Genomic DNA, 55,366 nt, shown 5'->3' on the forward strand with positions numbered 1-55,366 from the left:
AAACGCCCGGTTACATTCCGAACCCGGAAGCTAAGCCTCACAGCGCCGATGGTACTGCAGGGGGGACCCTGTGGGAGAGTAGGACGCCGCCGAACTCCTTTTACAGCTCCGGCTCTTGGGCACTGCCCAGGGGCCGGAGCTTTTTTGCGTTGGGGTAGGGTCGGGGAGCATCGTTTCGCTCCTTACAGCACAGGAGGCCCCCGGGTGGAGGTCCAGGAGACCCGTGTCCAGACGGACCGGGTGCTCACCATCCCCAACATCCTCAGCATGGCTCGGCTCGCCGGCGTCCCGCTCTTCCTGTGGCTCATCCTCAGGCCGGAGTTCGGCGGTCCCAAGAGCGACGGCTGGGCCCTTCTTGTGCTTGCACTGAGCGGGATCAGCGACTACCTGGACGGAAAGCTCGCCAGGCGCTGGAACCAGATCAGCAGCCTCGGCCGGCTGCTCGACCCCGCGGCCGACCGGCTGTACGTTCTCACGACGCTGCTGGGCCTCACCTGGCGCGAGATCCTGCCGCTCTGGCTGACCGGCCTTCTGCTCGCACGAGAGCTCGTTCTGCTGGTGATGGTCGGCATCCTGCGGCGCCACGGCTATCCGCCGCCCCAGGTGAACTTCCTGGGCAAGGCCGCCACCTTCAACCTGATGTACGCCTTCCCGCTCCTGCTGCTCAGCGACGGAAACGGATGGATCGCGTCACTGGCCGCTGTTTTCGGATGGGCGTTCGCAGGTTGGGGTACAACCCTCTATTGGTGGGCAGGAGTGCTCTACGTGGTACAAGTCCGCCGTCTCGTTCGCGCGGACGCCACGGCCGATTGAGCCCACTGATTGTCCGGACATAGTGGTCCGATGGCCCGCCGCGCCGAAGTGCGGGACAATCTGGACGGGTGAAGTCGGCTAGACCGTCGTCTCTTTAGGAGGACGCTTCCGACATGAAGGCCGTCGTGATGGCCGGTGGCGAAGGCACTCGCCTTCGCCCTATGACCTCCAGCATGCCCAAGCCGCTCCTGCCCGTGGTGAACCGCCCGATCATGGAGCATGTGCTGAGGCTGCTCAAAAGGCATGGGCTCAACGAGACCGTTGTCACCGTGCAGTTCCTGGCATCGCTCGTCAAGAACTACTTCGGCGACGGCGAAGAGCTCGGAATGGAGCTCACATATGCCAACGAGGAGAAGCCGCTCGGTACCGCGGGAAGCGTCAAGAACGCCGAAGAGGCGTTGAAGGACGACGCCTTCCTCGTCATCTCCGGTGACGCCCTGACGGACTTCGACCTCACCGACCTGATCGCTTTCCACAAGGAGAAGGGCGCACTGGTCACCGTTTGTCTGACCCGGGTGCCCAATCCGCTGGAGTTCGGCATCACCATCGTCGACGAGGAAGGCAAGGTCGAGCGTTTCCTCGAGAAGCCGACCTGGGGGCAGGTCTTCTCCGACACGGTGAACACCGGCATCTACGTCATGGAGCCCGAGGTCTTCGACTACGTCGAGGCCGATGTCTCCGTCGACTGGTCCGGCGATGTCTTCCCGCAGCTCATGAAGGAGGGCAAGCCGATCTACGGCTATGTCGCCGAGGGCTACTGGGAGGACGTCGGCACCCACGAAAGCTACGTCAAGGCGCAGGCCGACGTCCTCGAGGGCAAGGTCAACGTCGACATCGACGGGTTCGAGATCTCGCCGGGCGTCTGGGTGGCCGAGGGAGCCGAGGTGCATCCCGACGCGGTGCTCCGCGGGCCGCTCTACATCGGCGACTACGCCAAGGTGGAGGCCGGCGCGGAAATCCGCGAGCACACCGTCGTCGGCTCCAACGTCGTCGTCAAGAGCGGTGCGTTCCTGCACCGGGCCGTCGTGCACGACAACGTGTACGTCGGTCAGCACAGCAATCTGCGCGGCTGTGTCGTCGGCAAGAACACCGACATCATGCGGGCCGCCCGGATCGAGGACGGCGCGGTCATCGGCGACGAGTGCCTGATCGGTGAAGAATCGATCGTCCAGGGCAATGTGCGGGTCTACCCGTTCAAGACCATCGAAGCCGGTGCCTTCGTCAACACCTCGGTGATCTGGGAGTCCAGAGGACAGGCCAACCTGTTCGGCGCCCGTGGTGTCTCGGGCATCCTCAACGTGGAGATCACGCCCGAGCTGGCCGTGCGGCTCGCCGGTGCCTATGCGACCACGCTGAAGAAGGGCTCCACGGTCACCACGGCCCGTGACCACTCCCGGGGCGCCCGCGCACTCAAGCGAGCGGTGATCTCCGCGCTGCAGGCCAGCGCCATCGACGTGAGGGACCTGGAGAACGTCCCGCTGCCCGTGGCCCGGCAGCAGACCGCGCGCGGCAGCGCAGGCGGCATCATGATCCGGACCTCGCCGGGTGTGCCGGACTCCGTCGACATCATGTTCTTCGACGGGCAGGGCGCGGACCTGTCGCAGGGCGGCCAGCGCAAGCTGGACCGCGTGTTCGCCCGGCAGGAGTACCGCCGGGCATTCCCCGGTGAGATCGGCGACCTGTACTTCCCGGCGAGCGTCTTCGACTCGTACACCGGGTCGCTGCTGCGGAACGTCGACATCACCGGCATAGCGGAATCGGGCCTCAAGGTCGTCGTGGACGCGTCCAACGGCAGCGCCGGTCTCGTGCTGCCCAGCCTCCTCGGCAAGCTCGGCGTGGACTCGCTGACGATCAACCCCGGTCTCGACGAGTCCCGGCCCACGGAGACCGAGGAGATTCGGCGCAAGGGTCTGGTGCGCCTCGGTGAGATCGTGGCGTCCTCCAGGGCCGCGTTCGGTGTGCGGTTCGACCCCGTCGGCGAGCGGCTGTCGCTCGTGGACGAGAAGGGCCGGATCATCGAGGACGACCGGGCGCTGCTCGTCATGCTGGACCTGGTGGCCGCGGAGCGGCGCAGCGGCCGGGTGGCGCTGCCGGTGACCACGACCAGGATCGCCGAGCAGGTGGCCGCGTACCACGGCACGCAGGTCGAGTGGACCACCACCTCTCCCGACGACCTCACGCGCGTGGGGCGCGAGGAGGGCACCATCTTCGGTGGTGACGGCAGGGGCGGGTTCATCGTCCCCGAGTTCAGCAGCGTCTACGACGGCACGGCCGCCTTCGTACGGCTGATCGGTCTGGTGGCCCGTACGCAGCTCACGCTGAGCCAGATCGACGCGCGGATTCCGCGGGCCCACGTCCTCAAGCGGGACCTGGCGACCCCGTGGGCCGTCAAGGGTCTCGTCATGCGCCGGGTCGTCGAGGCGGCCGGGGACCGGTCCGTCGACACGACCGACGGTGTGCGGGTCGTGGAGACCGACGGGCGCTGGGTGATGGTGCTGCCCGACCCGGCCGAGGCCGTCACCCATCTGTGGGCCGAGGGGCCGGACGACGCCTCCGCGCAGGCCCTGCTGGACGAGTGGGCGGCCGTGGTGGACAGCGCCGGGCGGTAGGACCGGCCGCTCCGGACGGCGGGACGGCGAAAGCCGCTGCACGCGCGCGTGCCGGACAAGTGCCCCCAAGGGGGCCTGTCCGGCACGCCGGTGGGGCCATTCGGAGGTACTGCTCGCGACATGCGACGATGTGCGGCATGCCGCAGCAATCCCCCGTTCGGAGCAGCCCCCCGCGGTCGTCGCGCCCGGACGCGTCAATGTCGTTGATCACAAACGTCATGGACCACAGCCTCGACGACGGCTACGCGGAGGCCGCCGCCCGGCGGGAGGCGCAGGGCGAGGCCGGCGGACTGCCGAAGACGCTCCGGGCGAAGCTGGGCCTGGCCGGGGGTCTGGTCCTCGCGGCGCTGGTGGTCACCGTGGGAGCGGCACAGGCGAGGATCGCGGCCCCCGTGGTGGCCAAGGAACGCCAGGAGCTGATCGACCGCATCGACCGGGAGACCGCGGACGCGGACCGGCTCGAGAGCGATGTCGACGAACTGCGCGACGATGTCGACACGCGCCGGCGGGCGGCACTGCGCCGCAGCGGCGGCGGCTCAGAGGCCGATCTGGTGGGCGTGCTGTCGGGCGCGACCGCGGTGCACGGCCCCGGCGTCAAACTCGTGGTGAACGACGCCAAGGAGGCCAGCGCCGGCGGCGACGGCTCCAATCCGCGCGAGACCTCGGGCTTCTCCGACACCGGACGGGTGCGGGACCGGGACATGCAGCGGGTGGTGAACGGGTTGTGGGCCTCCGGGGCCGAGGCCGTCTCCATCAACGGGCAGCGGCTGACGGCCCTGTCCGCGATCCGGGCCGCGGGTGACGCGATACTGGTCGACAACAGGCCGCTGGTGCCGCCGTACACGGTGCTGGCGGTGGGGGACGGGCAGAGGCTGAGCACCAGGTTCCAGGACAGCGCCGACGGGCTGTATCTGCATGCCCTGGAGGAGAACTTCGGCATCCGGGCCACCATCTCCACCGAGGGGGACGTCCGCCTGCCCTCCGCCCCGAGTGTGATCGTACGCACAGCACAGCCGAACGCAGAGAAGACTGAGAAGGGCACATCGTGATCGCCGTACTGGGCCTCATCGTGGGAGTCGTGGCCGGCCTGTTGGTCCGGCCGGAGGTTCCGGCGGTCGTCGAGCCTTATCTGCCGATCGCCGTCGTGGCCGCGCTGGACGCGGTGTTCGGCGGCCTGCGGGCCATGCTCGACGGCATCTTCGACGACAAGGTCTTCGTGGTGTCGTTCCTGTCCAACGTGGTCGTGGCCGCGCTGATCGTCTTCCTGGGCGACAAGTTGGGCGTGGGGGCGCAGTTGTCCACCGGTGTCGTGGTCGTCCTCGGTATCCGAATCTTCTCCAACGCCGCGGCGATCCGGCGACACGTCTTCCGGGCTTGAGAGCGATGAGCAACCAGGACGAGCGGCCGGAGAACAGGCTGCGCAAGGAACTGCCCGAAGAGGTCCCGGCCCCGGCCCCGGCCGCCGAGCCGGAGCGGACCCCCGCCGGTCCGGAGCGGACGCCCGAGGAGCCGCGGCGGACTCCCGCCGAGGGAGCCGAAGGAGCCGAGGGCGCCGAGCCCCCGCTCACCGGCCGGCAGCGGCTGATCAAGGGCGTGTGGCCGCCGCGCGTCACCCGGGCCCAACTCATCGTCGCGGTCCTGCTGTTCGGCCTCGGCTTCGGGCTGGCGGTGCAGGTGGCGTCGAACAGCGACAGCGACAGCGCGCTGCGCGGGGCACGTCAGGAAGATCTCGTTCGCATCCTCGATGAACTGGACGACCGTACTCAGCGTCTTGAGGACGAGAAGCAGGGACTCGACAAACAGCGCCAGGAGCTGCAGAGCAGCTCCGACCAGGCCGCTGAGGCGCGCAGGCAGACGGCCGAGAAGGAGAGGCAACTCGGCATTCTGGCGGGCACCGTGGCGGCGGAGGGTCCCGGCATCACCATGACCATCGAGGACACGAAGGGGACGGTCAAGGCGGACATGCTGCTCGACGCGATCCAGGAGCTGCGCGCGGCCGGCGCGGAGGCGATCCAGGTCAACGGCGTACGCGTGGTCGCGAGCACCTACTTCACCGACTCCGGCAAGAGCGTGAGTGTCGACGGGAACAAGATCAACGCACCGTATCGTTTCAAGGTCATCGGCAAGTCGCAGGATCTCGAACCGGCTCTGAACATTCCCGGAGGCGTGGTGCAGACTCTGGAGAAGGAGCAGGCCACGGTGACCGTCGAGCGGTCGGGCAAGATCGTCGTGGATGCCTTGCGACAGGTGAAGCAGCCTGACTACGCTCGGTCGTCCTCCCAGTGAACCGGCGGTGCATGGGGGGCGTCCGGCAGGGGCATGAGGTTGCGGGGGGTCGGCGCACCGAAGAAGTGGCGCGTGGTGGAAACTGTCTGGTGGATACGGACGTTGTGAGGATGTCCGGGTCGACCGGTGTAGGCAATCAGGGTTCGTCCTGCCCCACGGGCGGGTCTGTTTCGGTCAAGGGGAATCGCCCGTGAAGTTGTTTGCGAAGTTGTTCGGCAAGAGCGCGCGAGAGGACAGCGACAACGCGACCGCTCGTCATCGCGCACAGCCTGACGCAGAGGGCCGGCGCCCGCTGTTCCGTGACCAGGTCGCTGGTCCGGGCGGTGACATTTCCGGAGGCCAGGGCGCGGCGTCTGTTGACCCTGCCCAGTCCGGCGGCATAGGTTTCGGGCAACCGTCAACCTCAAGTGCGGGTGGAGGGTTTGCCTCCGACCCCTATGCGTCCAACGCCCCCGCGGGGCAACCGCGGCAGGAGGATCCTTCCATGTCCGTCCTGATTTGTACGAGGTGCGGTAACCGCAACGCGGAGAGCGCCCGCTTCTGCTCCAACTGCGGTGCGCCGCTGCGGTCCGGTGTGGCGCCGGAGCGTGCCTCGGAGACCACGTCCACGATCTCCATCTCCGGCATCGAGGCCTACGACGCCGAGGTGACCGGGCAGACGCAGGTGCCGATGCTCTCGCCCGAGGCGCAGGCCGCGGTCGACGCGCTGCCGCTGGGGTCGGCGCTGCTGGTGGTGCGCCGGGGCCCGAACTCGGGCAGCCGCTTCCTGCTGGACAGCGACCTGACCACGGCCGGCCGGCACCCGCAGAGCGACATCTTCCTGGACGACGTCACGGTCTCCCGCCGGCACGTGGAGTTCCGGCGCTCCCCGGACGGCTCGTTCACGGTGGCCGACGTGGGCAGTCTGAACGGCACGTACGTCAACCGCGAGCGGATCGACCAGGTGCCTCTGTCGAACGGTGACGAGGTGCAGATCGGCAAGTACCGGCTGGTCTTCTACGCGAGCCGGCAGGGCATCTGACCCCCCTGGACTCCGTCCGGGGGGAACCCCAGGGAAGGTCCATGCTGCACACACCGAGCGGCGGTGCCCGAAGCGGTACCGCCGCCGCGGGCGGACTGATGAGCATCGGCACGGTGCTGAACGCGCTGCGTGACGAGTTCCCCGAAGTGACCATCTCCAAGATCCGCTTCCTGGAGTCCGAGGGGCTCATCGAGCCGCAGCGGACTCCGTCGGGCTACCGCAAGTTCGGCCCCGGGGACGTCGACCGCCTCGCGCACGTCCTGAGGATGCAGCGGGACCACTACCTGCCGCTCAAGGTGATCCGCGAGCACCTGGACGCCATGGAGCGCGGTGAGGCCGTGCAGTTGCCCTTGGTGGGGCGCCAGCGCACCGGGGACGAGCCGCCGGAGCCGCCCGAGCGGCCCACGGTGGCCCGGATCGGGCGGGCCGAGCTGCTGGCGGCGGCGGACATCGGCGCGGACGAACTCGCGGAATGGCAGTCGTACGGGCTCATCGCTCCACTGGAGGACGGTGTGTACGACGCGGCGGCCGTCACCGTGGCCTCGCTCATCGCCGAGCTGGGCCGGTTCGGGATCGAGCCGCGCCATCTGCGCGTGATGAAGGCCGCCGCCGATCGGGAGGCGGGCCTGGTGGACCAGGTCGTGGCCCCCCTGAAGCGCCACCGCAACCCGCAGACCAGGGCCCACGCCGAGGCCCGGGCCAAGGAGCTGGCGGCGCTCACGACACGGCTGCACGCGGCACTGGTGCAGACCGCTCTGGGCGTACGCCTGCCCTGAACGGCGGGGTGTCCCGGGCGGCCGGATCGGGCACCTGTTCCCGGCCCGACTACCCAAAGGTCCCGAGCACGGCCTAGGGTTGCTGTGTGAACGAGCTCGATGTCGTAGGTGTCCGGGTCGAAATGCCCTCCAACCAACCGATCGTGCTCCTGCGCGAAGTGGGGGGCGACCGCTACCTCCCCATCTGGATCGGGCCGGGGGAGGCGACGGCCATCGCCTTCGCCCAGCAGGGCATGGCCCCCGCGCGACCGCTGACCCACGACCTGTTCAAGGACGTGCTGGAGGCCGTCGGCCAGGAGCTGACCGAAGTGCGCATCACGGATCTACGTGAGGGCGTCTTCTACGCGGAGCTGGTCTTCGCCAGTGGGGTCGAGGTGAGCGCGCGTCCCTCCGACGCCATAGCGCTGGCCCTGCGTACCGGGACGCCGATCTACGGCAGTGACACGGTGCTGGACGACGCCGGCATCGCGATCCCGGACGAGCAGGAGGACGAGGTGGAGAAGTTCCGCGAGTTCCTCGACCAGATCTCGCCGGAGGACTTCGGCACCAGCAGCCAGTGAGGTATGGCGCCCCGACGGCCCGGGGGCGGTGACCTGCGGGCCCGTTGCCGTGTGGCGTGGCAATTGCCTCCGGCCATCCAGAGCGTCATGCGGTCTTCCGCGAGAGCATTCGGCTAGCCTTTCCCCGCGGTGGGGCACGAGAAACCACTCTTAGGGTGATTATCACCCGGCGTGGCGAGTGTGGCGATCGTTGACGCACCCCTGGTGACTGCCTACCGTCGAGAAGGCAGTTCAAGGACGGAGGTCGGCGTGAGAACGAGCGGCGACGGTACGGCTGGGGGTGCCCCCGGACGCGGTTTCGGGGAGAGCGGTCCGTGCCCTCCCCCGAGTTCCCAGCCACGTTCCAGCGGGCAGTACGCATATCCCGGCGGCGCGGTCGACCACGCCCCACAGCGGCCGACGGCGGTGCCGAACGGCGGAGGGGTGGCGTCCATGGCGTCCGAGGAGATCGGCTACCGGGGTCCCACGGCCTGCGCGGCCGCCGGCATCACCTACCGGCAACTGGACTACTGGGCCCGTACGGGACTGGTCGAGCCGAGTGTGCGGCCCGCCCACGGATCGGGCACCCAGCGCCTCTACAGCTTCCGGGACGTGGTCGTCCTCAAGATCGTCAAGCGGTTCCTGGACACCGGGGTCTCGCTGCAGAACATCCGCACGGCCGTGCAGCACCTCCGGGAACGCGGTTTCCGGGACCTGGAGCGCATGACCCTCATGAGCGACGGTGCCACGGTGTACGAGTGCACCTCGCCGGACGAGGTGCACGCCCTGCTCCAGGGCGGCCAGGGCGTCTTCGGGATCGCCGTCGGCGTGGTCTGGCGGGATGTGGAGAGCGCGCTCTCCCAACTGCACGGCGAGCGTGTCGACACGGGGGAGACCCTGGTCGGGCACAACCCGGCGGACGAACTGGCGCGGCGGCGCAACCGGGCCGTCTGAGGACGTCCCACCGAGCCCCACCGCACCCCACGGGCCGTGCGCCCGCGTTGTCAGTGGTGTGGTGCAGCATCGGAGGTGTGAGAAACGCGCCCACGATCCTGCATCTCGACATGGATGCCTTCTACGCCTCGGTGGAGCAGGCATCCAAGCCGAGCCTGCGGGGCAAGGCCGTGATCGTGGGCGGACTCGGACCGCGGGGTGTGGTGGCCACCGCGTCGTACGAGGCGCGGGTGTTCGGGGTGCACTCGGCGATGCCGATGGCCCAGGCGCGCCGGCTGGCGCCGAACGCCGCGTACCTGGTGCCCCGCTTCAGTCTCTACCGGTCCGTGAGCGAGCAGGTGATGGCGCTGCTGCGGGAGCTGTCGCCGCTGGTGGAGCCGCTGAGCCTGGACGAGGCGTTCGTCGACCTCGAGGCCCGGCAGGCGGCCTGGGACGCGGACTCCGCGCGCCGGGTGGCAACGAAGCTGCGCACCGACATACGGGCGGTCACCGGGCTCACGGGGTCGGTGGGACTCGCCGCCTCCAAGATGCTCGCGAAGATCGCCTCGGAGGAGGCCAAACCCGACGGACTGGTCCTCGTCGAACCCGGCACCGAGCGGGCGCTGCTCGGGCCGATGCCGGTGCGGACCCTGCCCGGGGTGGGGCCGGCGACCGGGGACCATCTGCGGCGGGCCGGGATCACCACGGTCGAGGAGCTGGCCGAGGCGGGCGAGGACGAGCTCGTACGGCTGCTCGGCAAGGCGCACGGGCACGCGCTGTACGCGATGGCGCTGGCCCGCGACGACCGGCCCGTGGTCGCCGAGCGGGAGGCCAAGTCGGTGTCGGTCGAGGACACCTACGACGTGGACATCCACGACCGGCTGCGGGTCGGTCTCGAGGTGCGGCGGCTCGCCGACCGGTGCGTGGGCCGGCTGCGCGGGGCCGGGCTGTCGGGGCGGACGATCGTACTGAAGGTCCGCCGGTACGACTTCTCGACACTGACCCGGTCCGAGACGCTCAGAGGGCCCACGGACGACCCCTCGGTGATCCGGGAGGCGGCCGAGCGGCTGCTGGACTCCGTGGACACCACGGGCGGGGTGCGGCTGCTCGGTGTGGGCGTCACCGGGCTCGCCGACTACACCCAGGAGGACCTGTTCGCCCAGGCGGCGCAGCCCTCGCCGGCGGCACAGGCGCCGGAGGAGGCCGTGGCCGAGACCGTGCCGGAGCGGCCGGAGCCCGTCGAGCGGCGGTGGCGTGCCGGGCAGGACGTGCGGCACTCCGAGCTGGGCCACGGCTGGGTGCAGGGCAGTGGTCTGGGCCGGGTGACCGTGCGCTTCGAGACGCCTCAGTCGGAGCCGGGGCGGGTGCGGACGTTCGGCGTCGAGGATCCCGCGCTGGTGCCGGCGGATCCGCTCCCGCTGGTGCTGGGCACGGATCCGCAGCCACGGATGTCGGACGCGGATCCGCCGCCGCGCCTGTCGGGTGCTCTCGACGCCGATCTGTAGGGCGGCTGCGGCCCGTGAGGTGCGGGCTCCGCCGTGGTCACCGGCGTGGCCCCCCGCCCCCGGTGGGGCCGCCGGCGGCGTGGGCTCAGGGTTCCTCGGTGCCCGCCAGCTTGCCGAAGTCGTGGTCCGCGAGCGGGGAGGGCGCCGCCACGTCCAGGCCGTAGTGGTGGTAGAGCTGGAGTTCCTGTTCGGGGGAGAGGTGGCGGCCCACGCCGAAGTCGGGTGCGTCCTTGATGAGCGCACGGTCGAAGGGAACCCGCAGGGCGCCCTCGACGATCTCGCTGGGTTCCAGGGGGACGAAGGCGTCCCGGGAGAACAGACCGGTGCGTATGGCCGCCCACTCCGGTACGCCGGTGGCGTCGTCGAGGTACACCTCGTCGATGGTGCCGATCTTGGTGCCGGTGCGGTCGAACGCCTTGCGGCCGATCAGGTTGCGCGGATCGATGTCGGTCTGCACGGTCCCTCTCCCTCCACTTGGTCGCAACTCATCCGTAAGCACTACGAAAGAGCACAATCAGGGAGGCGGCCACTCGAAGGCCCGGGCGTTGACCTCGCTGGTACGCTGACAGCGGCTGCTGACCCCGTGCGGGAGAGTCCTCCGATCACCTCGGAGGCGCCGAAGGAGCAAATCCTCCCCGGAATCTCTCAGGCTCACGTACCGCACGGACGAGGTCACTCTGGAAAGCAGGGCGGATGTCGACGGCGTCCGCCCTCACCGACGGTGAAAGCCGGCGCCCCCGGGCCGCCGGTGAAGCTCTCAGGTCGAGATGACAGAGGGGGAGGCCGTCGGGGTATCCGTACCGGGGTGCCCCTCGAAGGTCGCGTCAGACCAGGAGGCCTCCGCAATGACCGCCCATCGCACCCCGCTCTCCGAGCTCGAAGCGGGCATCCCCTTCGAACAGCGCCACATCGGGCCCGACCACGAGGCGCGGGCCAAGATGCTCGCGCACGTCGGCTACGGCTCGCTCGACGAGCTGACCGCCGCCGCCGTCCCGGATGTGATCAAGAACGCCGACGCCCTGGACCTGCCGGGCGCCCGCACCGAGGCCGAGGTGCTCGCCGAGCTGCGTTCGCTCGCCGACCGCAACCAGGTCCTCGGCTCCATGATCGGCCTCGGCTACTACGGCACCTTCACCCCGCCGGTCGTCCTGCGCAACGTCATGGAGAACCCGGCCTGGTACACGGCCTACACGCCGTACCAGCCGGAGATCTCCCAGGGCCGGCTCGAGGCCCTGCTGAACTTCCAGACGATGGTCGCCGAGCTCACCGGGCTGCCGACGTCCGGCGCCTCCCTGCTCGACGAGGGCACGGCCGCCGCCGAGGCCATGGCGCTGTCCCGGCGCATGGGCCGGAACAAGAAGGGCCTGTTCCTGATCGACGCGGACGCCCTGCCGCAGACCGTCGCCGTCATCGAGACGCGAGCCGAGCCGACCGGCGTCGAGGTCGTCGTCGCAGACCTCTCCGAGGGCATCCCGGCGGAGATCGCCGAGCGCGAGATCAACGGCGTGCTGGTCCAGTACCCGGGCGCCTCCGGTGCCGTCCGCGACATCAAGCCGCTCATCGACCAGGCGCACGAGCTGGGCGCCCTCGTCACCGTCGCGGCCGACCTGCTCGCGCTCACCCTGCTGACCTCGCCGGGCGAGCTGGGCGCGGACATCGCCGTCGGCACCACCCAGCGCTTCGGCGTGCCGATGGGCTTCGGCGGGCCGCACGCGGGCTACATGGCGGTGCACGAGAAGTTCGCGCGCAGCCTGCCCGGCCGTCTCGTCGGCGTGTCCGTCGACGCCGACGGGCACAAGGCCTACCGCCTGGCGCTGCAGACCCGCGAGCAGCACATCCGCCGCGAGAAGGCCACCAGCAACATCTGCACCGCCCAGGTGCTGCTCGCCGTGATGGCCGGCATGTACGCCGTCTACCACGGCCCCGAGGGACTGCGGACCATCGCCCGCCGCACCCACCGCTACGCCACGATCCTCGCCGAGGGCCTGAAGGCGGGCGGCGTCGAGATCGTGCACGGTGCCTACTTCGACACCCTCACCGCGCGCGTGCCCGGCAGGGCCGCCGAGGTCACGGCCGCCGCCCGGGCGGGCGGCGTCAACCTGCGTCTCGTCGACGCCGACCTGGTCTCCCTGGCCTGCGACGAGACCACCAACCGGGCTCAGCTGGAGACCGTCTTCGCCGCCTTCGGCGTCGACGGCGACATCGAGGCGCTGGACGCGGCGGCCGGCGAGGCCCTCCCCGAGGCCCTGCTGCGCACCGACGACTACCTCACCCACCCGGTCTTCCACGAGCACCGCTCCGAGACCGCGATGCTGCGCTACCTGCGCCGGCTCGCCGACCGCGACTACGCGCTCGACCGCGGCATGATCCCGCTGGGCTCCTGCACCATGAAGCTCAACGCGACCACCGAGATGGAGCCGGTCACCTGGCCCGAGTTCGGCCAGGTGCACCCCTTCGCGCCCGCCGAGCAGGCCGAGGGCTACCTCACGCTCATCCACGAGCTGGAGGACCGTCTCGCCGAGGTCACCGGGTACGACAAGGTCTCGCTGCAGCCGAACGCCGGTTCGCAGGGCGAGCTGGCCGGTCTGCTGGCCGTACGCGGCTACCACCGCGCCAACGGTGACGAGCAGCGCACCGTCTGCCTCATCCCCTCCTCCGCGCACGGCACCAACGCGGCCAGCGCCGTGATGGCCGGCATGAAGGTCGTCGTCGTCAAGACCGCCGAGGACGGTGAGATCGACGTCGCCGACCTGCGGGCGAAGATCGAGCAGCACCGCGACGAGCTGGCCGTGCTGATGATCACCTACCCTTCGACGCACGGTGTGTTCGAGGAGCACGTCGCCGACATCTGCGCCCAGGTGCACGACGCCGGCGGCCAGGTGTACGTCGACGGTGCCAACCTCAACGCCCTGGTCGGCCTCGCCAAGCCGGGCCACTTCGGCGGCGACGTCTCGCACCTGAACCTGCACAAGACCTTCTGCATCCCGCACGGCGGCGGCGGTCCCGGCGTCGGCCCGGTGGCCGTCCGCTCGCACCTGGCGCCGTACCTGCCGAACCACCCGCTGCAGCCGGCGGCCGGCCCGGAGACCGGCGTGGGCCCGATCTCCGCCGCTCCGTGGGGCAGCGCGGGCATCCTGCCGATCTCGTGGGCGTACGTCCGCCTGATGGGCGGCGAGGGGCTCAAGCGCGCCACCCAGGTCGCCGTGCTCTCCGCCAACTACGTCGCCAAGCGCCTCGAGCCGCACTACCCGGTGCTCTACAACGGCCCCGGCGGCCTGGTGGCGCACGAGTGCATCATCGACCTGCGCCCGCTGACCAAGGCGACCGGCGTGAGCGTGGACGACGTCGCCAAGCGGCTCATCGACTACGGCTTCCACGCCCCGACCATGTCCTTCCCGGTGGCCGGCACGCTGATGATCGAGCCGACCGAGTCCGAGGACCTGGCGGAGCTGGACCGGTTCTGCGACGCGATGATCGCCATCCGCGCGGAGATCGAGAAGGTCGGCTCCGGAGTGTGGCCCGCGGAGGACAACCCGCTGCGCAACGCGCCGCACACCGCGCGAGCGCTCGGCGCGGACTGGGACCACGCCTACAGCCGTGAGGAGGCCGTCTTCCCGGGCGGTGTCGCGGTCGCGGACAAGTACTGGCCGCCGGTGCGCCGTATCGACCAGGCCTTCGGCGACCGCAACCTGGTGTGCTCCTGCCCGCCGCTGGACGCCTACGAGGACTGAGCGAGCCGTACTCGTGAGCCCCGCCCGTGGACCGGGCGGGGCTCACGCGTTCGCGCGCCGCTCAGGCCGTGGCCAGCGACACCTCGGTCGCCTTGATCAGGGCGACCACGTCGGAGCCCACGAAGAGGCCGAGGTCCTCGGCCGCGTCCCTGGTGATCGCGGCGGTCAGCTCGCCGCCGGCCACGGCGATCTTCACGGAGGCCATGACCTCGCCCCTGGTGAGACGGGTGATCGCGCCGGGAAGCTGGTTGCGGATCGACAGGCCCTCGATCCTGCCGGTCGAGAGGGAGACCTCGGTCGACTTCACCAGGGCGCGAACGGCGGTGCCGGGGGCGAGACCGAGTTGCCCGGCCGCCTCCAGGGTGATGGCGGCCGTCAGGTCCTGGCCGCCGTCCAGCCGCACCTTGACGATCGCCATGACCTCGCCCGGTCGGACCTCGGTCACGTTGCCGGGGAGCTGGTTGCGGATGCTCAGTGTCATGAGCACCCACCGTAGAGCTCCCGCCGGGTCAGGCCGGGTATGCGTGGGTCTGCGTCGCCTTCACTGTCGCCCAGACCGACGCACCCGGATGCAGGTCCAGCTCGGCGGCGGCCACCGTGGTGAGGTCGGCGGCGAGGGGGAGTTCACCGGTGAGGTCGGCGCGGATCTGGTCGCCGTGGGTCTCCAGCCCCGCGACCTCGCAAGCCCACAGGTTGCGGGCGCTGGCGCCGGTGGGCCGGTCCCGGAAGAGGGTGACGGCGGCCGGGGGGAAGGCCACGAAGACGGGACCGGACAGGTCCTCCGTGGTCGTCACCGAAGGGCCCGCGTCCAGCCGTACGGTGTGCCCCGCCGCCTGTCCGCGGTAGAGGTTGAGGCCGACGAGCCGGGCGATGTAGTCGGTGCGCGGCCGGCGGGCGATCTCCGCGGGAGTGCCCTGCTGCACGACGTGGCCGTGTTCGACGACCACCAGCCGGTCCGCTAGCACCATGGCGTCCAGCGGATCGTGCGTGACCAGCACGGCGACGGCCTCGAACTCGGCGAGGTGGCGGCGGAGCTGGGCGCGGACCTCCAGCCGGGTGCGGGCGTCCAGTGCGGCGAGCGGTTCGTCCAGGAGCAGCAGCCGGGGCCGGGTGGCCAGGGCGCGGGCGAGCGCGACGCGCTGGGCCTGGCCGCCGGACAGACGCCGGGGCTTGGCTCCGGCGTGCCCGGCGAGGCCCATGCGGTCCAGCCAGGCGGCCGCCTGCGCGCGCGCCTCGGCCTTGCCCGCGCCGTGACAGCGCGGCCCGAACGCCACGTTGTCCAGGGCGGACAGGTGCGGGAAGAGCAGATAGTCCTGGAAGACGACACCGACCGGGCGGGACTCGGGCGGGGTGCGCTCCAGCGAGGTGCCGTCGAGTCGCAGGTGGCCGCCGGTGAGCGGGAGCAACCCGGCGAGGGCACGCAGGGCGGTGGTCTTGCCGGCGCCGTTCGGGCCCAGCAGCGCGATGACGTCGCCGGGGGCCGCGGCCAGCGCCACGTCGAGCCGGAAGTCCCCGCGGTCCACCACGAGCCGGGCGTCGAGCCCCGGCTCACCGACGGTTCTCGGGCCGTTTTCGACGGGGGCACCGGTCCCGGTCATGGGGGCCGGGTCCGACGCCGGCACCCGCGAGGGGCCGGCTTCCGTGCTCACCTCGCCCTCCATGCCCGCCTCGGCTCCCTTCCTCACCTGGTCCTCCATCCCCATCGTGTCCTCATGCCCCCGCCATCCACCGGTCCCGCAGTCCCGCCAGCACCGCGATCGACACGGCCAGCAGGACCAGGCTCAGGGCGATGGCCGCCTCCGGGTCGCTCTGCAGGGCGAGGTAGACGGCCAGCGGCATGGTCTGGGTACGGCCGGGGAAGTTGCCCGCGAAGGTGATCGTCGCGCCGAACTCGCCGAGCGCGCGGGCCCACGCCAGGACCGCGCCCGCGGCGACACCGGGGGCGATCAGCGGCAGGGTGACCCGGCGGAACGCGGTGAACCGCGAGGCGCCGAGCGTGGTCGCCGCCTCCTCGTACCGCGGGTCGGCGGCGCGCAGGGTGCCCTCGACGCTGATGACCAGGAACGGCATCGCGACGAAGGCCTCCGCGATCACCACCCCTGCGGTGGTGAAGGGCAGGGTGATCCCGAACCACGCGTCCAGCCACTTGCCGACCACCCCGTTGCGGCCGAGGGCGAGCAGCAGGGCCACGCCGCCCACCACCGGGGGCAGCACCAGCGGCAGGGTGACCAGTGCCCGCACGAGACGGCGGCCGGGAAAGTCGGTGCGCGCCAGCAGCCAGGCCAGCGGCACGCCCAGCACCAGACTGACCCCGGTCGCCGCCGTGGCGGTGACGAGGGACAACTGGAGGGCCTGCCACACCTCGGCGCTGGTCAGCTGATCGGGCAGGCTGCCCCAGGGTGCGCGGACGAGCAGTGCGAGCAGGGGCAGGAGCAGGAACGCCAGGGCCACGACACCGGGCACCAGCAAGGGCAGCGGCACCCCGCGCGCCCGTCGGCGCCGCGGCCCGCCCGTGCGGGGGCCGGCCGCGGTGCCGGGCCTGCCGAGCGAGGTCACGGCTCGAGGAATCCGGCCCCGCCCAGGACCCGCCGGCCCTCGGCGGACCGCACCAGCGCGATGAACGCCTTGGCCGCCGGGGCGTGGCCCGCGTTCTTCAGCAGCGCGATCGGATAGTCGTTGACGGCCTTGGCCGACTCGGGGAACTCCACGCCCTCCACCTTGTCACCCGCCGCCTTCACATCGGTCTTGTAGACCACGGCGGCGTCGGCCTCCTTCAGCTCCACCTTGGTCAGGGCGCTCTTGACGTCCTGCTCGTAGGAGACCGGGGTCAGCTTGAGCTTGCCGGCGTCGAGGGCCTTCTGGGCGGCGGCGCCGCACGGCACCGTCCTGTCGCACAGCACGACCTTGAGGCCGGGCTTGGTGAGGTCCTTGAGGGAGGACACCTTGCCGGGGTTGCCGGGCAGCGTGGCGATCTCGAGCTGGTTGCGGACGAAGGTCGCGGGGGTGCCCACCGCTTCCTTCTTGTCCGTCACGATCGCCATGGTCTTGGGGCTGGCGGCGGCGAACACATCGGCCGGGGCACCGCTGGTGATGCTCGCGGCGAGCGTGTCGCTGCCGCCGAAGTTGAAGCTGACCCTGGTGCCGGGATGCTGCTTCTCGAACTCCTTGCCGAGGGTCGTGAAGCTCTCCTTCAGGGAGGCCGCGGCGAACACGGTGACCGAGCCGGACAGCTTCGGGGACGCGGAGCGCGAGGTGTCCGAAGCACCGGCGGTTGAGTCGTCGGAGGAGGAGCAGGCGCTGAGCGATATCAGGGCAGCGGCTCCCGCACCCGCCAGCTGCAGCATCCGCCGGGTCCGGCCCACGGAACGGGTCATCACGGATGTACTCCTCGAGTTCTTGAACGAGCTGTCGCGCCCTGCCACGGCCGCGTACCGGCCGTGCGCAGATGATACTGCCGCATCTGCCAGGTGCAGGTCTGCTGTCTCTTCGCATGAGCAAGACTGATTCGCCGACGGGTTGGCATGTGCGTTTGTACGGGGGTGCCGGCTGGGTACGGTCATCCGGGAGGTGGTCGCAGGTGACGCTCGCGGAACTCGCCCTGACCGGCGATCTGTTGCGCCCCGCCAGGCTTACCGTGCCGGATCTGCTGGGCCGGCCGCAGCACCGGGCGGCGGTCAGCTTCGAGTGCGCCACCAGCGGCGTGCGGCGCCACCGGTTCAGCGGCCCGCGTCTCTACGACGTCCTGGCCGACGCGGGCCCCTCGTTCGACCCGGCCCGGCGCAAGGGCCGGCTGCGCTTCCTGATCGCCGTCACCGGGAAGGACGGCCACCACGCCGTTCTGTCCTGAGCCGAGGTCGACCCCGACTTCGCCGGTGCAGCCGTGCTGCTCGCCGTCACGGTCGACGGCACGCCGCTGGACGCGGCCGGCCCCCAGCTGGTGCTGCCGCAGGACCGCTGCGGGGCCCGGCACGTCAGCGGCATCACGGCGATCCGGGTCGACGGGGGCTACGGCTTCGGCATGCCGAGGCCGGCCCCGGCCGATCGCGCGCACGCCGGGTGAACGTCAGGGGCCGTTACGCTCGCGGTCTGAGCCGGTCAGACCCGGTCGATGTGCACATTGGTGGACTTCACGCGCGCGGTGGCCTCCACGCCGACCTCCAGGCCCAGATCCTCCACGGCCTCGCGGGTCAGCAGTGACACCAGCCGGTGCGGGCCCGCCTGGATCTCCACCTGGGCGGCGACGTCGCCGAGCTTGATGGCGGTGACGATGCCGGGGAAGGCGTTGCGGACGGAGGTGTAGGGCGCGTCTTCCTCGCCGCCGCCCGTTCCGGCCAGTTCGACCGAGAACGCCGCCAGGTCCTTGCCGTCGATGAGCCGTCGCCCGGCCTCGTCGCGATGGGTCGCCACCCGGCCCGCGTCCGCCCAGCGACGGGCGGTGTCCGGGCTCACGCCGAGCAGCCGCGCGGCCTGGCCGATGGTGTAGGACTGCATGCCGGTCACGATAGGGCCATCAGCCGGGAACCATGGACACGGGGTTGGCCGTTGGGTATAACGCGATATAGCTTCAGTGTGACGGTGGCCCTGGAAGGGGCGTCTGAATCGGGGGTGAAGGGTATGGCGGCCGAACTGGTGCGCACGGACATGCCGTCCGGGCTGCGGGCCTCGCACGCGGACCGGGACCGCGTGGTGGACGTGCTGACCGCTGCCGCGGGGGACGGCAGGCTCACTCCCGAGGAGCACGAGGAGCGGGTGGCGGCCGCGCTGTCCGCGCGCACCCTAGGCGACCTGGAGGTGCTGACGGCCGACCTGCCGCGGGAGGCCGGGACGGCGCCGGTGAAGGACGTCGTCCGGATCGAGCAGCAGTACGCCTCCGTCACGCGCGCGGAGGAGTGGTCCGTGCCGCGCCGGATGGAGATCCTTTCGGCGTGGGGCAACGTGACGCTCGACTTCACCCGGGCGAGGATCACCCATGACACCCTCCGCATCGACCTGGACCTGTGCGGCGGCACGCTGCGGCTGATCACCCGGCCCGGCGTGGTCGTCGACAGCGACTCCCTGGTGATCGGCTGCGGCAGGACCAAGGTGCGCCCGGCCGGGGACACCGGGACGCCTGTGCTGCTGCGGGTGGAGATACACGGGCGGCTGAGCATGGGCTCGCTGGAGGCGCGCCCCCGGCGCCGGCTGTTCGGCGTCAGGCCGGCGACGGCCTGACGCCAGGGCCTGCCTGCCGGGCGGGCCCTGGCGGTGCGAGTCCCTCAGCCCGTGTGCACGCGCGGGCGGCGGGTGCGGTCCGGCTCCGCCTCGCGCAGAACCTCACGGGTCACAGGGGCGACCTCGCCCTGTCCGAAGAGGAAGAACCGCAGGAAGTTGGCGAACGGGTTGCCTTCGGTCCACTCGAAGTAGATGTGCGGGGTGCAGCCGGTCACGTCGCGTATGTGCAGCAGGAGCGCGGCGAGGGCGTTGGGGATGGAGGAGGACTCCACGGTCAGTACGCGGTAGCGGTTGTGCAGGACCTCGCCGCGCACCGTCAGCCCCGCCTCGAACTCGGAGGGGTCGGTGACGGTCACCTCGACGAAGACGAAGTCCTCCTGCTCCGGCATGTCGTTGTCGGCCCGGATCTGCTCGACCTTGTCGCGGTACTCGGCCTTGTCCCGCCCGTCGGGCTGGTTCGCGATGAACCGCATCTTGCGGCTGGCCATGTCCCTGACGAAGCGCTCCGCCATCGGGTCCATGGCCACGCTGGTCACGCGCAGTTCGAAGGCGCGGGCCAGCCGGGACAGGAAGGAGACGAGGATGATGCCGGCGATGAAGCAGGCGCCGATCTTCACGCCGTCCGGGCGTTCGATGACGTTCACGACGGTCGTGTAGAGGAACACCACCGAGATGACCGCGAAGGCGATGCTCCAGCGGTGCTGCCCGGCCCTGCGCGCGGCGATGGTCACCGCGATCGCCGCGGAGCTGATCAGCACCAGCACGCCGGTGGCGTAGGCGCCGCCCTGCTTGTCCACGTTGGCGTCGAAGATCCAGGTGACCAGGAAGGCGACCAGGGTGAAGACGATGACCATCGGGCGCACCGCCCGGGCCCAGTGCGGGGCCATGCCGTACCGGGGCAGATAGCGCGGCATCAGGTTCAACAGTCCGGCCATCGCGGACGCGCCCGCGAACCAAAGGATCGCGATCGTCGAGATGTCGTAGACCGTGCCGAAGGCTCCGCCCAGGTACTCGTGCGCCAGGTAGGCGAGGGCGCGGCCGTTGGCCTGCCCGCCGGGCTTGAACTCGTTCTCCGGGATCAGCAGCGTGGTGATGAAACTGGTGGCGATCAGGAAGCAGCTCATGATCAGGGCCGCGGTCGTCAGCAGCTTCTTGGTGTCCCGGATCCGGCCGGCCGGCCGTTCCTCGGTGTCGCCCTCCTCGCCCTGGACGTGCGGCATGACGGCCACGCCGGTCTCGAAGCCGGACAGGCCGAGCGCGAGCTTGGGGAAGACGATCAGGGCGACGCCGATCATCACGAACACGTTGCCGTGCTCCGCGGTCAGGGCACTGCTCCAGTCGGCCACCACGTGATCGGCGGTGAGGACGTGCCAGAGGCCGTCGACCACGACGACCAGGTTGAGCGCGAGGTAGATGCCGACCAGGGCGACGGCGACGCCGATGGCCTCGAGGAAGCCCTTGAGGAAGACCGCGCCGAGCAGGGCGACCAGGAACAGCGTGATCAGCATCTGGTGGCCCTGGAGCGCGCTGTTCAGGTGCGGGTTCTCGACCAGGTGCGTGGAGGCGTCGGCGGCCGACAGGGTGATGGTGATCAGGAAGTCGGTGGCCGCGAAGCCCAGCAGGGTCAGTACGAACAGCTTGCCCTTCCAGAACGACAGCAACCGTTCCAGCATGGCGATGGAACCCTCGCCGCGCGGGCTCTCCTCGGCCACCCGGCGATAGACCGGAAGGGCACCGGCCAGGGTCACGATCACCAGGACGATCGTCGCGATCGGTGACAGCAGGCCGGCCGCGAGGGCGGCGATACCCGGCTGGTAGCCGAGGGTGGAGAAGTAGTCGACACCCGTCAGGCACATCACCCGCCACCAGCGCTGACCCCGGTGCGGAGCCTCCGGCACGGCGTGGGGCCCGGTATGGCCGCCGTGCTTGCCCATGTCGGACAGCCCCTCCAGCATCCAGGCGCGCAGGCGACTGGGAGGGGGGTGCTCGGTCGTGGCCATCGGCGTGCTCCAGGTGTGCGGCTCAGTGGTTTCCGGCCATCACGCGGACGGCGGCACCAGCGTAAGCAGAGAGTGACGTCGTGGCCCCGGCATCGAGGGCCGGGGGGCGTCAATCTTGCGTTAAGACTGGCCCGGCGGCAGGGGGCGAAGCGTCGGGATGCCGAGGCCAAGGCCGATGGAGGGGCATGGGCGGTAGGGGGAGGAGCGGCCGCGGACCACAGGGCGGCGGGCACCGAGCGTCATCTCGTACGCCCCTCCATGCTGCTCCCGCGCAACGGGATCCGCAGCCGCAGTGCGGGGTGACCCTGCCTCACAGGTCCCTGGTGTCCATGCGCCGGTGCCACGCGTTGCGCCGGTGGACGGCCACCAGGTCCGACGCGAGCGGCGACGGTGGTACCGCCAGCACCGGGCAGCAGGCGTGGGTGAGGCAGTGCCGGCAGACGCGGCCCGAGAAGGCCCGCTGCAGGCCCCGCCGGCCGGCGCCCACGACCAGCAGGTCGCTCTCGCGGTCGGCGGTCGCCACCAGCGCCCTGCCCGGGGTGCCGCGCACGATGACCGCGCGCATCGGCACCCCCGGCCCCTCCTCGCCGAAGATCTCGCCGAGCACCGAGGCCAGTCGCTGCTTGGCCAGCCGCTGCCACTCCTCGACGAGCAGGGCGGCGGCGGGGGACCGGCGCGCGGTGGCGTCGCCCCCGGGCGGTTCCCAGGCGAGCACCGGCCATAGTTCGGCTCCCAGCCTCCGGGCCAGCGCGGTCGCGCGGCGCAGGGCCGTGACGCTGCCCAGGGAGCCGCTCACGCCGACCACCACACGGGCCGCCGCCGAGGTGTCGTAACCGGACATGACTCCACCGTTCCTCACGGATCGCCGCGGGTTCCGGCTCCCCGGCCGGGTCCGCGTGCAGGGCCTCCCTTCCATCCCACTCCCGAGCGGACGACGAGACCAGCCGTACGGACCCTCCGGTCAGCACGCCTCAGTAAAATTCGCCGCCAGGTTCGAAACTTTCGGCGGCGAACATCCCGTGACCCTGTGAGGCGCGCATGCGGACGTACGGCAACCCGGTCATCCCCGGCTTCCACCCGGACCCGAGCGTCTGCCGGGCGGGTGACGACTTCTACCTGGTGTGCTCCAGCTTCGAGTACTTCCCCGGGATACCGCTGTTCCACAGCCGGGACCTGGTGCACTGGCGTCAGATCGGCAACGTCCTCGACCGCCCGGGGCAGTTGGCGCTGCCCGACGACGTGCCCGCCTCCGGTGGCGTCTACGCGCCGACCATCCGGCACCACGACGGGCTCTTCCACGTCATCACGACAGCCGTCGGCGCCGGAGGCACCTTCCTCGTCACCGCCGAGCGCCCGGAGGGGCCGTGGTCGGACCCGGTGTGGATCGACCTGCCCGGCATCGACCCCGACCTGGTCTGGGACGAGGACGGCGGCTGCTGGTGCGCCATGGCCGGTGTGACGGTCGCGCGCATCGACCCCCGCACCGGCGAAGTGCTCGAGGGGCCGCTGCCGATGTGGTCCGGCACCGGTCTCAGGGACCCCGAGGCGCCGCACCTGTACCGGGTGGGCGACTGGTGGTACCTGCTGATCGCCGAGGGCGGCACCGCGCTCGGCCACGGCGTCTCGGCCGCCCGTGCCCGCTCGCCGCGCGGCCCCTGGGAACCGGCGCCCGGCAACCCGCTGCTGTCCCATCGCGGCACCGGGCTGCCGGTCCAGTGCACCGGCCACGGCGATCTGGTCCGGGCGGCCGACGGCAGCTGGTGGATGGTGCTGCTGGGCACGCGGCCGCGTGGCTCCTTCCCGGAGTTCCACGTACTCGGCCGTGAGACCTTCCTGGTGCCCGTGGCGTGGGTGGACGGCTGGCCCCGGCTCGGACCGGTGCGGGAGCGGCACCCGGCGCCGGCCGCCTGGGCGCCCGTCCAACAGCCCCCGGCGCCGGACGACTTCACGGGCACGGAGTTGGCGCCGCACTGGATCTCGCCGCGCCGCCGGCCGGACGGCTGCTGGTCGCTGACCGAGCGGCCCGGCTGGCTGACGCTCGCGGCCCCCACGGCCGCCGGCGACAGCACCGGCCTGCCCGGGCGCACCTTCGTCGGCCGCCGTCAGCAGCACCACGACTGCCGGGCCGCGGTCCTGCTGGACGCCGGGCCGTCGGCGCGGGCAGGGCTGTCCGTCCGGCTGGACGACGCCCATCACTACGACCTGGAGCTGGCCGGGGGAGTGGCGTCCGTGATCGCGCGGATCGGCCCGGTGCGGCAGCGCGTCGCCGGGCATCCGGTGCCGGCGGGCCCGGTCACCCTGGCCGTCGACATCCGGGCGACCCGGAACGGGCGGCCCCTGAGCGGTCCCGACACCATCGCCTTCTCCGTCGAAACTTCCGAAGGGCTCGTCCGGCCGGCCGAACTCGACGGCCGCTATCTGTCCACCGAAGTGGCCGGCGGGTTCACCGGTCGTGTCCTCGGCATGTACGTCACCGAGGGGCGGGCGGCCTTCGACTGGTTCTCCTACGAGCCCGTCAGCTAGTGCGCAACACCTTGACGCTCTTCACGTGCCTTTCTAGAGTCGCGGTTCGGAACGTTCGGGAATCTGACCGAATGTTTCGGTCCACCGAGGTGTGTCGCACGTAGTCAGCGCCTGCGGTGGCCCTGCTTTTTCGCGTTTGGAACCTCTCCGAAGCACTTCCGAAAGTTTCGAAGGAGCGCATGATGGGCGACCCTGCACTGTCCCGCCGCGGCTTCCTGGCGGCCTCCGTCGCCGCCGGCCTCGGGGCGACCGCACTCAGCGGCTGCGGCGGCGACTCGGACGGAGGGTCGTCCTCGGGGACGACCACGATCGAGTGGTGGAACATCTCGACCACCGAGCCGACCAAGACCGTCTGGGCCGGCCTCGCCAAGAAGTTCGAGGCCCAGAACCCCAAGGTCAAGGTGAAGATCGTCCAGCTCGAGAACGACGCCTACAAGTCGAAGATGACCGCGCTGATCGCCTCCGGGAAGCTGCCGGACATCTTCCACACCTGGGGCGGCGGTGTGCTCAAGCAGCAGGTCGAAGCCGGTCTGGTCGAGGACCTCACCGACAGCACCGGGGCCTGGGCCGAGGGACTGCTGCCGGTGGCCAAGCAGCCGTACCTGCTGGACGACAAGGTCTACGGCATCCCGTTCGACATCGGCATGATCGGGTTCTGGTACAACAAGGCGCTCTTCAGGAAGGCCGGGATCACCACGCCCCCCAGCACCTGGAGCGGCTTCCTCGACACCGTGCGGAAGCTGAAGTCCGCAGGCGTCACCCCGATCGCCCTCGCGGGCAAGGAGAAGTGGCCCGGGATGTACTACTGGGCGTACCTGTCGATGCGGACCGCCGGTGCCGGGGCACTGCAGAAGGCCGGCGACGGCAAGGACTTCACCGGCGCCGAATTCGTCGAAGCGGGGCGGCACCTGAAGGAGCTGGTGGCTCTCCAGCCGTTCCAGAAGGGCTTCCTCGGAGCCGCCTACTCCACACCCACCGGTCAGGCGGCCACCGTCGGCAACGGCAAGGCCGCGATGGAGCTCATGGGGCAGTGGGCCCCGGTCGTGGAGGCCGACGCGGGCAAGGGACTCGGCGCGGACCTCGGATTCTTCCCGTTCCCCGAGGTCGAGGGCGGCAAGGGCAAGATCACCGAGGTGTTCGGCGGAGGCGGTGGGCACGCGCTGCGCAAGGGCGCCCCGCAGGCCGCCGTGGACTTCCTGAAGTTCTTCGCGAGCGAGACCACCGACCGCGAACTGGTCAAGAAGACCGGGGTGCTGCCGGTCGTCCCGGCCGCCGAGAGTGTGCTCACCGACGCCAACCTCAAGGCCGTACAGGCCCAGTTGAAGTCCGCCACCGGCTTCCAGCTCTACCTCGACCAGGCCTACGCGCCCGCCGTCGGGCAGGAGGTCAACGACAGCGTGGCCGCACTCGTCGCCGGGTCCAAGTCGCCCGAGCAGGTCGCCCAGTCCATCACCAAGACGGCCAAGGAAGAGCAGTAGCCGCCGATGACCTCCACCTACCTCCCCGACCGGCGGAGCGGCCCGGCCGTCGACCGTCCGCCCCCGGCCGCGAGCGCGGTCCGCGGGCGGGCACGGCGGCGCGCGCTGCACTGGCTCACCGCGGTCGGCTTCCAGTTGCCCGCACTGGTGCTGTTCATCGGTCTGGTGCTGCTGCCGATGCTGTTCGCGCTGTACGCCGCGTTCTTCCGCTGGGGCGGCTTCGGCATGCCCACCGACTACACGGGCGTGGACAACTTCAGCCGCCTCTTCCAGGACCCGGTGTTCCTGGGCGACCTGTGGCGCTGCCTGGTCCTGGTCGTGCTCTCGCTCGCCCTGCAACTGCCGTTCGCCCTCGCCATGGCGGTGCTGCTCAACCAGCGGCTGCGCGGCCGGGCGGTGTACCGGATGCTGTTCTTCGCGCCGTACGTCCTGTCGGAGGCCATCACCGGCGTGCTGTTCAGCATGATCTTCGCCCCCGACGACGGGCTCGCCGACCGCGTCCTCGGCGCCATCGGCCTGAACGGCCTGGGCGGTGAGTGGTTCGCCGATCCCTCCTACGTCATGGCCGCGCTCTTCCTCGTCATGACCTGGAAGTACTTCGGCTTCCACATGATGCTGTACCTGGCCGGACTCCAGTCGGTCCCGGCCGAGTTGAACGAGGCGGCGCTGATCGACGGCGCCGGACCCTGGCAGCGCTTCCGCAATGTCACCCTGCCGCTGCTCGCACCCACCCTGCGCATCAGCGTCTTCCTGTCCGTCATCGGGTCGATCCAGCTGTTCGACCTGGTGTGGGTCGTCACCCAGGGCGGCCCCGACCACCACTCCGAGACGATGGCCGTGACCATGTTCCAGTACGGCTTCAAGCGCTACCAGGTCGGCTACGCCAGCGCGATCAGCGTGGTCATGTTCGGCATCTGCCTCGTCTTCGCCCTGGCCTACCAGCGGTTCGTGCTCCGCCGCGACCTCCAGGGCGCCACCACGACGATGAGGGGAGCCGGCACATGAGACGCCGGACCGTGACCACGCTTCCGCTGCACGTGATCCTCCTCGTGGTCGGCGCGGGGATGGTCGTACCCCTGCTGTACGCGATCCTCTCGGGCTTCAAGTCCACCGACGAGCTGTCCCGCAACCCGTTCGGGCTGCCCGACCGGTGGCTGACCGGCAACTACACGGGCATCCTGCGCTCCGGCGACTTCTGGCGGCTCCTGGGCAACAGCACGCTGATCGCCGTGGCGACGGCCGTGCTGGTGGTGGCGGTGTCCGCGCTCGCGGCCTTCTCCTTCGCCCGGTTCGCCTTCCGGGGGCGGGAGGCGCTCTTCACCTTGTTCACGATGGGGCTGATGTTCCCCTTCGCGGTCGCCGCCCTGCCGCTGTTCCTGCTGCTGCGCTCCCTCGACCTCCTGGACAACCCGCTGGGCGTGATCCTCCCGCAGGCCGCCTTCGGACTGCCGATGACGATCATCATCCTGCGCGGCTTCTTCCGGCAGATACCCGGCGAGCTGGAGGAGGCGGCCACGCTGGACGGCTGCAGCGCCTTCGGGTTCTTCTGGCGGGTGCTGCTGCCCATGGCCCGGCCCGCGCTCGGCACCGTCTCGGTCCTCGCGGTGGTCACGAGCTGGAACAACTTCCTCCTGCCGCTGCTGGTGTTCACCGACAGCACCTGGTGGACGCTCCCCGTCGGCGTCCAGCAGTTCCAGGGTCAGTACTCGGCGGAGTACGCCCGTGTCTTCGCGTACCTCGTGCTCGCCATGGTCCCCGCCCTCGCCTTCTACTCGGTCGCCGAACGCCAGCTCGTCGGCGGTCTGACCGCGGGCGCCACCAAGGGCTGAGCCGTACCCCTTCCACAGACAGGAGTCGCACCATGCCCAAGACGCGCCTCGGACTCGCCGGCGCCCTCGCGGCCGCACTGGTGGCCGCCGGCCTCGCCGTCGGACCCGCCGCCCAGGCCCACGAGCGGCAGCCCACCCTCGCCGGGCTCGCGGAGCGGCATGGCCGCTACTTCGGCAGTGCCACCGACAACCCCGAACTCACCGACAGCGCCTACACGAAGATCCTCGGCAGCGAGTTCGACATGATCACCCCGGGCAACGGGATGAAATGGTACGCCACGGAGCCGGAGCAGGGCGTCTTCGACTGGACCGACGGCGACCGGATCGTGGATCTGGCGCGCCGGCACCACCAGCGGGTCCGCGCCCACACCCTCGTCTGGCACAGCCAGCTCCCCGACTGGCTGACCTCGAAGGCATGGACGGCCGGCGAGCTGCGCGCCGTGCTGAAGAAGCACATCATCACCGAGGTGCGGCACTACCGCGGCCAGGTCTACTCCTGGGACGTCGTCAACGAGGCGTTCAACGAGGACGGCAGCTACCGCGAGACCATCTGGTACAAGACCCTCGGCCCCGGTTACATCGCCGACGCGCTGCGCTGGGCCCACCAGGCCGACCCGCACGCCAGGCTCTACCTCAACGACTACAACATCGAGGCCGTCGGCCCGAAGAGCGACGCCTACCTCCGGCTGGCCGAGGAACTGAAGGCGCGGGGCGTCCCGCTCGACGGCATCGGACTGCAGGCCCACCTGGCCCTGCAGTACGGCTATCCCGCCACCCTGGAGGACAACCTCCGCCGCTTCTCGCGCCTCGGCCTCGACACCGCCCTCACCGAGGTCGACGTACGCATGCAACTGCCCGCGACCGAGGGGACACTGGCCGAACAGGCCACCTGGTACCGGGACCTGACCGAGGCCTGCCTGGCCGTCCGCCGCTGCGTGGGGGTGACGATCTGGGACTACACCGACAAGTACTCCTGGATCCCGGCCTTCTTCCCCGGTGAGGGCGCGGCCCTGCCCTGGGACGAGCGGCTGGAACCCAAGCCCGCCTACACCTCGCTGCTGGAAGCGCTGCGGCAGCGGGCGGTCACCTGACGTAGCCGGCCCCGGACACGGGTCGGGGCCGGTGCGCACCGTGTGTGTGCGGCCGGCCCCTCGGGTCGCCGGGCGGTGCGGCGGAACCGCCCGGAGCGCTCGCCTAGGCGGCGGTCATCACCTGGTCCGCACCGAGCGGGCGGTGCGGGGCGATGACGCGGCCGTCGGGCAGAAGCTCACCGGTGTCCTCGAAGAGCAGGACGCCGTTGCACAGCAGACTCCACCCCTGTTCCGGGTGGTGCGCCACGAGGCGGGCGGATTCCCGGTCGGCGGACTCGGCTTGCGGACACGGTGGCTGGTGCTGGCACATGGATGGGATCTCTCGCTCTGTCGTGGTCATGTCCGTCCCCCGTGATGAATAAGTCGGTCGGAACCCAGTGTTGCCCTCTGGGCGTCGATCCGCAGGGATTTCGCAGCAGCGCTTCTCACAGGTTCATGACGCGTCACCCGTGCGGACGGTTCATTCCAACTGCACTGTCACTTCGGGTGGTTCTGGGGGGCCGGATAGGGCTAGTCCGGGCGGCGGAGATCCTTTTCCCGGCTCGTAGGAGCGGTTAATTGCTCGTACGAGCGAGCGGTTGCCGGAAAAACAGTCGTACCCCGCTTCCCTTCCGGGGAACGGGGTACGCGCGTCGTTCAGGCAGGGATGGAACCGAGCAGCGGTACGGGAGTCGCCCGATGGGTCAGCACCGGAAGCAACTCGGCGACGCGGTGCGGCCGGTGGGCCGAGATGCCGGGCGGCGCCGGGGCCAGGGGGACGAGCAGGTCGGTGGCGGCCGGATGCCCCCCGGAGGCGTCGGCGGTGACGTCGCCGTGCAGCCACAGGGTGAGCATGTACAGGCCGGGCACGGAGAGCAGGCGCGGCTGGTACGGCTGTGTCAGGCCCTCGGCCTGCTGCAGGGCGCGCTCGGTGGAGGCGACCCAGGGGCCCTCGAAGAAGTGCGAGAAGGCCCAGCCGTCCGGGGTCAGCATGGTGTCGGCGGCGGCCACCGCGCGATCGCCGCAGCGGATCACGAAGCGCCAGCCGGCCAGCCTCGTCGCGGACAGACCCTGGGCGGTGATCCGGTCCAACACGTGCACCGGAAGCGGGAGTTCGGGCGTCGTGGGTCCCTGTGCGGCGCGCAGGGAGGGAGTTCGGGCCTCGCGGACCGCGGTGGGGGAACCGAGGGCGGTGAGGACGGAACGCAGTGCGGGCGCGGGTGCGGCGGGCGCGTGCAGGGGCATGGTGGGTCGCCTCTCGTTCGACAGGCGCGACGGCGCGAGGAGGGTGGGGCGGACGGCGCTGTCAGCTCACGGGTGGCCTGAGAGGTGGGGCCCGGTTCGATGAACGAGGGTGCGGCTGTGGCCTGCCGCTGAATCGACGGCAGGAACACGACAGAAACCGGGACCGCGGGCACCAACCTCAGGCCTTGTTCGCGAAGTTTATACGACGCGTGTTCAGACGATGTTTCGTCTACCGCATTCAGACCGTCCCGGCAAGGCGTCATTCAGCCGCTGATTCGCACGCATACATCCCGCTTTCCGTGCCGGGAGGGACCCGCTGACCTCGCAATACGCCGACACCGCGGTCGGCCGATTGTCGTCGGCGTTTTTCACGAGGCGATCGGGGCACACGAACGTGCACGATGCGGCATGCCTCGTGAATGTGCCGCCGGGAACATTCCGACAGAGTAGCGGGCACCGGGCTCACGCGGGACGTTATCGATCGCTTCCGCTGGGCATCATCCAGACCCGGGACCCCGGCGGCCGGTCTGCGGCCCGCCCATCCGAGGAGGGAAACCCAGATGGGGGAGAAGGTCGTGGCAGGGCAGTTCGACCTGTCCGATCGCCAGCGCTACCGCGAAAAGCTTCAGAAGTGCCTGACGGGACTGGAGCGGCTGCTGGACGAGAAGCGGTTCGACCGCGCGAAGAACCTCATGGGCGTCGAGATCGAATTGAATCTCGCCGGCCGCGACGGTATGCCGAAAATGTTGAACGGGCAGGTACTGGAGCGCATCGCGAGCCGCGATTTCCAAACGGAACTCGCGATGTTCAACCTCGAGGTGAACATCGCCCCGCACCGGCTGGGTGGCCGGGTATTCGACCGGCTCGCCGAGGAACTGCGCACCTCACTGGCGTACGCCGACCGAAAGGCCGGCGAGGTGGACGCCGGCATCGTGATGATCGGCATTCTTCCCACGCTCGACCGCGACGACCTCGTCTCCTCCAACCTTTCCGAGGTGGACCGCTACACCCTGCTCAACGACCAGATCGTGGCGGCGCGCGGCGAGGACTTCCAGCTCGACATCGACGGTGTGGAGCACCTGCACTGCAGCTCGAAGTCGATCGCCCCCGAGGCCGCCTGCACCTCCGTGCAGCTGCACCTCCAGGTCACCCCGGCCCGCTTCGCCGATGTGTGGAACGCCGCGCAGGTGGCGTCCGCGGCGCAGATCGCCGTCGGCGCCAACTCGCCGTTCCTGTTCGGGCGCGAGCTGTGGCGCGAGTCCAGGCCGCCGCTGTTCCTGCAGGCCACGGACACCCGACCGCCGGAACTCCAGGCGCAGGGCGTACGGCCGCGCACCTGGTTCGGCGAACGGTGGATCTCCTCCGCCCACGACCTGTTCGAGGAGAACCTGCGCTACTTCCCGGCGCTGCTGCCGATCTGCGACGACGAGGACCCGCTGGAGGTGCTGGACGCCGGGGGCATACCGAAGCTCGCCGAACTCGTGCTGCACAACGGCACGGTGTACCGCTGGAACCGGCCCGTCTACGACATCGCGGACGGCGTGCCGCACCTGCGGGTGGAGAACCGGGTGCTGCCGGCCGGACCGACCATCACCGACGTGATCGCCAACGCGGCCTTCTACTACGGCCTGGTGCGGGCGCTCGCCGAGGAGTCGCGCCCGGTGTGGACCCGGCTGCCGTTCGAGGCGGCCGAGGCCAACTTCGACGCGGCCTGCCGGGACGGCATCGACGCCCGCTTCGTCTGGCCGCGCCGGGGCCGCTACGGCGGCACGGGCGAGGTCGACGCCGTCACCCTGGTCCGGGACGAGCTGCTGCCGCTCGCCTCCGCCGGACTCGACGCGTGGGGCGTGGAGGCCGCCGACCGCGACCTCTACCTGGGTGTCATCGAGGAGCGTTGCCGGCGCCGGGTGAACGGGGCGGCCTGGCAGGCGGCCACCTTCCACCGGGCCCTGGAGCAGGGCCTGGGCCGCGGGGCCGCGCTGGCGGCGACGACACGTCGCTACGCCGAGCTGATGCACGCGGGCGAGCCGGTGCACACCTGGCCGGTGGGGCTTCCGGAGCCGGCCCCGCTCGGCTGAGGTGAGGGGCACGGCGGTCCGCTTCCGCGGCAACCCCGGCCCGGGTAAGCGCTCCGGAAGGCGATCCGGCATGCTGTGAGCTCGCACGGCCGGAGCGACGACAGGAGTGCACGTGGAGGCGGACCCGGCGGCCGACGGCCCTTCGCGGGGGCGGTTCCCGCGGCGGATCTTCCGGGACGAGACACTGCTCGTGCTGGCGCTCTCGCTCGGCGCGAGCGGGGTGTCCGCGCTGATCAGCTTCGTCGGGTCGGTCACCAAACCCGGCGGGCTCAAGGACCAGGCGGCCACCCTCAACGCGTCCGCCGCGCCCGGGCGCCCCTGGCTCGACCTGGCCTGGCAGCTCTTCGGCATCGCCTCCGCGCTGGTGCCGGTGGCCCTGGTCGCCCACCTGCTGATGCGCGAGGGCGAGAGCCTGCGCACGCTCGGCTTCGACCGCACCCGCCCCTGGCCCGACCTCGGCCGGGGCGCGGGCGTCGCGGCGGTCATCGGCAGCACCGGGATCGCCTTCTACCTGGCCGCCCGCGGCCTCGGCTTCAACCTCACCGTGGTGCCGGAGGCCCTGCCCGAGGTGTGGTGGAAGTACCCCGTGCTCATCCTGTCCGCGGTGCAGAACGCGATCCTCGAGGAAGTCATCGTCGTCGGCTATCTGCTGCGCAGGCTGGGGCAACTGGGCTGGACGGCGGGGTCGGCGTTGGTGGCCAGCGCGGTCCTGCGCGGCTCGTACCACCTCTACCAGGGCATCGGCGGCTTCATCGGAAACATGGTGATGGGCGTGGTCTTCGTCTGGCTCTACCGCCGCTGGGGGCGGGTCGGACCGCTGGTCGTCGCCCACTCCCTGCTCGACATCGGCGCGTTCGTCGGATACGCCCTGCTCGCGGGCAAGGTCGACTGGCTGCCGACCGCCTGAGGGCGGACCGGCCCCGGCCGGTCAGGCGAGCAGTTCGCCCTCGATGACGGTGACCGCGCGGCCGGTCAGCAGCGTGCGGTCGCCCCGCAGGCCGGTGCGGACCAGTCCGGAGCGGCGGGAGGCCTGCAGCCCCGTGAGATCGTCCCGGCCCAGGCGGGCGGACCAGTGCGGGGCCAGCGCGGTGTGGGCGCTGCCGGTGACCGGGTCCTCGTCGATGCCGACGTTCGGGAAGAAGCAGCGCGAGACGAAGTCGTGGCCGAGGGACGGGTCGTCGGCGCGGGCGGTGGCGATGACGCCCCGCGAGGAGTGCGCCATCAGGGCCTTGTGGTCGGGGGCGAGCCCGAGGACCGTCCGCTCGTCGGCCAGCTCCACCAGCAGGTCGCCGACGTCGGGCCCGGTGTCGTAGACGGCGAGCGGGTCGGCGCCCAGCGCCTTCGCGACGCCGTCCGGGATCTCCACCGCGGTGAGCGGGGCGGTGGGGAAGTCCATGGTGATCCAGCCGTCCGGGCCCGGCGTGGCGACGAGGACACCGCTGCGGGTGGCGAACCGCACCGGCCCCTCGTGGGCACCGGTGGTGTGCAGGACGTGCGCGGTGGCGAGCGTGGCGTGCCCGCACATCGCGACCTCGGCGACGGGCGTGAACCAGCGCAGCGCCCAGTCCGCTTCGCCGCCCGCGGGAAGCCGGTGCGCGAACGCCGTCTCGGCATGGTTCACCTCCATGGCGACGTTCTGGAGCCAGTCGTCGTCCGGGAAGACGTCGTCCAGGAGCAGGACGCCGGCGGGGTTGCCGGCGAAGGGGCGGTCGGTGAAGGCGTCGACGATTCGGATGCGCATGGCGCAGACGCTAGGGCCGTGGCAGGCCGGTCACCAAGGCCAATCGGCGAGTCCTGGACCGATTTCGGCGTGACGGCGCGCTGGGCGGGCCCGCGGGTGAGCTCACTTCCCGGAACTCCTCGGACGGGTGCGGCAGGTCCTTGTCGCACGATCGGTTCCGATATATCGTTGAGGCATCGCGTAAGAACGCGATGCGAACGTGACAGATCAGCGATGGAATGGAGTGATCCCGATGCGCAGCCACGGATTCGAGCGTGGACATCGTCAGGACGGCCCGGGCCGGCACGACCGGGGCGGATTCGGCGGATTCGAGGGGCGGCGGGCCGCCTTCGGGCCCTTCGGCCCGGGAGGCCCCGGCTGGGGACCCGGGGGGCCCGGCTTCGGGCCGGGGCCGTGGGGGCCGCGAGGACGCGGCGGACCGAGGGGACGGGCGCGGCGCGGTGATGTGCGCGCCTCGATCCTCGCCCTGCTCAAGGAACGGCCCATGCACGGCTACGAGATGATCCAGGAGATCGCCGAGCGCAGCGGCGGCGCCTGGAAGCCCAGCCCCGGCTCGGTCTACCCCACCCTCCAACTGCTGGAGGACGAGGGTCTGATCGCCAGCGAGAGCGAGGGCGGCAAGAAGCTGTTCGCCCTGACCGACAGCGGCCGCACGGCCGCCGAGGACGGCCCGGAGGCTCCGTGGGAGGAGGCCTCGCGCGGGGTCGACTGGGAGGCCCTCGGTGAGATCCGGCAGGCCGGCATGGGACTGATGCAGGCCTTCGGGCAGGTCTGGAACACCGGGACCAAGGAACAGCGCGACAAGGCGCTGGCCGTCATCACCGACGCCCGCAAGAAGCTGTACCTCATCCTCGCCGACGAGGACTGAGCCGTACGGCAGCCGGGCGCCCCGTGGAACCGCCGCGGGGCGCCCGCGCGTCGACGGCCTGATCTCCTCCCTGAGGATGAGATCCCGGAGGGCGATGTCCACTCCGTGCGGGACGCGAAGATGGTTCCCCTCGTGGATGACCGGGCCGCCCGGGACTGATGAGGTAGCGGTGTGCATCCCCGTACAGCCCGCTGGAGCATCCCTGAGCAGGGACTCCCGCACACGGACGACGATGCCGGGCTCGGTGCCGAGCTGGCGGCGGTGGTCGCCGGTGCCCGCCGCCGGGCGGTGCGCGACGGGGATCGCCACATCGACACCGCGCATCTGCTCCACTCGCTCCTGGAACACGACCCCGAGGCCCGGGCCGCCGTGGGCGGAGCCCCGCGGCTCACCCGGCTGCTCGGCTATCTCGTGCAGCGCAGCATCGGATACGGGCTGCGCTGGCAGCACACCGTGGAGGGCTCCGGTGCGCTCGCCGTCGTACCGGGTTCCGCCCCCTACCGCTCCGAGCGGGCGGGCGGGGATGCCCACGGCGACACCGGTCACTGGTCGCCCGTCGCGGCCGTCGCCCTGGAGGAGGCACGCTGCCGCGCCCGGCGGCGCGGCGCGGCCCGGACCGGCGGCACCGACCTGCTCGCCGCACTCGTCGCGGACCCGCGGTCCCGGGCGGTCGAGGTCCTCGAGCGCGCCGGCATCCGGACCCGCGAACTGGGCGCCCGGCTCGACGCCCCCGCGGCGGACGTGCGGCCGTGACGCCGTCCATCCCCTGAGACAGGTGTCAACGGGGGTGACGCTCATGTCAACGCCTGTCATCATGTGCCGGTGCCTATATCTGCAAGCAGCCCGGGCGGCCACGGCAAGGGCGTCGGGCTCGGTCTCGCGCTCCTGTCCGCGCTGGCCTTCGGCGGGTCCGGAGTCGCGGCGAAGCCGCTGATCGAGGCGGGACTCGACCCGCTCCACGTGGTGTGGCTACGGGTGGCGGGCGCCGCCGTGGTCATGCTGCCGCTCGCCGTGCGGCACCGCGCGCTGCCGCTCCACCGCCCCGCGCTGCTCGCCGGGTTCGGGCTGCTGGCCGTGGCCGGCGTCCAGGCCTGCTACTTCGCCGCGCTCTCCCGCATCCCGGTCGGTGTGGCGCTGCTCGTCGAGTACCTTGCCCCCGCGCTCGTGCTCGGCTGGGTGCGGTTCGTGCAGCGGCGGCCGGTGACCCGCGCCGCCGCACTCGGCGTGGTCCTCGCGGCCGGCGGTCTCGCCTGTGTGGTGGAGGTGTGGGCGGGGCTGAGCTTCGACGCGTTCGGCCTGCTGCTCGCGCTCGGCGCCGCCTGCTGCCAGGTCGGCTACTTCGTCCTGTCCGACCAGGGCAGTGAAGCGGGCGAGCGGGCGCCGGACCCGCTCGGCGTCATCGCCTACGGCCTGCTCGTCGGCGCTCTCGTGCTGACCGCCGTGGCCCGCCCGTGGACCATGGACTGGTCGGTGCTGACCGGCTCCGCGCGGATGAACGGCACCACCGTCCCGGCCGTCGCCCTGCTGGCCTGGATCGTCCTCGTCGCCACGGTCGTCGCGTACATCACCGGCGTGCTCTCCGTGCGCCGGCTGTCCCCGCAGGTCGCCGGTGTCGTCGCCTGCCTCGAAGCGGTCATCGCGACCGTACTGGCCTGGGTGCTCCTCGGCGAGCACCTGTCCGCGCCGCAGATCGTCGGGGGAGCCGTGGTCCTGCTCGGCGCGTACATCGCCCAGTCCTCGGCGCCCGCCAAGGGCGCGGCGGAGCCGGTGGCCGCGGGCGGTGGCGCGGAACGGGAATTGTCGGCACGTGGAACGGCTGCCTAAGGTGCTGGTCATGACGTCCGACGCGCTCGTCCTTTCGCCGCCCGCCGCCTGAGGCGGGCCTCCTGGATGAACGCCTGGCGCGCGCAGCGCCGGGCGGGACGGTGCTGCCCGCAGACGAAGTCCGCGCACCCCGCCGAGCGGGGTCGCCTTCCGAACTTCCGCACTCCGGTGCGCTTCTGCGGAGAAATCTCGTGTCGAACGCTGTCTCGGGCCTGCCCGTCGGGCGCGGCCTGCTCTATCTGATCGTCACCGGTGCCACCTGGGGCACCGCGGGCGCCGTCGCCTCGCTGGTCTACCGGACCAGCGAGATGGGTGCCTTCACCCTCTCCTTCTGGCGCTGCGCCGTCGGGCTGCTTCTGCTGCTGGCCGGCCGGCGCTTGCAGGGCCGTGGCCGCATCCGGACGGCCGCGCCCGAACCGCTGCGCCGCAGGGCCGGGAAGGCCGCCGCCACCGGCATCGGGCTGGCCGTGTTCCAGACCGCCTACTTCGCCGCCGTGGGGTCGACCGGGCTCGCCGTGGCCACCGTGGTCACACTGGGCGCGGGGCCCGTGCTGATCGCGCTGGGCGCCCGGCTCACCCTGGGGGAGCGGCTCGGCGCGGGCGGCGCCCTCGCGGTCGCCGGAGCCCTCACCGGGCTGGCCGTGCTCACCCTCGGCGGTTCCGCCACGACCGTCCGGCCGCTCGGTGTGCTGTACGCGCTGGCGTCGGCGGCCGGCTACAGCGGCATGACGCTGCTGACGCGCCGCTGGGGGCGCGACGGCGCCGCCGACGCCTCCGGCACCACCATCGGCGCCTTCGCCGTCACCACCCTGTGCCTGCTGCCGTTCGCCCTGGGGGAGGGGCTGTTCCCGCACACCGGGCACCCGGTGCGGCTGTTGGTCCTGATCGCGTACATCGCGTCCGTGCCCACCGCCCTCGCCTACGCCCTGTACTTCGCGGGCGCCGCCGTCGTCCGGTCCGCCACCGTCTCCGTGATCATGCTGCTGGAGCCGGTGACCGCGGCCGTGCTCGCCGTGGCGCTGCTCGGCGAGCACCTGACGGCGGCCACCCTGGCCGGCACGCTGCTGATGCTCGGCGCCGTCGCGGGCCTGGCACTGGGCGAGGCCCGCCATGCCGGACGCCGCCAGCCGGTCCCTTTGACCTCCTAGCTCACGGAGCCAGGTAGTCCGGGAGTCCGATGCCGGGCGCCAGGTCGGGGTTGGGGACGGGGGCCTCGTAGCCCTTGCGGAGTGGCACCACCCCGGCCCAGTGCGGCAGGGACAGGTCCTCGGGCTCGTCGTTGGCGCCGCCGGTGCGGATCTTCGCGGAGACCTCGTCGAGGTCGAGGCGGATGACCGCGGTGGCGGCCAGCTCCTTCTTGTTCGCGGGCCGGGAGTCGGCGGACCGGCCCGGTACGACCTGGTCCACCAGCGCGTCCAGGGCCAGCCGCCGCTCCTCGGGGTCGGTGACCTCGTGGGCGGTGCCGTGCACCACCACCGAGCGGTAGTTCATCGAGTGGTGGAAGGCGGAGCGGGCCAGCACCAGCCCGTCGACATGGGTGACCGTAAGGCACACCTCGAGGCCGGGGTCCGCCTCGCCGGTCATCCGCAGCGGGCGCGAACCGGTGGACCCGTGAACGTACAGCCGCTCGCCGACCCGGCCGTACAGCGTCGGCAGCACCACCGGCGCGCCGTCGCGGACGAAGCCGAGGTGGCAGACGTAACCCTCGTCGAGTATCGCGTGCACCACGTCCCGGTCGTACGACGCCCGGTCCGCGGAACGCGTGGGCACGGTGCGCTCGGTCGGCGTGTACGCGACGGACGGCGACGAGGCTTCCCGGGTCCCCTGCATGGCGGTCTCCATTGTACTAGTGCATAATTGTCTTTGTGCTAGGAGAGTATCGGATCGAGGGCCGGGGCGCAGCTGAGATCGCGGCCAGTGTCGAGCGGGCGGTCGGTGCCGGGGAGCTGGAGCCCGGCCGGCATCTGCCCCCCATGCGGGATCTGGCGGCCCGGCTCGGGGTGAACCCGAACACGGTCGCGGCCGCCTACCGCACCCTGCGCGAACGCGGGGTGATCGAGACCGCCGGGCGGCGGGGCAGCCGGGTCCGGCCCAAGCCGGCCACGACGGGCCGCGAGCAGATCCGGGTGGAGGTGCCGGCGGGCGTGCGGGACGCGGCCGCCGGCAACCCGGACCCCGTGCTGCTGCCCCGCCTGGCGGACGCCTTCGCGGCGGCCGCCGCGCACGGCGACCGGGATCCGGTGCTCTACGGGCACGACCCGGTGGAGCCGGAGCTGGCCCGGCTGGCCCGCGCCGCGCTGGACGCCGACGGGGTGCCGGACGGCCCGGTGGCCGTGGCCTCCGGTTCCCTGGACGTCATCGAACGGGTCCTCGCGGCCCACCTCAAGCCGGGCGACCGGGTGGCGGTGGAGGATCCCGGCTGGGGCAGCGTGCTGGACCTGGTCCCGGCGCTCGGCCTGCGCCCCGTCCCCGTCGGCGTCGACGACGAGGGGCCCCTTCCCGGCGACGTCCGCGACGCGCTGACGGCCGGCGCGCGGGCGCTGATCGTCACCGACCGGGCGCAGAACCCGACCGGCGCCGCGCTGACCGCCACGCGCGCGCGTGCGCTGCGTTCGGTCCTCCGGGACCACCCCGGGACACTGCTGATCGAGGACGACCACGGCCACGGCATCGTGGACGTGCCGCTGCGTCCGCTGGCCGGTGTCACCCGCCACTGGGCCTTCGTCCGCTCCGTCGCGAAGGCCTGGGGGCCGGACCTGCGCCTCGCGGTGTTCACCGGGGACGCCGTCACCGTCGACCGGGTGCGCGGGCGGCAGCGGCTGGGCCCCGGATGGGTGAGCCGGATCGTGCAGCGGGCCGTGGTGGAACTGTGGCGCGGCGGCGCCGTGGACCCCCGGGAGGTGGCGGCCTCCTACGGCGGCCGCCGGGAGGCCCTCATCGAGGCGCTGGCCGCGCGCGGGGTGGTGGCCCGCGGCCGCAGCGGCATGAATGTCTGGGTGCCGGTGCCCGACGAGACGGGCGTGGTGGCCCGCCTGCTGCACGCGGGCTGGGCGGTCGCCCCGGGCGCCCGGTTCCGGCTGGGCTCGCCGCCGGGCATCCGCGTCACGGTCTCGGCCCTCGGCCCGCGGGACGTCGTCCCCCTCGCGGAGGCGGTGGCGGCGGCGGTACGCCCGTCCCCGGCCCGCTCCTACGGCTGAGGACCGAGCCGGGGGACCCCGCGCGGCGGCGGCTCAGGTCCTGGGCCTGACCTGGGTGAGCGCGGCCCCGGCGAGAACGATCACCGCGCCGACCGGAGTGGTCCAGCGCAGCGACTCCCCGAGGATCGCCACGCCCGCCGCCGTGGCGATGACCGGGATGAAGTACGTGACCATCTGCGCCGTGGTGGGCCCGACCTCGGCGACGAGACCGTACTGGATGAGCACCGCGAGACCCGTGCCCAGAGCGCCCAACGCGGCCACGGCCAGCAGCGGGACGACCGGGAAGCGGTCCGGGAACGGGGTGAACAGCGGCGTCACGACGGCCAGTTGCACCGTCGCCAGCAGGAGCTGGGCCCCCGTCATGGACAGATGCGAGTTGCCGGTTCCGGCCAGGGTCCGGCGGACGTAGATCCAGCCGATCGGGTAGCTCAGCGAGGCGAGCAGCGCCATCGCCGTGCCCGTGGCGTCCAGCCCGTTGAAGCCCTGCCAGGCGCCGAGCACCGTGAGCACACCGAGGAAGCCGAGGCCGAGCCCCGCGACGCGCACCCGCGTGGGCCGGTCCTCGGAGAGCGCGACCATCGACAGGGCCATGCCCCACAGCGGCGAGGTGGCGTTGCAGATGCCGGCCAGTGTGGAGGGGATGGTCAGTTCGGAGTACGCGAAGAGGGAGAACGGCAGGGCGTTCAGGAAGAACGCGGCGACCGCCATGTGTCCCCACAACCGGGCCCCGCGCGGCAGCCGCTCCCGCTTGACGGCCATCGCCGCCGCCAGCACCGCCGTGCCGAACACCAACCGGCCGAGGGTGACCTGGAACGGCGCGTAGCCCTCCGTGCCCACCTTGATCAGCAGGAAGCTGAAGCCCCAGATCAGCGAGAGGGCGCCGAAGCGCAGCCGCCAGTCGAGGCGGCCGCGGGGCCGGGCGGGTGCGGGGGACTGGGTCCGGGGTGCGGTGACCGTGCTCATGACGTCAACGATGCGGGACCCAACCTCGTAGCACAATCGAGAATTCTCACCGGATACCTCTTAGAATCACTTACATGTTGAACCTGGAGCGCCTGCGGACCCTGGACGCCCTCGCCCGGCACGGCTCGGTCAGCGCCGCCGCCGACGCCCTGCACGTCACGACGTCCGCGGTCTCCCAGCAACTCGGCAAGCTGGAGCGCGAGGCCGGGCAGCGGCTGCTGGCGAAGAACGGCCGGGGAGTACGGCTCACGGACGCCGGGCGGCTGCTGTCGGAGCACGCGGCCCGCATCCTGTCCCAGGTCGAACTCGCCCAGGCCGATCTCGAGGCGCACCGCGGCCAGGTCGCAGGCGAGCTGCGCGTCTCGGCGTTCCCGACCGCGGCCCGCGGCCTGTTCCCCACCGCGCTCGCCGACCTGCGCGGCCGGCACCCGGGCCTGCGGGTGCGCTCCAGCGAACTGGAGCCCGAGCGCGGCATCGCCGCCGTCGTGCGCGGCGACCTCGACCTGGCCGTGGTCCTCGACTGGTACAACAAGCCGATGCCCGTGCCCGACGGCCTGGTCAAGGCGCCCCTGCTGGACGATCCGGCCGACGTCGCCATGCCGGCCGGGCACCCGCTCGCGGACCGGGACGAGGTGGACCTCGCGGAGTTCGCGGAGGACGAGTGGATCACCTGGGGCGAGGGCGAGTTCTGCCACGAGTGGCTGATGTTCACCCTGCGCTCCAAGGGCATCGAGCCGATCGTCGGGCACCGGGCCGGCGAGACCCACACCCAGCTCGGGCTGGTCGCCGCCGGACTCGGCGTGTGCATCGCGCCGCTGCTGGGCCGGCACCCGGTGCCCCCGGGCATCGTCATGATCCCGCTCCGTCAGCGGGTGCGGCGGCACGTCTACGTCGTGTGGCGGGCGGACGCCGACCGCCGCCCCTCGATCCGCGCCGCGGTCGAGGCGCTGCGGGCGGCGGCCGAGCGGGTGAGCGAGGTCTAGGGGCTCCCGCTCCCTGATCCGGCCTGCTCCGGACGGAAGACCCCAGAGCCATTCCGGCGCCCTCTGTGTCGCCGGAATCCGGGCCTCACCGACCCGCCCCGAGCTTGCGGAAGTCCCAGGACACGATCTTGTCCGGGGTCAGCCGGGCCCAGGCGTGCCGGCCGTCGTGCGGCATCTCGTCCAGGCCGAAGTACTTGCGCGCGAACACCGTCTCCGGTGTGTCGAGTTCGGCGCGCAGTTCCCCGGTCCGGGGCACCTCGCCCACGAACTCCACCCGTCCGGACAGCTCGGCCCCGCGCAACTGGTCGTACTGCTCGCCCGAGTCGACCACGACCGCCACCCGGGGATCGCGGCACAACTGCGCCCAGCGCCGGCTGCGCACCACGGAGTACAGCCACAGCGAGGTGCCGTCCCAGGCGAACCACAGGGCGCTGACGTGCGGCGCGCCGTCCGCCGAGACGGTCGCGACCCGGCAGGTGCGCCGGCTGGTCAGGAAGTCGTCCAGCTCCCCGGGCGTCATCATGATCTTCCGGCCCCGGCGCTGCTGCGTCACGGTCATACGGCCCCCTCTTCTCCCACGTCGAACCGGCGGAACCCGCCCCTGGCGTGATCCTCCGAGACCACGCCGGGAAAGGGAACGGGACGAGTTCGCCGGCCTCGCCGGCGCGCCTCAGGCCAGCTTGATCTCGTCACCCGACACGGTGATCTTCTCGGCGGCCAGCGGCCGGGTCGCGGGCCCCTGCTTGACACTGCCGTCCTCGACGGAGAAGTGGCTGTTGTGACACGGGCAGACGATCGCGCCGCCCGAGATGCTGGACACGGCGCAGCCCTGGTGGGTGCACTTGGCGGAGAACGCCTTGTAGGTGCCCGCCGTCGGCTGGGTGACCACCACGCCCTGGTCCTTGAAGATCTTGCCGCCGCCCTCCGGGATGTCCGAGGTCCGGGCCAGGGCCTTGCCACCGGCCGAGTCGCCGGAGCCCGCGGAACCTCCGTCCTGCGTCGAGCCGGTGGCCCCGGTCGTGCCCGCGGTCCCGGACCCGGTGTCCACGGTGTCCGAGGAGTCGTCGCCCGAACCGCAGGCGGTCAGCGCGGCGGCGAGCCCGGCCGCTCCGGCCGCCGCCACGACGGTACGGCGGGCCGGTCCCGTTTCGGGCTTGAACGATGCGCTGGTCATGACTGGTTTCCTTCCGCGGAGCTTCTCGTGATCCGTCCAGGGGTACGGTCCCGGGGCGCCGGCTGTTCAGACGGGCGCCCGGACCCTCGCCCTCAGGAGGTCCGGCGGGCATGAAACCACGGCCGCCGGCCGGAGGGCCGGACCACGGCCGCGCCCCGTCCGGCCGCCCGTCGGCCTGACCGGCCACCGCCCCAGTAGCCTGGGGCGATGCTCAAGGAAGTCACCGCGACCCGCTACATCACCCCTTTGCGTGAGGGCGGCTCACTGCCGGGACTCGTCGAGGCCGACGACTTCGGCACGTACGTCATCAAGTTCACCGGCGCCGGGCAGGGCCGCAAGGCCCTGGTCGCCGAGGTGGTGTGCGGCGAACTCGCCCGCCGGCTCGGCTTCCGGATGCCCCGGCTGGTGACGGTCCGGCTGGACCCCGTACTGGGCCTCGGCGAACCCGAGCAGCAGGTGCAGGACCTGCTCAGGTCCAGCGGCGGCACCAACCTCGGCATGGACTTCCTCTCCGGCGCCCTCGGTTACGACCCGCTGGCCTTCCCGGTGAGCCCCGCCGAGGCCGGGCGGATCGTCTGGTTCGACGCGCTGATCAACAACGTCGACCGCTCCTGGCGCAACCCCAACCTCCTGATGCACCGCGGCGAGCTGTGGCTCATCGACCACGGCGCCACGATGATCTGGCACCACAACTGGCCCTCCGCCGAGGCATCGGCGGCCCGCCCCTACGACGCCGCCGACCACGCCCTCGCCCGCTTCGCGCCGGACGTCAGGGCCGCCGCGGCCGAGCTGGCACCCAGGGTCACCGGGGACCTCCTCGCCGAGGTCACCGCCGAGATCCCCGACGTCTGGCTGGCCGACGAGCCGGGCTTCGCCACCCCGGACGAACTCAGGGACGCCTACGCGCGGCCGCTGCTCGCCCGGGCGGCCGTCATCGCCGAGCGCATCACCGGCATCGAGGAGGGCAAGTGAGCGACCGTCACATCCACATGGCCGGTCATGTGACCGAGCGCCACATCACCCGGACCCGCCAGGGCGGTGACCGGGACGTGTTCGAGTACGCCCTGCTGCGGGTGGTCCCGCGCGTCGAGCGCGGTGAGTGCGTCAACGCCGGCGTGGTGGTCTACTGCCGTGCCCGGGCCTACGTCGGCGCCCGCATCCACCTGGACGAGGCCCGGCTGCTCGCCCTGGACCCCCGGGCGGACGTGGCGGGAGTGCGGGCCGCGCTCGGAGCCGTCGAACGGGTCTGCGTCGGCGGAGAGGAGGCCGGGCAGGCGGCCGGCGACGACGCCGGACGGCGCTTCCGCTGGCTGATCGCGCCCCGCTCCACCGTCGTGCAGCCGGGGCCCGTGCACACCGGGCTCACCACCGATCCGGCGGCCGAGACCGAGCGTCTGCTGGACCTCCTGGTGAGGTAATGGATCACACCGGCCCGGTGTCCCGTTGACACCGGGTGCCAGGGCTTCTAGCGTCGCGTGTGCTGAAGGTACTAAGCGGTCGCTCACCGCACTGGGCCGGCTCAGCCAGGAGCCGCACAGGTTCTCTCAAGGGCGAGGAGAAGCAGCAATGTCCACCACTGAACAGCGGGTCGCGGTAGTCACCGGCGCGGCGCGCGGGATCGGCGCCGCCACCGCCGTACGACTGGCCGCCGAGGGTCGCGCGGTCGCCGTGATCGACCTCGACGAGGCCGCCTGCAAGGACACCGTCGAGAAGATCACCGCGGCCGGCGGCCGGGCGATCGCGGTCGGCGCGGACGTCTCCGACGAGGCGCAGGTAGAGGCCGCCGTCGCCCGGATCGTCGAGGAACTGGGCGCCCCGACCATCCTGGTCAACAACGCCGGCGTGCTGCGCGACAACCTGCTGTTCAAGATGAGCGTCTCCGACTGGGACACCGTCCTGAACGTGCACCTGCGCGGCTCGTTCCTGATGACCAAGGCGGTCCAGAAGCACATGGTCGACGCGGGCTTCGGCCGGGTCGTCAACCTGTCCTCGTCCTCCGCGCTCGGCAACCGCGGCCAGGCCAACTACTCGGCCGCCAAGGCGGGCCTGCAGGGCTTCACCAAGACCCTCGCCATCGAACTGGGCAAGTTCGGCATCACCGCCAACGCCGTCGCCCCCGGTTTCATCGCCACCGAGATGACCAAGGCCACCGCCGACCGGGTCGGCATGGGTTTCGACGACTTCAAGAGCGCCGCCGCCACCCAGATCCCGGTCCAGCGCGTGGGCGAGCCCGAGGACATCGCCAACGCCATCGCCTTCTTCACCGGCGAGGCCGCCGGCTTCGTCTCCGGCCAGGTGCTGTACGTCGCCGGCGGACCGCTCGACTAGAAAGTCTGGGGAATCACGGACATGACTGAACTCCCGGAGCTCTCCGGCAAGGCGGCCATCGTCACCGGGGCCAGCCGCGGCATCGGTTACGGCGTGGCCGAGGCGCTCGTCGCCCGCGGCGACCGCGTGTGCATCACCGGGCGCAACGAGGACGCCCTGAAGGAGGCCGTCGAACGGCTCGGCGCCGACCGGGTCATCGGCGTCGCCGGCAAGGCCCACGACCTCGGCCACCAGGCCGAGGCCGTCGAGCGGACCATGGAAGCCTTCGGCCGCGTCGACTTCCTGGTCAACAACGCCGGCACCAACCCCGTCTTCGGGCCCATCGCCGACCTCGACCTGGACGTCGCCCGCAAGGTGTTCGAGACGAACGTGATCTCGGCCCTCGGCTTCGCCCAGAGGACCTGGCACGCCTGGCAGAAGGACAACGGCGGCGCGATCGTCAACATCGCCTCGGTCGCGGGTCTCGCGCCCTCGCCGTTCATCGGTGCCTACGGCGTCAGCAAGGCCGCGATGATCAACCTGACCCAGCAGCTGGCGCACGAGTTCGCGCCCCGCGTGCGGGTCAACGCGATCGCCCCGGCCGTCGTGAAGACCAAGTTCGCCCAGGCCCTCTACGAGGGCCGCGAGGCCGAGGCGGCCGCCTCCTACCCGCTCGGCCGGCTCGGCGTGCCCTCGGACATCGGCGGGGCCGCCGCGTTCCTCACCTCCGGGCAGTCCGACTGGGTCACCGGTCAGACCCTCGTCGTGGACGGTGGCATCTTCCTGAACGCCGGCGTGGGCTGACCGGTACCGTCCGGTCGTCTTTTTCGGGCGTCGTTTCCCAGCGGAACGGCGCCCGAAACGCCGCACAAAACACGCACAGCGGAATGACAACGTAGTCATCGCGCAATCGATCAAGAAGGCCTTGCTCAGGGGAGGTTCACGGGGCAGGACGCTGCGGTATGGTCTGCCGACCCTTGGTATGGCAGATCGAGGAGCGTGCGCGTGTTCAACCGGAACCGATTCCTGCGGAGAGTCGCGGCGATCGCGTCCATATCCCTGGTGGCCGGCTGCGGTCTCTTCTCGGACGGGGATCCCGACAGCGAGGGCCCGATCGTCGTCGGAACCACCAGCGCGCCCAGCACCCTGGACCCGGCCGGCGCCTGGGACGGCTCCTGGGAGCTCTACCGGAACATCTACCAGACCCTCCTCGCCTACCCGAACGGCGCCACCACCCCGCAGCCGGACGCCGCGCAGAGCTGTTCCTTCACCGACACCGCCAGCCGCACCTACCGCTGCAAGCTGCGCCCGGGCGCGAAGTTCGCCGACGGCGACGCGCTGAACGCGCAGGCCGTCCAGCACTCCATCAACCGCATCCGCACCATCAACGCCCCGGGCGGCCCCGCCGGGCTGCTCGGCAGCCTGGACAGCGTGGAGGCGGTCGGCGACAACGAGGTGGTCTTCCACCTCAACCAGTCCGACGCCACCTTCCCGTTCGTCCTCGCCACCCCGGCCATGTCCATCGTCGACCCCGACGACTACCCGGCCGGCTCCCTGCGCAAGGACAACAAGGTCTTCGGCTCCGGGCCGTACACGCTGCAGTCCTACGAGGAGGGCAAGCAGGCCGTCCTGGTGCGCAACGACCAGTACCGGGGCTTCGCCGAGCGGCAGAACAACGCGGTGACCATCCGGTACTACCAGGACTCGGCCACCATGGTGAAGGCGCTGCGCGACAAGCAGATCGACGTCACCTACCGAGGTCTGGCCGCCGACGACATCCTCACCCTGCAGCGGTCCGGCGCCTCCGACCTGCAACTGGTGGACGGCACCGGCACGGACATCAGCTACCTGGTGTTCAACCCCAAGGACTCCTGGGCCAAGCAGCCCGCCGTGCGCAAGGCCGTCGCCCAGGTCGTCGACCGGGGCGCGATCGCGCACAAGGTCTACAAGGACACCGTGGTCCCGCTGTACTCGATGGTTCCGGCCGGCCTGACCGGCCACGCCACCAGCTACTTCGACGACTTCGGCGACCCGAGCGTGTCCAAGGCCCGCAAGATCCTCACCGACGCGGGCATCACCCAGCGCGTCCCGCTCACCCTCTGGTACACCACCGACCGCTACGGCTCCGAGACGGCCGTGATGTTCCAGGAGCTGAAGCGGCAGCTCGACGCCTCCGGACTGTTCAGCGTCACCCTCAAGAGCCGGCCCTGGAAGACCTATGTGGTCGGCTACCAGAAGGGCGAGTACCCGGTGTTCGGCCGTGGCTGGTTCCCGGACTTCCCCGACGCGGACAACTTCATCGCCCCGTTCGTCGGCGAGCACAACGCCCTGGGCACGCCGTACCCGGCCAAGCAGATCACCAACGTGCTGCTGCCCCGCTCGCGTGCCGAGGGCGATCGCGGCAAGGTGGTCAAGGACCTGGAGGCCGCACAGCAGATCATGGTGAACGACGCCCGGCTGATCCCGCTGTGGCAGGGCCGGCAGTACGTGGCGGCGAACGAGGACATCTCGGGCGGCGAGCGCGCCCTCGACCCCTCGACGATCATGATGATGTGGGAGCTGCACCGCAAGACGAGCTGGTGACGGTCCTTCCGCCCCCGGCTGTCAGTGGTCGCCTGTAGGTTCTGGAACCTGAAGTGACCGCACATCGTGAGGACGTTGACGTGACCGACATCGCCATGCTGCCCGAGTCCTGGCGCGGGGTTCTGGGCGACGAACTGCAGCAGCCCTACTTCAAGGAGCTGACCGAGTTCGTCGAGGACGAGCGGGCGAGGGGTCCCGTCTACCCCCCGCGCGAGGAGGTCTTCGCCGCGCTGGCCGCGACGCCGTACCACAAGGTCAAGGTGCTGATCCTCGGCCAGGACCCGTACCACGGCGAGGGCCAGGGCCACGGGCTGTGCTTCTCGGTCCGCCCGGGCGTGAAGACCCCGCCCTCCCTGCGGAACATCTACAAGGAGATGAAGGAGGAGCTGGGCCTGCCCGTCCCGGACAACGGCTATCTGATGCCGTGGGCCGAACAAGGCGTGCTGCTGCTCAACGCGGTGCTCACGGTCCGGGCCGGAGAGGCGAACTCGCACAAGGGCAAGGGCTGGGAGAAGTTCACGGACGCGGTGATCCGCGCCGTGGCCTCCCGCCCCGACCCGGCGGTCTTCGTGCTGTGGGGCAACTACGCACAGAAGAAGCTCCCGCTGATCGACGAGACCCGGCACGTGGTGGTGAAGGGCGCCCACCCCTCGCCGCTGTCCGCCAAGAAGTTCTTCGGCTCCCAGCCCTTCACCCGGATCAACGAGGCCGTGGCCGGCCAGGGGCACGAGCCCATCGACTGGCGGATCCCCGACCTGGGCTGACCCGATCGGCCCCGCGCGGCCCCGTGTCGCCCCGGATCGCCGGTGCCTGCGGCTAGCGTCGGGGCAGACGGTGACCCGACAGCCGACGACGGCCGGAGGACCTGGTGGCGGAGCGACAGGAGCAGACGGCGCCGGACGCCGTGCTGACGCGGATCGGGCAGGTCGTGATGCTGCATCACGGCGGCGACCGTGAGGAGGCCCGCCGCCGCCTCCTCCTGCTGTGGGCGGAGATCGGCGAGGACGGCGCCCCGCTGCACCGCTGCACCCTGGCCCACTACCTGGCCGACACCCAGGACGACCCGGCCGACGAACTGGCCTGGGACCTGCGGGCGTTGTCCGCGGCCGAGGAGCTGACGGACGGACGCGGCGCCGGTGACCCGGCCGGCGTCCGCGCCTTCATCCCCTCGCTGCACCTCAACCTGGCCGCCGACTACGCCAAGCTGGGCCGTGCCGAGGCCGCCCGCAGCCATCTGGGCCGGGCCCGCCGCACCGCCGGCTCGCTGTCCGACGACGGCTACGGCGACGGGGTGCGGGCGGCGATCAGCCGCCTGGAGCTGCGGCTGGGGGACGAGGACACCCCGGGCGACTCCTGGGGACCGCCGCGGCAGCGGCCCACCGGCTAGCCGGGCCGGTGACCGCGGGGATCAGTGACCGTAGGTCTGCTCGCAGATCTCCGACTCGGGGCTGCCGCCGCGCCAGCCGCCGTACTGCCTGCCGAGGGCGCACACGTCCGGGGCCTGCGGCACCGGCTGCGCCGCGTCCGGCAGGCCGCCGCCCCGCTGCCGTGGGCGGTCGTGGTGCGGAGGGGCGGGTGCGGGCGGAGCGGCCGGGTGGTGGGTGACCGGCGGCGCCGTGGGCGTCCGGGGCGGAGCGGCCGGCTCGCCGTGCCGCGGCCGCTGGGACGGGCCGACCATCTCCAGCGCCTCGCGCGCCGGTGCCTGCACCACCCGTGGCACGGCGCTGCCGTCCGGACGGGGCGCCGTGCGCGGCGAGGACACGGTGTCCGGCGGGGGACCCGGGGTCGCCGGGCGCTGTACCGTGACACAGCCGGAGAGGGCCGAGACGGCCACGGTGACCAGAAGCGCTGCGGTGGTCGTCGTTCGATGCACCCGGGCAACTCTGCTGGCTCGGCGGCCGAGTTGACACCGTGCACCGGGGGTTGATGCCCCGCACGGGTGATCTCGTGCCCCGTAAGGAGGGCCCCGGCGCCTCCAGGGTGACGCTCAGTCGCCGGTGGTGCCGTCGATCCGCTCGCGGACCAGGTCGGCGTGGCCGTTGTGCCGGGCGTACTCCTCGATCATGTGGGTGTAGATCCAGCGGAGGCTGTGCCGTTCACCGGTGTGCCGGTGCCTGCCCCGGGACGGGTCGTCCAGGGCGAATCCGGCAGCGTGGCGCCGGGCCGAGTCGATCTCGGCCTGCCAGGTGGCGTACGCCTCGGCCCAGGTGTCCGCCTCGGTGAGCCGGAACTCGCCGTCCGGGTCCGCGTCGCTGTAGTGGATCGGCTTCGCGTCCTCGTCCGCGAGGACCCGGCGGAACCAGGACCGCTCCACCTCCGCCATGTGCCGCACCAGCCCCATCAGGGACAGCGCGGACGGCGGCACGGAAGCCGTCCGCAGCTGGGCGTCGGTCAGGCCCTCGCACTTCCACGCCAGGGTCTGCCGGTGGTAGTCGAGCCAGCCCTCCAGCATGGTGCGTTCGTCGGCGTCGGTCGCGGGTTCCCGGCGGTCATCGGTCATTCCCGCATCCTCGCCCAACACGGCCTTTACCACCAGGGAATTCCGGCCCCGGAGCACGCGGGCCCGAGGGCGCCGGCCGGCCGCCACCGTATGCTTCCGGCAGGGCATCCGCAGGGGCAACCGCAGGGGAGAACACGTGAAGGTCGGCTGCATCGGACTCGGGGACATCGCGCGGAAGGCGTACCTGCCGGTGCTGGGCACCCAGCCGGGCGTCGAACTGCACCTGCAGACCCGGACCGTCGCCACCCTCACCCGCGTCGCCGACTCGCTGCACCTGCCGGACGGGCAGCGGCACACCACGTTGGACTCCCTGCTCGCGGCCGGCCTGGACGCGGCCTTCGTGCACGCGCCGACCGACGTCCACCCGGACATCGTCACCCGGCTGTTGGAGGCGGACGTGCCCACCTACGTTGACAAGCCGCTCGCCTACGAACTCGCCGACTCCGAGCGGCTGGTGGCGCTCGCCGAGCGCCGGAACGTCTCGCTCTGCGTCGGCTTCAACCGCCGCCACGCCCCGGCGTACGCGCAGTGCCTGGACCATCCGCGCGAGCTGATCCTCATGCAGAAGAACCGGATCGGGCTGCCCGAGGAACCGCGCTCCCTGATCCTCGACGACTTCATCCACGTCGTCGACACCCTGCGCTTCCTGGTGCCGGGCGTGATCGACGACGTGACCGTGCGTGCCCGCGTCGAGGGCGGGCTGCTCCACCACGTGGTGCTCCAGCTCTCCGGCGACGGCTTCACCGCGCTCGGCGTGATGAACCGGCTCAGCGGCTCGGCCGAGGAGATCCTCGAGGTCTCCGGGCAGGACACCAAGCGCCAGGTGCTCAACCTGTCCGAGGTCATCGACCACAAGGGGCAGCCGACGGTGCGCCGGCGCGGCGACTGGGTGCCGGTGGCCCGGCAGCGCGGCATCGAGCAGGCGGTGCTCGCCTTCCTCGACGCGGTGCGCGCCCGGAAGGTGCTCAGCGCCCGGGACGCACTGGCGACCCATGAGCTGTGCGAGCGGGTGGTACGAGCGGTTCCGGACCGGTCCGCCGCAGCCTGAGCGCCCGAACGCCCTCGCCCACGCACAGCGCCGCCAGCACCAGCAGCGCACCGTGCACCGGCCAGTCGCCGTAGCGCACGTAGGGGGTGACCCCGTGGGCCAGCGGTACCTCGTACACGTGGGCGGTGCGCGCGTCGGTGCCGAGCCACGGGCCGAGACGCTGCCCGGCCGGCCCGTAGACGGCGGAGACACCGGTCAGGGTCGAGTGCACCATCGGGCGGCCGGTCTCGGCGGCCCGCAGCGCGGCCAGCGAGGCGTGCTGCTCCGGGGCCCAGCTGCCCTGGAAGGACGAGGTGGAGGACTGGCCGAGCAGCACGTCCGCGCCGTCCCCGGCCAGTCGGCGGCTCATGTCGGGGAACGCCGTCTCGAAGCACACCAGCGGGCCGATCCGCAGCCCGTGCCCGACGTCCATCACGACCTGCTCGGTGCCGCGCCGCCGGTCCTCACCGGCCGCCCTGCCCACCGAGGTGGCCCAGCCCAGCACGGAGCGGGCCGGTATGTACTCGCCGAAGGGGATGAGCCGCATCTTGTCGTAGCGCTCGCCCGTCGGGCCGCGCGCGCCGACGAGGACCGAGCTCTTGTAGATGCCGGGCCGGTCGGAGCGGCGGGCGTCCACGTTGACCAGGAGGTCGGCGCCGGTCTGCCGGGACAACGCGGCGATCCGCCGGGCCAGGTCGGGCCGGTCGTCCAGATCGAAGCCGACGCTGCTCTCGCCCCACACGACCAGGTCGACGCCCTGCCCGGCGAGTTGCCTAGTCAGTTGTTCCTCGCGGTCGAAGCGCCGATCGGCGCTGCCCGTCCCGCCGACGACGCCCGGCTGGACGACGGCGATCCGCACCCCGCCGTCGACGTCCGGGCGGGGCGCCCACGCCCAGGCGGCCGAGGTGGCGGCGGCGGTGGCGACCAGTGAGGCCACCGCCGGCATCCGCGACTCGCGCACCGACAGCAGAACCGCCAGGGCCACGTTGACGGCCACCACCAGGAAACTGAGCAGCCACACCCCGCCCACCGAGGCCAGCCGCAGCGCCGGCCCCACCTGCCACTGGCTGGAGCCGAGCATCCCCCAGGGGCCGCCGAGGCCCTGCCAGGAGCGGATCAGCTCCACCGCCAGCCACGCCGAGGGCAGCACCAGCAGCGCGGCCGCGCCCCGACCCGGTGACGCGGCGCCGCCGAGGAACCGGCGTATCAGCCAGCCCCAGGGCGCCCAGAGCACGCCCAGCAGCGCGGCTATCAGGAAGATGAACACGTGCAGGCTCGGCAGCAGCCAGTGGTGCACGGCCACCATGAACCCGAAGCCGCCGCACCATCCGTCGTACGCCGCCCGACGCGCGGTCGGCGCGGAGCGCGCGAGCAGGATCCAGGGCACCAGGGCGACGTACGCGAACCACCACAGCGCGGGCGCCGGGAACGCGAACACGGGCACGGCGCCCGCCAGGGCGGCGACGCCGGAGCGCCGCCAGGGGGAGGTGAGCCAGTGGTCGATCGTCCTCATAAGGAGTCTCCCTACCCAGCACTGCCTCCAGTGTGCGCGTCGGAAGCGATCTCCGACAGGGCGGCCGGGGCACGCCGCGACTCACCCGGGAACGGCCGCCGGACCGGGCTCGGGCGTCCGGCGCCACTTCTCGTGCACGACGACCCGGCTCAGCCGCCAGCCGTCCGGCGTGCGCAGCAGCCCGAACTCGTACCGGCCGCCGCACACCAGGTCGGGGCCGCCGGGGCCGCCGTCGCCGGCGAGGCGCATCGGGTTGACGTAGTCGGCCCGTACCCGGGCCGTGTCCCCGGTGTCGTGCTCGTGGACACCGAACCGCACCCGGCGGTTGACGATCAGATGCTGGCGCGTCCCGAATGACTCCAGGCTCTCGGCGAGCCATCCGGCCACCCGGCCGGCCTCGCCCTCGATGCCGCCGGCGGATCGGTAGTCGGCCCGCCCGTCCGCGGTGAACAGCGCCCGGTAGGCGGTCCAGTCCCCGTCGTCCACCGCCTCCGCGTACTCGGTGACCGTCTCGTCCACGGCCAGCCGGTCCATCACGGTCGCGAGCTCCACACGCTGCGTCATCGGCACAGTGTTGGCCAAGGGAGGCCGGGTGCCAAGGGCGCGGACGATATTGGGGGTGCGCACATACGGCCGAGGAGGCGCGCCGGGCAGGGGCCCGACGGACGGGGCGCTCAGGGCAGGAGCGCCAGGGCCTCGGTGAGGTTGTGCTCGGCGATCGCCGCCATGGCGGCCCGGTCCGGGAAGTCGCCGTCGAGCAGCCGCAGCGGGCCGGCGACCAGGGAGAGGCGCATCGCGAGGGCGTAGAGGTCCATCCGCCGGGGATCGAGACCGGGGTGGTGCAGCACCCGGTAGCGCTCGCCGAAGCGGAGCCGGAGGAAGACGTGCTCCCACTCGATGTCGAAGTGCATGACGCCCTCGATGTCGATCAGCACCGCGCGGCCGTCGGCGTCGACCAGGACGTGGTCGGGTCCCAGTTCTCCGTGGATCAGCCCGTACTCGGCGCGCGGGGCCACCCGTGCGGCCAGGTGGTGGAGACGGTCGCGCAGGCGGTCCTCCACCGCCGCGATCCGGCCGTCGCGGCCCGCGGCCTCCGCGAGATCGGCCAGGGCGCGGTCGAGGACCAGCCGCTCGCAGGAGATCCCGCTCGCGGTGCCGCCCTCCCGCGGCGGGTCCACCCGGCCGTAGCGCGGGGCGTGGTGCCGGTGCATGGTGCCCGTCGCCGCGGCCAGGTCGTCGAGGGCGGCGGCCGCGCGGGCCGGGTCGGCCTCGAAGAGCGCTTCGAGGGTGTCCTCGGGGACGTCCTCGACCACGGCCACGTCCGCCGGGTACCGGCGCCGTCCGCCGTCCGCCAGCAGCACCCGCGGAACCCGCACGCCCAGGCCGTCCAGAGTCCGCCGGGCGGCGAGGAACGGGGTCAGACCCGAGGCCGGTGCGAACGGGTCGCCCGCGTCGGCACCGTGCCGTCCGGGCCAGAAGTTCTCCGTCTCGTCCCAGTTGTAGACGATCACGCGCGTCAGCCGGCCTCCGTCGATCCGGACCCGGTACACCCCCTTCTTGCTGCCGCCCCGCAACCGCTCCACCGCGACCACGCGGCAGCCCCGGCCCAGCGCCTCACGCACCAGCCCCGGCAGGTCCTCGATCTCCGCGAGTCTTCGCATCGGCCGAACATACCGGGCCGGGCGCCGGCACCCCTCCCGGTCCCGAACTCCCGTCTCAGGCAGCCTCGATGACGCGGCCGCGGACGGCCTGGGCCCACTCGACCACCAACAGCTCGTACTCCGCGCGTTCCTGGGGCGACAGGGTGCCGCCCGCGCGCAGCCAGAGCGCCCGGATCCGCTCGTTCAGCTCGGCGGCGGAGCGCACGGAACCACGGGGCATGAAATCGGGGGACATGCGGCTCAGCCTAGGGGCAAACACTGACGCTGCGCTACCGATCGGCTACTCAAGTCGCCGAGGTTGGCCGGTGCCCGGTGTGATCAGCTCGCGGATTCGGCCGCGTGCGGGCTCAGTACACCCGCCGTCACCAGCGCGATGATGACGATGCCGAGGGCGATCCGGTACCAGACGAACGGCATGAAGCTCTTGCTGGAAATCCACTTCATGAACCAGGCGATCACCGCGTATCCCGACGCGAAGGCGATCACCGTCGCGAACAGGGTGGGGCCCCACGCCACTTCGCCGCCGCCCACCGAGTCCTTCACCTCGAACACGCCGGACGCCAGCACCGCCGGGATGGCCAGCAGGAAGGAGTAACGGGCCGCGGCCTCACGCCGGTAGCCCATGAACAGGCCGCCGCTGATGGTGGCTCCGGAGCGGGAGACGCCGGGGATGAGGGCGCAGGCCTGGCAGAGGCCGAAGATCAGGCCGTCCCTGACGCCGAGGTTCTCCAGGGACTTGCGCTGCTTGGGTGCCCGGTGGCGGCCGCCCTGCTCGTCGCGGGCCGCCAGCCGGTCGGCTATGCCTATGACCACGCCGACGACGATCAGCATCGTCGCGGTGATCCGCAGGTCGCGGAACGGCCCCTCGATCTGGTCCTTCAGCGTCACACCGAGGAGCCCGATCGGGATCGAGCCGACGATCACCAGCCAGCCCATCTGGGCGTCGTGGTCGTGCCGCTTCGTCTTGTCGAACAGCGACCGGAACCAGGCGGAGACGATCCGGCCGATGTCCTTGCGGAAGTAGATCAGTACCGCCGCCTCCGTGCCGATCTGGGTGATCGCCGTGAAGGCCGCCCCCGGGTCCTCCCAGCCCGCGAAGGCCGCGGTCAGCCGCAGGTGCGCGCTGGAGGAGACGGGGAGGAACTCGGTGAGCCCCTGGACGAGTCCGAGGACGAGGGATTCAAACCAAGACATGGAGGTGAGGCGTCCAAGTGCTGAGGGGGATTAAGTGGTGATCATGTGACGAGGGCAGCGTAGCGGGCACGGGTGACAGGCAGGGCACAGGGGTTCGGCAGGGGCGGTGGGCGCCCGGCGCGAACGCCGCCCTCCGTCGCGTCTCAGGCCGTGGCCGGTCCGGCTACCGTCCAGCCGGGGGACT

At 71.6% G+C, this 55,366-nt stretch carries 55 protein-coding genes, 1 rRNA gene, 2 pseudogenes and 1 riboswitch (1 of these 59 cut by a window edge); of the genes and pseudogenes, 35 read left to right on the forward strand and 23 right to left on the reverse strand.

The window, feature by feature from the left end:
* The 11 genes and pseudogenes from rrf to ACZ6B1_RS12765 all read left to right on the forward strand — a co-directional run.
* A 5S ribosomal RNA gene (gene rrf, locus ACZ6B1_RS12715) occupies positions 1–95 on the forward strand; the annotation flags it as partial.
* A 109-nt stretch (positions 96–204) separates the two neighbouring features.
* Positions 205–813, forward strand: a complete 609-nt coding sequence (locus ACZ6B1_RS12720; RefSeq protein WP_468777541.1) for a CDP-alcohol phosphatidyltransferase family protein — start codon at positions 205–207, stop codon at positions 811–813.
* Between the two features lie 113 nt (positions 814–926).
* Positions 927–3,422 (forward strand): sugar phosphate nucleotidyltransferase, encoded by a 2,496-nt coding sequence (locus tag ACZ6B1_RS12725; protein WP_468777543.1) that lies wholly within the window; start codon positions 927–929, stop codon positions 3,420–3,422.
* A 128-nt stretch (positions 3,423–3,550) separates the two neighbouring features.
* Entirely contained in the window at positions 3,551–4,471 is a 921-nt protein-coding gene (locus ACZ6B1_RS12730) for a DUF881 domain-containing protein (protein WP_468777545.1), read from the forward strand.
* Positions 4,468–4,800: a small basic family protein gene (locus ACZ6B1_RS12735; RefSeq protein WP_006134295.1), complete on the forward strand. Its 333-nt coding sequence runs from the start codon at positions 4,468–4,470 to the stop codon at positions 4,798–4,800. Before ACZ6B1_RS12730 ends, ACZ6B1_RS12735 begins: the two co-directional genes overlap by 4 nt.
* Before the next feature lie 5 nt (positions 4,801–4,805).
* On the forward strand, positions 4,806–5,708 hold the full coding sequence (locus tag ACZ6B1_RS12740; protein WP_468777547.1) for a DUF881 domain-containing protein: 903 nt from the start codon (positions 4,806–4,808) through the stop codon (positions 5,706–5,708).
* Between the two features lie 190 nt (positions 5,709–5,898).
* A complete protein-coding gene (locus ACZ6B1_RS12745; RefSeq protein ID WP_468777548.1) occupies positions 5,899–6,729 on the forward strand; it encodes an FHA domain-containing protein in 831 nt (276 codons plus the stop codon).
* A 41-nt stretch (positions 6,730–6,770) separates the two neighbouring features.
* A complete protein-coding gene (ftsR, locus tag ACZ6B1_RS12750; RefSeq protein WP_468777550.1) occupies positions 6,771–7,505 on the forward strand; it encodes a transcriptional regulator FtsR in 735 nt (244 codons plus the stop codon).
* Positions 7,506–7,591: 86 nt separating this feature from the next.
* Positions 7,592–8,065 carry a bifunctional nuclease family protein gene (locus tag ACZ6B1_RS12755; RefSeq protein ID WP_026253112.1) on the forward strand — a complete coding sequence of 158 codons (474 nt, stop codon included), beginning with the start codon at positions 7,592–7,594 and terminating at the stop codon, positions 8,063–8,065.
* A gap of 249 nt (positions 8,066–8,314) precedes the next feature.
* A complete protein-coding gene (locus ACZ6B1_RS12760) occupies positions 8,315–8,998 on the forward strand; it encodes a MerR family transcriptional regulator (protein ID WP_468777552.1) in 684 nt (227 codons plus the stop codon).
* Positions 8,999–9,075: 77 nt separating this feature from the next.
* Positions 9,076–10,646: pseudogene (locus ACZ6B1_RS12765) on the forward strand (DNA polymerase IV).
* On the opposite strand, the gene ACZ6B1_RS12770 reads toward ACZ6B1_RS12765, so the two are convergent.
* Positions 10,568–10,939: a PRC-barrel domain-containing protein gene (locus tag ACZ6B1_RS12770; RefSeq protein ID WP_351668847.1), complete on the reverse strand. Its 372-nt coding sequence runs from the start codon at positions 10,937–10,939 to the stop codon at positions 10,568–10,570. The pseudogene ACZ6B1_RS12765 and the gene ACZ6B1_RS12770 overlap by 79 nt on opposite strands.
* 119 nt (positions 10,940–11,058) lie before the next feature.
* A riboswitch (glycine riboswitch) is annotated at positions 11,059–11,153 on the forward strand.
* A 174-nt stretch (positions 11,154–11,327) separates the two neighbouring features.
* On the opposite strand from ACZ6B1_RS12770, the gene gcvP reads away from it, so the two are divergent.
* Positions 11,328–14,213: an aminomethyl-transferring glycine dehydrogenase gene (gene gcvP / locus ACZ6B1_RS12775; protein ID WP_468777554.1), complete on the forward strand. Its 2,886-nt coding sequence runs from the start codon at positions 11,328–11,330 to the stop codon at positions 14,211–14,213.
* Between the two features lie 61 nt (positions 14,214–14,274).
* Here the strand turns inward: gcvP and ACZ6B1_RS12780 are convergent, their stop codons facing one another.
* The 4 genes from ACZ6B1_RS12780 to modA all read right to left on the reverse strand — a co-directional run bounded on the left by ACZ6B1_RS12780 (position 14,275) and on the right by modA (position 17,587).
* A complete protein-coding gene (locus ACZ6B1_RS12780; protein ID WP_468777555.1) occupies positions 14,275–14,694 on the reverse strand; it encodes a TOBE domain-containing protein in 420 nt (139 codons plus the stop codon).
* 28 nt (positions 14,695–14,722) lie between these two features.
* Complete coding sequence (locus ACZ6B1_RS12785; protein ID WP_468778545.1) at positions 14,723–15,811, reverse strand: ABC transporter ATP-binding protein; 1,089 nt, start codon at positions 15,809–15,811, stop codon at positions 14,723–14,725.
* Positions 15,812–15,923: 112 nt separating this feature from the next.
* Positions 15,924–16,769 (reverse strand): ABC transporter permease, encoded by an 846-nt coding sequence (locus ACZ6B1_RS12790; RefSeq protein ID WP_468777557.1) that lies wholly within the window; start codon positions 16,767–16,769, stop codon positions 15,924–15,926.
* Positions 16,766–17,587, reverse strand: a complete 822-nt coding sequence (gene modA, locus ACZ6B1_RS12795) for a molybdate ABC transporter substrate-binding protein (RefSeq protein ID WP_468777558.1) — start codon at positions 17,585–17,587, stop codon at positions 16,766–16,768. Before modA ends, ACZ6B1_RS12790 begins: the two co-directional genes overlap by 4 nt.
* Before the next feature lie 203 nt (positions 17,588–17,790).
* On the opposite strand from modA, the pseudogene ACZ6B1_RS12800 reads away from it, so the two are divergent.
* Positions 17,791–18,273 (forward strand): annotated as a pseudogene (locus ACZ6B1_RS12800) (molybdopterin-dependent oxidoreductase).
* Positions 18,274–18,308: 35 nt separating this feature from the next.
* On the opposite strand, the gene ACZ6B1_RS12805 reads toward ACZ6B1_RS12800, so the two are convergent.
* Positions 18,309–18,704 (reverse strand): TOBE domain-containing protein, encoded by a 396-nt coding sequence (locus tag ACZ6B1_RS12805; protein WP_468777560.1) that lies wholly within the window; start codon positions 18,702–18,704, stop codon positions 18,309–18,311.
* A 123-nt stretch (positions 18,705–18,827) separates the two neighbouring features.
* Between ACZ6B1_RS12805 and ACZ6B1_RS12810 the strand changes: the two genes are divergently transcribed.
* Positions 18,828–19,424, forward strand: coding sequence for a DUF1707 SHOCT-like domain-containing protein (locus tag ACZ6B1_RS12810; protein WP_468777562.1), 597 nt, complete (start codon positions 18,828–18,830; stop codon positions 19,422–19,424).
* Positions 19,425–19,468: 44 nt separating this feature from the next.
* Here the strand turns inward: ACZ6B1_RS12810 and ACZ6B1_RS12815 are convergent, their stop codons facing one another.
* Together ACZ6B1_RS12815 and ACZ6B1_RS12820 are read right to left on the reverse strand one after the other, a co-directional pair.
* Positions 19,469–21,424, reverse strand: coding sequence for an APC family permease (locus ACZ6B1_RS12815; protein ID WP_468777563.1), 1,956 nt, complete (start codon positions 21,422–21,424; stop codon positions 19,469–19,471).
* Between the two features lie 310 nt (positions 21,425–21,734).
* A complete protein-coding gene (locus ACZ6B1_RS12820; RefSeq protein ID WP_468777566.1) occupies positions 21,735–22,265 on the reverse strand; it encodes a universal stress protein in 531 nt (176 codons plus the stop codon).
* Between the two features lie 197 nt (positions 22,266–22,462).
* Here ACZ6B1_RS12820 and ACZ6B1_RS12825 point away from each other — a divergent pair, with 197 nt between their 5' ends.
* The 5 genes from ACZ6B1_RS12825 to ACZ6B1_RS12845 all read left to right on the forward strand — a co-directional run bounded on the left by ACZ6B1_RS12825 (position 22,463) and on the right by ACZ6B1_RS12845 (position 28,345).
* Complete coding sequence (locus ACZ6B1_RS12825) at positions 22,463–23,947, forward strand: glycoside hydrolase family 43 protein (protein ID WP_468777568.1); 1,485 nt, start codon at positions 22,463–22,465, stop codon at positions 23,945–23,947.
* Positions 23,948–24,129: 182 nt separating this feature from the next.
* Positions 24,130–25,425 carry an extracellular solute-binding protein gene (locus ACZ6B1_RS12830; protein ID WP_468777571.1) on the forward strand — a complete coding sequence of 432 codons (1,296 nt, stop codon included), beginning with the start codon at positions 24,130–24,132 and terminating at the stop codon, positions 25,423–25,425.
* A 6-nt stretch (positions 25,426–25,431) separates the two neighbouring features.
* The gene (locus ACZ6B1_RS12835; RefSeq protein WP_468777573.1) at positions 25,432–26,430 is read left to right on the forward strand and encodes a carbohydrate ABC transporter permease; all 999 of its coding nucleotides are present in this window, start codon (positions 25,432–25,434) and stop codon (positions 26,428–26,430) included.
* Positions 26,427–27,254, forward strand: a complete 828-nt coding sequence (locus ACZ6B1_RS12840) for a carbohydrate ABC transporter permease (protein ID WP_468777574.1) — start codon at positions 26,427–26,429, stop codon at positions 27,252–27,254. The genes ACZ6B1_RS12835 and ACZ6B1_RS12840 overlap by 4 nt, the downstream gene beginning before the upstream one ends.
* Before the next feature lie 32 nt (positions 27,255–27,286).
* Entirely contained in the window at positions 27,287–28,345 is a 1,059-nt protein-coding gene (locus ACZ6B1_RS12845; RefSeq protein WP_468777576.1) for an endo-1,4-beta-xylanase, read from the forward strand.
* A gap of 103 nt (positions 28,346–28,448) precedes the next feature.
* On the opposite strand, the gene ACZ6B1_RS12850 is transcribed toward ACZ6B1_RS12845, so the two are convergent.
* On the reverse strand, positions 28,449–28,655 hold the full coding sequence (locus tag ACZ6B1_RS12850; protein WP_094214367.1) for a DUF5999 family protein: 207 nt from the start codon (positions 28,653–28,655) through the stop codon (positions 28,449–28,451).
* A gap of 326 nt (positions 28,656–28,981) precedes the next feature.
* On the reverse strand, positions 28,982–29,569 hold the full coding sequence (locus tag ACZ6B1_RS12855; RefSeq protein WP_468777578.1) for a hypothetical protein: 588 nt from the start codon (positions 29,567–29,569) through the stop codon (positions 28,982–28,984).
* Between the two features lie 560 nt (positions 29,570–30,129).
* Between ACZ6B1_RS12855 and ACZ6B1_RS12860 the strand changes: the two genes are divergently transcribed.
* Both ACZ6B1_RS12860 and ACZ6B1_RS12865 read left to right on the forward strand, forming a co-directional pair.
* Positions 30,130–31,647 (forward strand): glutamate-cysteine ligase family protein, encoded by a 1,518-nt coding sequence (locus tag ACZ6B1_RS12860; protein ID WP_468777580.1) that lies wholly within the window; start codon positions 30,130–30,132, stop codon positions 31,645–31,647.
* Positions 31,648–31,753: 106 nt separating this feature from the next.
* Positions 31,754–32,554, forward strand: coding sequence for a CPBP family intramembrane glutamic endopeptidase (locus ACZ6B1_RS12865; RefSeq protein WP_468777582.1), 801 nt, complete (start codon positions 31,754–31,756; stop codon positions 32,552–32,554).
* 21 nt (positions 32,555–32,575) lie between these two features.
* Here the strand turns inward: ACZ6B1_RS12865 and ACZ6B1_RS12870 are convergent, their stop codons facing one another.
* The gene (locus tag ACZ6B1_RS12870) at positions 32,576–33,388 is read right to left on the reverse strand and encodes a PhzF family phenazine biosynthesis protein (protein ID WP_468777584.1); all 813 of its coding nucleotides are present in this window, start codon (positions 33,386–33,388) and stop codon (positions 32,576–32,578) included.
* Positions 33,389–33,620: 232 nt separating this feature from the next.
* On the opposite strand from ACZ6B1_RS12870, the gene ACZ6B1_RS12875 reads away from it, so the two are divergent.
* The 4 genes from ACZ6B1_RS12875 to ACZ6B1_RS12890 all read left to right on the forward strand — a co-directional run bounded on the left by ACZ6B1_RS12875 (position 33,621) and on the right by ACZ6B1_RS12890 (position 37,228).
* Positions 33,621–34,256 carry a PadR family transcriptional regulator gene (locus ACZ6B1_RS12875; protein WP_468777585.1) on the forward strand — a complete coding sequence of 212 codons (636 nt, stop codon included), beginning with the start codon at positions 33,621–33,623 and terminating at the stop codon, positions 34,254–34,256.
* A gap of 171 nt (positions 34,257–34,427) precedes the next feature.
* Positions 34,428–35,009, forward strand: coding sequence for a hypothetical protein (locus ACZ6B1_RS12880; RefSeq protein ID WP_468777587.1), 582 nt, complete (start codon positions 34,428–34,430; stop codon positions 35,007–35,009).
* Between the two features lie 63 nt (positions 35,010–35,072).
* Entirely contained in the window at positions 35,073–36,080 is a 1,008-nt protein-coding gene (locus ACZ6B1_RS12885; protein WP_468777589.1) for an EamA family transporter, read from the forward strand.
* A gap of 191 nt (positions 36,081–36,271) precedes the next feature.
* On the forward strand, positions 36,272–37,228 hold the full coding sequence (locus tag ACZ6B1_RS12890; RefSeq protein WP_468777592.1) for a DMT family transporter: 957 nt from the start codon (positions 36,272–36,274) through the stop codon (positions 37,226–37,228).
* 1 nt (position 37,229) lies between these two features.
* Here the strand turns inward: ACZ6B1_RS12890 and ACZ6B1_RS12895 are convergent, their stop codons facing one another.
* Positions 37,230–37,910 carry a pyridoxamine 5'-phosphate oxidase family protein gene (locus ACZ6B1_RS12895; RefSeq protein ID WP_468777593.1) on the reverse strand — a complete coding sequence of 227 codons (681 nt, stop codon included), beginning with the start codon at positions 37,908–37,910 and terminating at the stop codon, positions 37,230–37,232.
* 35 nt (positions 37,911–37,945) lie between these two features.
* On the opposite strand from ACZ6B1_RS12895, the gene ACZ6B1_RS12900 reads away from it, so the two are divergent.
* Entirely contained in the window at positions 37,946–39,277 is a 1,332-nt protein-coding gene (locus tag ACZ6B1_RS12900) for an aminotransferase class I/II-fold pyridoxal phosphate-dependent enzyme (RefSeq protein WP_468777594.1), read from the forward strand.
* Between the two features lie 33 nt (positions 39,278–39,310).
* Here ACZ6B1_RS12900 and ACZ6B1_RS12905 read toward each other — a convergent pair whose 3' ends face one another.
* Entirely contained in the window at positions 39,311–40,240 is a 930-nt protein-coding gene (locus ACZ6B1_RS12905; RefSeq protein WP_468777596.1) for a DMT family transporter, read from the reverse strand.
* A gap of 74 nt (positions 40,241–40,314) precedes the next feature.
* On the opposite strand from ACZ6B1_RS12905, the gene ACZ6B1_RS12910 reads away from it, so the two are divergent.
* Positions 40,315–41,223: a LysR family transcriptional regulator gene (locus tag ACZ6B1_RS12910; RefSeq protein ID WP_468777598.1), complete on the forward strand. Its 909-nt coding sequence runs from the start codon at positions 40,315–40,317 to the stop codon at positions 41,221–41,223.
* 85 nt (positions 41,224–41,308) lie between these two features.
* Here ACZ6B1_RS12910 and ACZ6B1_RS12915 read toward each other — a convergent pair whose 3' ends face one another.
* Positions 41,309–41,782 carry a pyridoxamine 5'-phosphate oxidase family protein gene (locus ACZ6B1_RS12915; RefSeq protein WP_468777600.1) on the reverse strand — a complete coding sequence of 158 codons (474 nt, stop codon included), beginning with the start codon at positions 41,780–41,782 and terminating at the stop codon, positions 41,309–41,311.
* A 111-nt stretch (positions 41,783–41,893) separates the two neighbouring features.
* Positions 41,894–42,397 carry a Rieske (2Fe-2S) protein gene (locus ACZ6B1_RS12920; RefSeq protein WP_468777602.1) on the reverse strand — a complete coding sequence of 168 codons (504 nt, stop codon included), beginning with the start codon at positions 42,395–42,397 and terminating at the stop codon, positions 41,894–41,896.
* A 207-nt stretch (positions 42,398–42,604) separates the two neighbouring features.
* Between ACZ6B1_RS12920 and ACZ6B1_RS12925 the strand changes: the two genes are divergently transcribed.
* From ACZ6B1_RS12925 to ACZ6B1_RS12955, 7 genes are all read left to right on the forward strand, one after another.
* Positions 42,605–43,369: a HipA family kinase gene (locus ACZ6B1_RS12925; RefSeq protein ID WP_468777603.1), complete on the forward strand. Its 765-nt coding sequence runs from the start codon at positions 42,605–42,607 to the stop codon at positions 43,367–43,369.
* Positions 43,370–43,386: 17 nt separating this feature from the next.
* Entirely contained in the window at positions 43,387–43,815 is a 429-nt protein-coding gene (locus ACZ6B1_RS12930; RefSeq protein ID WP_468778546.1) for a DUF3037 domain-containing protein, read from the forward strand.
* 148 nt (positions 43,816–43,963) lie between these two features.
* The gene (gene fabG, locus ACZ6B1_RS12935) at positions 43,964–44,725 is read left to right on the forward strand and encodes a 3-oxoacyl-ACP reductase FabG (protein ID WP_468777605.1); all 762 of its coding nucleotides are present in this window, start codon (positions 43,964–43,966) and stop codon (positions 44,723–44,725) included.
* 21 nt (positions 44,726–44,746) lie between these two features.
* On the forward strand, positions 44,747–45,508 hold the full coding sequence (locus ACZ6B1_RS12940) for an SDR family oxidoreductase (RefSeq protein ID WP_468777607.1): 762 nt from the start codon (positions 44,747–44,749) through the stop codon (positions 45,506–45,508).
* A gap of 201 nt (positions 45,509–45,709) precedes the next feature.
* Positions 45,710–47,287 (forward strand): ABC transporter substrate-binding protein, encoded by a 1,578-nt coding sequence (locus tag ACZ6B1_RS12945; RefSeq protein ID WP_468777608.1) that lies wholly within the window; start codon positions 45,710–45,712, stop codon positions 47,285–47,287.
* An 80-nt stretch (positions 47,288–47,367) separates the two neighbouring features.
* On the forward strand, positions 47,368–48,051 hold the full coding sequence (locus ACZ6B1_RS12950; protein WP_468777610.1) for a uracil-DNA glycosylase: 684 nt from the start codon (positions 47,368–47,370) through the stop codon (positions 48,049–48,051).
* 104 nt (positions 48,052–48,155) lie between these two features.
* The gene (locus ACZ6B1_RS12955) at positions 48,156–48,674 is read left to right on the forward strand and encodes a hypothetical protein (RefSeq protein ID WP_468777612.1); all 519 of its coding nucleotides are present in this window, start codon (positions 48,156–48,158) and stop codon (positions 48,672–48,674) included.
* Positions 48,675–48,695: 21 nt separating this feature from the next.
* Here ACZ6B1_RS12955 and ACZ6B1_RS12960 read toward each other — a convergent pair whose 3' ends face one another.
* Positions 48,696–49,160, reverse strand: a complete 465-nt coding sequence (locus ACZ6B1_RS12960) for a hypothetical protein (protein WP_468777613.1) — start codon at positions 49,158–49,160, stop codon at positions 48,696–48,698.
* A gap of 114 nt (positions 49,161–49,274) precedes the next feature.
* Positions 49,275–49,787, reverse strand: a complete 513-nt coding sequence (locus tag ACZ6B1_RS12965; protein WP_468777614.1) for a DinB family protein — start codon at positions 49,785–49,787, stop codon at positions 49,275–49,277.
* A gap of 136 nt (positions 49,788–49,923) precedes the next feature.
* On the opposite strand from ACZ6B1_RS12965, the gene ACZ6B1_RS12970 reads away from it, so the two are divergent.
* Entirely contained in the window at positions 49,924–50,835 is a 912-nt protein-coding gene (locus ACZ6B1_RS12970) for a Gfo/Idh/MocA family protein (protein WP_468777616.1), read from the forward strand.
* Here the strand turns inward: ACZ6B1_RS12970 and lnt are convergent.
* The 6 genes from lnt to ACZ6B1_RS13000 form a co-directional block, all read right to left on the reverse strand.
* Positions 50,753–52,327 (reverse strand): apolipoprotein N-acyltransferase, encoded by a 1,575-nt coding sequence (lnt, locus tag ACZ6B1_RS12975; protein ID WP_468777618.1) that lies wholly within the window; start codon positions 52,325–52,327, stop codon positions 50,753–50,755. The two genes, ACZ6B1_RS12970 and lnt, sit on opposite strands and share 83 nt — an antisense overlap.
* Positions 52,328–52,408: 81 nt before the next feature.
* Positions 52,409–52,891: a nuclear transport factor 2 family protein gene (locus ACZ6B1_RS12980; protein ID WP_468777620.1), complete on the reverse strand. Its 483-nt coding sequence runs from the start codon at positions 52,889–52,891 to the stop codon at positions 52,409–52,411.
* 110 nt (positions 52,892–53,001) lie between these two features.
* Positions 53,002–53,988: a phosphotransferase gene (locus ACZ6B1_RS12985; protein ID WP_468777622.1), complete on the reverse strand. Its 987-nt coding sequence runs from the start codon at positions 53,986–53,988 to the stop codon at positions 53,002–53,004.
* A 55-nt stretch (positions 53,989–54,043) separates the two neighbouring features.
* Positions 54,044–54,223, reverse strand: a complete 180-nt coding sequence (locus ACZ6B1_RS12990) for a hypothetical protein (protein ID WP_358929948.1) — start codon at positions 54,221–54,223, stop codon at positions 54,044–54,046.
* An 83-nt stretch (positions 54,224–54,306) separates the two neighbouring features.
* A complete protein-coding gene (locus ACZ6B1_RS12995; RefSeq protein WP_468777624.1) occupies positions 54,307–55,182 on the reverse strand; it encodes an undecaprenyl-diphosphate phosphatase in 876 nt (291 codons plus the stop codon).
* Positions 55,183–55,325: 143 nt separating this feature from the next.
* A protein-coding gene (locus ACZ6B1_RS13000) for a winged helix-turn-helix transcriptional regulator (RefSeq protein ID WP_468777625.1) crosses the window boundary here: on the reverse strand, positions 55,326–55,366 show its end. It continues 430 nt past the right edge of the window; only the last 41 of its 471 coding nucleotides appear in the window; the start codon falls outside the window, past its right edge — the gene reads right to left on this strand; its stop codon occupies positions 55,326–55,328.

Source organism: Streptomyces sp. NPDC041129, from assembly GCF_055592265.1.

Coding starts and splice junctions, on each gene's coding strand:
- ACZ6B1_RS12840 (WP_468777574.1), top strand. CDS start 26,427: ATGAGACGCCGGACCGTGACCACGCTTCCGCTGCACGTGATCCTCCTC.
- ACZ6B1_RS12860 (WP_468777580.1), top strand. CDS start 30,130: ATGGGGGAGAAGGTCGTGGCAGGGCAGTTCGACCTGTCCGATCGCCAG.
- modA (WP_468777558.1), bottom strand. CDS start 17,587: ATGACCCGTTCCGTGGGCCGGACCCGGCGGATGCTGCAGCTGGCGGGT.
- ACZ6B1_RS12830 (WP_468777571.1), top strand. CDS start 24,130: ATGGGCGACCCTGCACTGTCCCGCCGCGGCTTCCTGGCGGCCTCCGTC.
- ACZ6B1_RS12940 (WP_468777607.1), top strand. CDS start 44,747: ATGACTGAACTCCCGGAGCTCTCCGGCAAGGCGGCCATCGTCACCGGG.
- ACZ6B1_RS12785 (WP_468778545.1), bottom strand. CDS start 15,811: ATGACCGGGACCGGTGCCCCCGTCGAAAACGGCCCGAGAACCGTCGGT.
- ACZ6B1_RS12895 (WP_468777593.1), bottom strand. CDS start 37,910: ATGCAGGGGACCCGGGAAGCCTCGTCGCCGTCCGTCGCGTACACGCCG.
- ACZ6B1_RS12805 (WP_468777560.1), bottom strand. CDS start 18,704: ATGCAGTCCTACACCATCGGCCAGGCCGCGCGGCTGCTCGGCGTGAGC.
- ACZ6B1_RS12870 (WP_468777584.1), bottom strand. CDS start 33,388: ATGCGCATCCGAATCGTCGACGCCTTCACCGACCGCCCCTTCGCCGGC.
- ACZ6B1_RS12780 (WP_468777555.1), bottom strand. CDS start 14,694: ATGACACTGAGCATCCGCAACCAGCTCCCCGGCAACGTGACCGAGGTC.
- ACZ6B1_RS12985 (WP_468777622.1), bottom strand. CDS start 53,988: ATGCGAAGACTCGCGGAGATCGAGGACCTGCCGGGGCTGGTGCGTGAG.
- ACZ6B1_RS12855 (WP_468777578.1), bottom strand. CDS start 29,569: ATGCCCCTGCACGCGCCCGCCGCACCCGCGCCCGCACTGCGTTCCGTC.
- fabG (WP_468777605.1), top strand. CDS start 43,964: ATGTCCACCACTGAACAGCGGGTCGCGGTAGTCACCGGCGCGGCGCGC.
- ACZ6B1_RS12820 (WP_468777566.1), bottom strand. CDS start 22,265: ATGTCCGGTTACGACACCTCGGCGGCGGCCCGTGTGGTGGTCGGCGTG.
- ACZ6B1_RS12965 (WP_468777614.1), bottom strand. CDS start 49,787: ATGACCGATGACCGCCGGGAACCCGCGACCGACGCCGACGAACGCACC.
- lnt (WP_468777618.1), bottom strand. CDS start 52,327: ATGAGGACGATCGACCACTGGCTCACCTCCCCCTGGCGGCGCTCCGGC.
- ACZ6B1_RS12905 (WP_468777596.1), bottom strand. CDS start 40,240: ATGAGCACGGTCACCGCACCCCGGACCCAGTCCCCCGCACCCGCCCGG.
- ACZ6B1_RS12815 (WP_468777563.1), bottom strand. CDS start 21,424: ATGGCCACGACCGAGCACCCCCCTCCCAGTCGCCTGCGCGCCTGGATG.
- ACZ6B1_RS12995 (WP_468777624.1), bottom strand. CDS start 55,182: ATGTCTTGGTTTGAATCCCTCGTCCTCGGACTCGTCCAGGGGCTCACC.
- ACZ6B1_RS12910 (WP_468777598.1), top strand. CDS start 40,315: ATGTTGAACCTGGAGCGCCTGCGGACCCTGGACGCCCTCGCCCGGCAC.
- ACZ6B1_RS12740 (WP_468777547.1), top strand. CDS start 4,806: ATGAGCAACCAGGACGAGCGGCCGGAGAACAGGCTGCGCAAGGAACTG.
- ACZ6B1_RS12835 (WP_468777573.1), top strand. CDS start 25,432: ATGACCTCCACCTACCTCCCCGACCGGCGGAGCGGCCCGGCCGTCGAC.
- ACZ6B1_RS12845 (WP_468777576.1), top strand. CDS start 27,287: ATGCCCAAGACGCGCCTCGGACTCGCCGGCGCCCTCGCGGCCGCACTG.
- ftsR (WP_468777550.1), top strand. CDS start 6,771: ATGCTGCACACACCGAGCGGCGGTGCCCGAAGCGGTACCGCCGCCGCG.
- ACZ6B1_RS12810 (WP_468777562.1), top strand. CDS start 18,828: ATGGCGGCCGAACTGGTGCGCACGGACATGCCGTCCGGGCTGCGGGCC.
- ACZ6B1_RS12915 (WP_468777600.1), bottom strand. CDS start 41,782: ATGACCGTGACGCAGCAGCGCCGGGGCCGGAAGATCATGATGACGCCC.
- ACZ6B1_RS12920 (WP_468777602.1), bottom strand. CDS start 42,397: ATGACCAGCGCATCGTTCAAGCCCGAAACGGGACCGGCCCGCCGTACC.
- ACZ6B1_RS12875 (WP_468777585.1), top strand. CDS start 33,621: ATGCGCAGCCACGGATTCGAGCGTGGACATCGTCAGGACGGCCCGGGC.
- ACZ6B1_RS12930 (WP_468778546.1), top strand. CDS start 43,387: ATGGCCGGTCATGTGACCGAGCGCCACATCACCCGGACCCGCCAGGGC.
- ACZ6B1_RS12980 (WP_468777620.1), bottom strand. CDS start 52,891: ATGACGCAGCGTGTGGAGCTCGCGACCGTGATGGACCGGCTGGCCGTG.
- gcvP (WP_468777554.1), top strand. CDS start 11,328: ATGACCGCCCATCGCACCCCGCTCTCCGAGCTCGAAGCGGGCATCCCC.
- ACZ6B1_RS12825 (WP_468777568.1), top strand. CDS start 22,463: ATGCGGACGTACGGCAACCCGGTCATCCCCGGCTTCCACCCGGACCCG.
- ACZ6B1_RS12990 (WP_358929948.1), bottom strand. CDS start 54,223: ATGTCCCCCGATTTCATGCCCCGTGGTTCCGTGCGCTCCGCCGCCGAG.
- ACZ6B1_RS12925 (WP_468777603.1), top strand. CDS start 42,605: ATGCTCAAGGAAGTCACCGCGACCCGCTACATCACCCCTTTGCGTGAG.
- ACZ6B1_RS12850 (WP_094214367.1), bottom strand. CDS start 28,655: ATGTGCCAGCACCAGCCACCGTGTCCGCAAGCCGAGTCCGCCGACCGG.
- ACZ6B1_RS12730 (WP_468777545.1), top strand. CDS start 3,551: ATGTGCGGCATGCCGCAGCAATCCCCCGTTCGGAGCAGCCCCCCGCGG.
- ACZ6B1_RS12725 (WP_468777543.1), top strand. CDS start 927: ATGAAGGCCGTCGTGATGGCCGGTGGCGAAGGCACTCGCCTTCGCCCT.